Raw genomic sequence first — 57,671 nt, 5'->3', positions numbered from 1 at the left:
CACAAAGAGTTCACGGTGATGTCTGATGAGCGCCTTCCCCTCTCAAGGAAAGGCCGGTTCCCCCATGCGGTCATCGCTGCGCCGTCTTCCCTCTGTCCTGAAGTTCACGGCTGTCATTACGGCCCTGACGTTGCTTTCCGCCTGCGGTGAGGGCGCGTTGGAAGAAGAGGAGTTGGTCGCTCAGGGTCGGCAGGCGCTGTTGAACGGCGTGGGTTCGTCCGCGGCGCGGGCGGCGCTGACGAAGCGGTGGGCGCCCATCCACTACCAGGATGTGGATGTCACGGGCTCGCATTCGCTGAGTGGCAAGTCTGACTTCATCACCCGCGTGGACTTCGATGGGGACTGGAGCGGGACGAACAACTGGGACAACACCGGCTCGCGAGCCCTCACCGCGCACGCCTACCAGTCCGTGGTGGAGACCTCCACGCACTGGTACCTGCTCTACACGTTCTTCCACCCGCGAGACTGGTCCGACTCCATCTTCGACACCGAGCACGAGAACGACGGCGAGGGCGTGCTGATCATCGTGAAGCGCGACGGCAGTGAGTACGGCGCGCTCGTGGGTGCGGTGACGGTGGCGCACAAGGACTTCTACTCGTTCGTGCCGTCCGGCAGTCCGCTCGGGTCGGGGTCGGAGTCCATTGACGGCGCGCTGTCCATGGCCTCCTTCGAGGGCGAGCTCCACCCCATCACCGCGCAGGAGGCCAAGGGCCACGGCCTCAAGGCGTGGCCGTACTACGACATCGTCGGAGACGGCGTGAAGTACTACCCGTCGCTCACGCTGGCGGAGCAGCCGTCGTCCGCCACGGACTCGGACGTGCGCTACAAGCTGCTCGACATCTTCAGCCCCACCGACGGCTTCTGGACGCGCCGTGACCTGACCACGCTGTTCTCCTCCGACGGGACGTTTCGGGGTGACACCAGCGGCGGCTGCGGGCTGGTGGCGGGCAACTGCGGCACCAACTCCGCGAACGCGCCCTGGGGCTGGGACGACCAGAACGACGGCCCCATCCTGCGAGGGGAGATCGCCAAGGACCCGGCGAAGCTGGCCGCGTACTACTTCAGCCCGTCGTCGCAGTTCTCCACGACCTACACGTTCAATCCCTTCCAGAACATCGGCAATCCCAACCAGCCGTGAGTCCACGGCGGGGCCGTGCCTTCGCTGGGGAAGGCACGGCCCGGCCGTCAGGAGGCTACGGCTCCGTCCAGGGCGTGTGGCTGATGGGGCCCTTGATGACCGTGAACGACCGGGAGGTGTAGGCGCCCAGGTTCACCCAGCCGAACCCGTCAATGACTCGCGAGGGCACGTTCAGGGCGAGGGTCACGTTCGCCACGTCGCAGTTGCCCAGGATGTGGCCCACGCGGATGGCCTTGTTGGCGGACGTCCGCGTCTTGCTGACGAGCGTCGGCGCCGGGGTGACGGTGCCGTCCTGCGCGAGCAGCGGGATGTTCCCGCCCCCGCCGGACACGCGCAGGCTGTAGGAGCCCGAGCCCTGGGGCTGCCACGCCACGAAGTCCAGCTCCACCAGGTCATCCTTGGTCACGTACGCCAGGCAGCCGCACTCCAGGACGGGGTAGACGCCGGCCGCGGGAGGCGTGGTGCTGGAGCCCACGCGCGGCAGCTCCAGGCGGACGCCGCAGCGCGTGTTGTCCACGAACAGCAGCCGCGAGAAGCCGCCATTCGGAATGGGCTGCTTGTTGGCGTCGTAGAAGTCCACCAGCAGCACGTTGTGGCCGTTGTCCGCGGTGGACGTCTTCACCAGCGCCGCCAGGTAGGCGTTGTACCAGAGCTCCGCCGGGTCTCGGATGGGGAAGAGCCCGGCGGTGGACGCGGTGGGCTGGCTGTTGAATCGCGGCGGCGCGGCGGCCGCGTCCCACTTGAAGTCGTAGAACGTGTCCACGATGGAGCGCGTGAGCCCCGAGGCCAGGTTCTTGAGCTTCAGGCTGTAGAAGCGGACCCCGCTGTTCCAGGCCAGCGGGTGGTTGATCATCAGGCTCAGGTCGCCCGCGAACGGCAGGTTGGGGTACCCGCTGAAGTAGTAGCCGGGCGCGGAGCTGGTGTTGGCCTTGCCGTCGTCCTGCCCTGGCGAGGAGGGGTTCTGTTCGGAGTTGTTGATGTAGCCGAACGGAATCAGGCCAATGCCCAGCAACAGCACGTTGGACACGGTGATGGAACGGGTGAACCGGCCCAGCTCCGTCGTGCAGGCCACGTACAGCGTGCTGTCGGAGAAGACCTCGATGCTGGAAGGCCCGGGGGCCGCGGTCGGCGTGGTGCCTTCCGTGGTGATGCCCCCGGCGAGCAGGTCGATGCGCGCCACCTCCCGCGTGTCGGTCAGCGGGACGTAGAAGGCGCTGCGCTCCGGGTTGGCCCAGGCGAGGAAGCCCAGCTGGGTGGTGGTGAGCTGGTAGGCCGGCTGGGACACCGGGATGGACGTGGGGCCTCCGACGTAGTCGGAGATGTCCACGGCGAAGACCTTGCCGGTGGACTCCGCGATGTAGGCCATCAGCGAGGGGCCGCTGCTGGACAGCAACAGGCCCTTGCCGTTGGAGAAGCCCGTCACCACGGGCCACGTCTCCTGCGTGGTGAGGGAGATGCGCCAGAGCGTGGTGGCATCCACCACGTAGACGAACTCTCCATCCAGCACCAGCTGCTGCGGCTCATCCAGGATCTGGTAGGTGATGGGCTGCGGCTGGATGCTGAACTCGGGGTAGGGGCTGAGCGCGTTGCTCGTCCGGGGCGAGGAGAGGACGCTGTGTTGTCCGCTGCTCGCGTCATAGGCGGTGACGTACAGGGCCGTCTCATATTCGGAGACGACCAGGTCTCTCACGTCGGTGAGCCCCGCCCCGACACGGTAGGGATTGGGGCTGAGGGTATAGGTCACCCAGTCCATCCACGTCTGGGTGCCCAGCTTGTAGATGCGCAGCTTGGCGTAGTGGTACTCGGAGGCGTAGTTGATGCGGACGGCGTAGAAGCGGCCGGTGGTGGACGAGCCGTTCTCCGGCAGGGAGTTGTTGTTGGAGACGGACGCCCAGTTGGCGGCCTCCAGGCTCGCGGGGGTGATTTCCGCCAGCGAGTTGACGCCGCTCAACGGCAGGATGCGGGCGAAGTTCTTGGCCAGCAGGTTGGCGCCAGCGGTGTCCCACTGGATGTCCGTGGTGGCGAAGACGTTGAGGTTCAGCTGCTGGCCCTTGGCCACCACCTGGCTCCGGGACGCGAGCTGGGTGGCGGGGTTGACGGGCATCCACCACACTTCGCCCGTGCCGACATCCGTGTAGTAGAGGTGGTCCGCTCCGGGGGTGTAGTGGGTGGCGGTGACATTGCTGAGGGAGGGGATTCGCGTCTGGTATTGCATCATCGCGGCATGTCTCCATCACTGCGTTGGCGGGGTGCCCACCAACGCGAATACCCTGACATGACCGTCTGACATTCCTGACGCACCCGGAGTCTGTATGGATATGCTGGGTCCATGCGAAAACTTCTCAAGGCATCCTGGTGGGTCGTTGCACTGAGCGTGGCGTTGGCCTTCGTGGGCGGACCCGCGATGGGAGCCCCCGCGACGCCGCCCTTCACGCACCTGTCATCGGGGACGAGGCATTCGCTGGCGGTCGACCGGGATGGCTCGCTGTGGGCCTGGGGGCTCAACGACGTGGGCCAGTTGGGTCTGGGCACGGCCACCAGTGACGCCTTTCCGCCCACCCGGGTGCCTGGAATGTCTGACGTCATCGCCGTGGCCGCGGGACGGAGTCATTCACTGGTGTTGCGCGCCAATGGAACGGTCTGGGCCTGGGGGGGCAATTCCTATGGCCAGCTGGGTGACGGCACCCGGTTCCGGCGCCTCTCGCCCGTCCAGGTGCCAGGCCTCATGAGCGTCGTGGCCATCGCGGCGAGCTCCAGCCATTCGCTGGCGCTGTTGGACAACGGAGCCATCTGGAGCTGGGGGAACAACACCTCCGGGCAACTGGGGGATGGAACCCGGACCTCGCGGCTCTCTCCCGTGAAGGTGTATGGGCTCACGAAGATGAAGGCGCTGGCCGCGGGCAACCAGCACTCCCTGGGGAGGCATCTGGATGGCACGGTCTGGGCCTGGGGTGCCAACGGCTTGGGGCAGCTCGGAGACGGCTCCGCGACCTCGCACGAGCTGCCGGTCCAGGTCGCGGACCTGACGAACGCGACGACGCTGGCCGCGGGCCAGGACCATTCCCTGGCGCTGCGCACCGATGGGACGGTCTGGGCCTGGGGATGGAATGCCTACGGGCAGGTGGGGGATGGAACCCAGACCTCGCGGCTGTCGCCGGTCCAGGTTGCGGGCCTGACGAACGTGACGGCGCTGGCCGCCGGCTCCCTTCACTCCCTGGCGCTGCGCTCCGATGGCACGGCCTGGGCGTGGGGCGACAACGCTGAAGGGCAATTGGGGGACGGCACCCTGTCGCTGCGGCCCGCGCCCGTCCAGGTGTCAGGGCTGGCGAACGGCATGGCGCTCTCAGCGGGCCTCCGCTATTCACTGGCATTGAGAACCGATGGCTCGCTGTGGGCCTGGGGAGGGAGCGGCAGCGGCGAGCTGGGCCTGGGGGTGACCCTCTGGCGGCTCTCCCCGGTGCCCGTGGCGGGGCTCACGGACGTCGTCTCCCTGGCCGGGGGATACATGTCTTCGGTGGCGCTGCGCTCGGATGGAACCGTCTGGGTTTGGGGCTTCGATGGACTGGGGCCCGTGAGCAGCCCCGAGGCCTTCAGCGCTGTCCCGACGCGAGTGACAGGCCTCCAGGACATCATGTCCCTGGGGACAGGTGCCGCTCACACGCTGGCGCTGGGCGCTGACGGCACGGTCTGGGCCTGGGGCCGCAACGGCCTCGGGCAACTGGGAGATGGCACCACGACGAACCGCCCTGGCCCCGTTCAGGTGCTGGGGCTTTCGGACGTGGCAGCCCTGGATGGAGGCGGCAACTTCTCGGTGGCGCTGCGGTCCGATGGCACGGTCTGGGCCTGGGGCGATAACTGGTGCGGACAGCTGGGGGACGGCACCACGGTCGCCCGTTCCTCACCCGTCCAGGTCCTGGGTTTGACGGACGTCGTTGCCGTGGCGGCGGCGGGCTATCACGCGCTGGCGCTCCGGTCGGATGGGACCGTCTGGGGTTGGGGATACAATTATTCAGGCCAACTGGGGGATGACAGCCGTTCCCTCCGCCCCATTCCCGCGCGGATTGAAGGCCTGACGGATGTGATGGCGGTGAGCGCCGATGGTCTTCATTCCCTGGCGCTGCGTCTGGATGGCACGGTCCAGGCGTGGGGGGACATCCATGGCGATTATCTGTCGGGAGGCCCCCGGGTCATCCAGTACTTTCCCACCCCGGTGCCCGGCCTGACGAACGGGGTGACGCTGGCGGCGGGAGGGCACCATGCCCTGGTGCTTCGCTCGGACGGAACCGTCTGGAGCTGGGGTCTCAACAACAACGGGCAGCTGGGCGATGGCACCTGGTTCGAGCGACCTGCTCCCGTCCGGTCGACCGGGCTCCTGGGGACGGCCCAGCTTGCCGCGGGGGAGTATCACTCCCTGGCGCTGCGCACGGACGGGACCGTGAGTGGCTGGGGTTCGAACTACATGGGCGAGGTGGGGGACGGGACGGCGCAAATCATCGCCCGTCCCGTCCGGGTTCCTTGAGGATGTTTCAGCGCACCCAGTTCACGTTGCTGTAGGCCTTCGCGCCGTCCGCGCGCTCCGTGTTCGTCAGGGGCGCGTAGACGCGTGTGCTGATGGTGTTGGCGGCGGTGTCCACCTCCACGAGCCGTGTCGGGTTCGTGGTGCCGTCGTGGAACGTGTTGAGCATCTGGTAGACGGTGTTGCCGTTCACGCCGGTGTCGGTGCGGTAGGCGGCGTTGCCCACGTGGCCGGAGAAGACGAAGCGCACGTTGGCGTACTGCTTGATGAGGTTGTCGAACACATACTGGGGGCTGTTGTTGCCGTAGCCCCCGTTTGACTGCTCGATGCCGCCGCTGCCGTTCAGGTGCGAGTGGGTGATGATGATGACGTTGTGCTGGGGGAACTGGGCCAGCACGGTCTTCGCCCAGTTCACGGCGTTCGTGCGGGCCCAGAGCTCCAGGTTCAACACCAGCCAGTTCAGGCCGCCCGCGTTGAACGTGTGGTAGGCGTTGTCGCACTTGCCGGACTCGAACACGCCGCCCAGGGCCTTGAAGCGGGACAGCGGGAAGTAGGTGTTGAAGGTGGCGGTGTTGCGCAGGTTGGCGTTGACGTTGCCGGGGCACGCGCTGCCGCCCTGGCACACGGCCGCCGTGTCGTGGTTGCCCAGGGCGATGGCGTAGGGAATCTGGGCGGTGTCGAGCACCTGGTAGGAATCACTGGCGCGCTGGTAGTGGAGGTGGTCGGGCGTGTCCCAGTCCATCAGGTCGCCGGTGTGCAGCACGAAGCGGATGTCCTGGGCCGTCTTGTTGTCGGCGATCCATTGCATGCGCTGGGTGAGCCGGGTGGGAGCGTAGACGGTCTCCTGTTGCGTGTCGGGGATGACGACGAAGGTGAACTTCGTGTCCACCGTGGTGGGCGCGGCGTAGAACTGGATGCCCTCATTGGTCCAGCCCGCGGCGGTGAGCGCGTCGCGCTCCGCCTGGGTGACGGCGTGGCGGTGTTTCTTCAGGCCCGGGTTGTCGAAGCGGTAGACGGGCACGAGGCACGCGTCCGCCGTCTTGGACGCATAGAAACCCACGCCCTCGTCGGTGGTGAAGCCGGAGGCGATGAGGTTCGAGCGCTCGGTGGCGTCGATGGTGACGATGTGTTCACCCCGGCTGGGGCTGTAGAGCCGGTAGACGGGAGACAGGCCGGTGCCGGAGGACTTCGCGGCCTTGAAGGGCGTGCCCCGGTCGTCTGTGTAGCCGTAGGTGGTGGCCGCGTTGGCGGCCTCGTTCGCATTGAGGGTGAGGAGGCTGTCGCCCGTGGCCGGACGCACCCGGTGATACACGGGGCCGCTGAACGCGGCGCAATCCAGCGCGGCCGTGATGCTACCCAGGTGCTGGGGTTCAGGCGCCTCGCCAGGGCCGCAGGCGGACAGCACGCCGGTCAGGGCCAGGGCCGCGAGGAGGGAAGAAGGCTTCAAGATGTGCTCCCAGTGAAGTCAAGATGTTCAAGTTAAAATTGAATTGCTGGGATGCGCATAGCATTGGTGGAAGGGCCGGAGAAGGCACCTGTCGAGGAGTGTCGCGAGTGCCACACGGGCAGGGAGCCAGAGGTCGGCATCGCGACCTCCCATGCGCGTCTGGAACAGATCAAGGTCGATCAGTTTTCATGGTGGAGCACATCCCCAACCGGGGCACGCTCATCACCCTCACGCCGCCCTGGCCGCGGACGTCCAGGCGCGCCTCCAGGACGCGGGGCTGCTCAGGCCCCTGCGCCCCTGGCGCACCTGAGCCCTCAGTCCGGGTAGAACATCGGGTCGCGCGTCGCCACGAACGACGAGATGGCGTGCGCCACCTCCGACGGCAGCGTGGTGAACTGCACGCCCACTCCCGGCATCAGGTCCGGGGTGCGGTCGTTGCCGTCGCGCGCCCAGCGCACCACGCCGTTCACCGTCAGCGGCCGGCCTCCCGGCAGCGTGAAGTCCAGCTCCACCGGCGTTCCGCGCGGCACCGCCTCCACCGTGGCGATGAAGATGCCGCCCTCGCTGATGTCCATCGAGAAGCCGGTGAAGAAGTTGGAATCACTGCGCGTGTCGATGGTCGTGTGCATCCGCACCCGGCCCGCCTTGCGCGCGTCGCTCTTCGCCGGAGTGACGGCCACGGGCGCGCGCGCCGGGAGCCGCTCCGCGCGCGTCGGCGACTCCGTGGACGGCTTCTCCTGGGACGGCCGGAGGGCCGGGGGCGGGACGACCTTTTGGGTCTCCGCCTCCGCGGCGCGGCGGGCCTTCTGCTCGGCCTCCGCGCGGGCCCGGGCGGCGTCCTCCACGCGCTTCAGGTCGGACTCGGCGGACGACAGCGCCTTGTCCACCCGGGCGGCGTCCTCCTGCTGCACGCGCAGTGCGGACTGGAGGTCCAGCCCGGCCTGTCGACGCGTGTCCAGCGCGGCCTCCCGCGCGTCCAGGGCCTTCTCACGCAGCCGCGAGAGCTCCGGGGCCGGCTCGGGGGACTCGGTGTCCTCCAGGCGCATGGCCCACTGGGACAGGCGCGAGTCCCCGGCATGCTCTGGCAGGGCCAGGGACTGGCGCATGCGAGCGAGCCGGTCGGTCAACGCGGCGGCATCCGCGGTGGCGCGGGCTACCTGTTCGGCGAGCTGCGCTTCCAGCCGGGCCATGTCGGCTTCGGCGCGCGCCAGATCAGCTTCCCGGGAAGGGGTGGGGGACGGGGGCATGGGTGGGGCTCCAGGCGGAGGCCCAGTCTACCGCTGCCCGGCCTCCCCCACGAGTCCCCCTTCTCGGGATATCCCGTCAGTCCGCGCCCTTGATGCAGGCCACCGGCTTGAGGCGGTGGGCCACCCGGGCGAGTCCTGCCTGCTCCACCGTCTCCAGCACGTCGTCCAGGTTCTTGTAGCAGGGCCCGGACTCGTCCAGCGGCGTGGTGCGGGTGTTGAGCAGGATGCCGGCCTCCGCCATGCGCCGGTCCGTCTCCTCCTGCTGGAGCTGCCGGCGCGCGGCGGAGCGTGACAGCCGCCGGCCGGAGCCGTGGTTCACCGAGTAGATGGACTTCTCCGCCCCCGGCTCCGCGAAGAGGATGGCGCTGCCAGTCTCCATGGACCCGGGGATGAGGATGGGGTGCCCGGTGGCCTCCCACGTCGTGCCCTTGAGGGCCGGATGTCCCGCGGGGAAGGCCCGCGTGGCGCCCTTGCGTGCGACGAACTTGCCGCCCTCGCGCTGGATGAGGTTGTGGCTGATCTCGTAATAGATGTTCGCGGTGCCGCCGAACACGTCCTCGAGCGCCCCGCACACGGCCTCGCCGATGAGCAACCGGTTGGCCACGGCGAAGTTGGCCGCCATGTTGTGCAGGTTCCAGTAGCTGCGGCCCAGGGCGCTGTCCGCGTCCAGCCAGACGAAGTCCTCGCTGCGGCTCTTGAGGCCCAGCTGCGCGGCGCCCGCCACGAAGAAGTGCTTGGCGATGTTCCAGCCGAAGCCCCGGCTGCCGGTGTGGAGCATCACCCAGACGCGGCCTGTCTCATCCACCTGCATCTCGGTGAAGTGGTTGCCGCCGCCCAGGCTGCCCAGCTGCCCGCGCTTGTCATAGGCGCGCTCGGGGATGGACACGCCGGTGTCCTCCACGGGGATGAAGTCGCGCTCGGTGACGGAGCGGCTGCGGCCCAGGGCCTTGGCGCCGTGGCGCAGGACTTCCTTGAGGGTGGGTTCGCTGAGCTTGCGCTGCTTGCGTGCCCGGGTGGCGCCCACGCCCACGGCGATGCGGTCGGTCACCTCGTCGATCCACTGGCGGCGCTTCGCGGGGTCGGCGACGTCCTCCACGGTGAGGGAGGTCTGCAGCTGCACCATGCCGCAGCCGATGTCGTAGCCGGCGGCGGTGGGCAGCAGGACGCCGTCCGTCTCCACGATGGTGCCGATGGGGACGCCGTAGCCCACGTGACAGTCGGGCGTGACGGCGACGCGGGTGACGCCGGGGAAGGTGGCGGCGTTGACGACCTGATCGAAGACGGCGTCTTCCAGCGGGGGGGCTTCCGGGTTGCCTTCCTCCCCCCAGAGGAGCTTGTCGGAGAGGAACAGGTCCGCGTGCACACGCATCGTCTTGGTGCGCGGCAGGACGTAGTGGCCCTCGGAGACCTTTTCCAGGTGTTGCTTCCAGCTCATGGTGAATCCCCCAGGTGGGTGAACCCGCGGCAGGGACGAAGCCCTCCATCATCCCTGACGGTGCCGGTTTCCGGACACACGATTGGCTGCCTGCCTGGCGTTCGCCGAGGGGAAATCCCCTGGGGTGGACGGAGGGAACGGCCGGGAGTGCACGGAGCGGCATTCAGACAAGCCCGGGGGTTGCGGCGGAGGATCGGCATTCCCATTTCTGCAGCGTGCATCAAGGGGGTGGGCGATGGGGTTTTTGACGGGGATGGTGCTGGCGGTGTCGTTGCAGGCGGGGCCGGTGGAGATGACCGCGGCTCCGGTGTTCAATCCGTCGCTGTGCGCCAAGAAGCGCGTGGATCCATGCGGGTGCCATCACGTGTACGGCATCCGGCACTGCCACCAGAACCGGAAGAGCAACCACTGCGAGGCGCAGGTCCGCGCCTACGAGCCGGACGTGGGGCAGGAGACCGCGGAAGCGACGAACCCGCTCCAGAGCCTCATCGACCCGGCGAAGTCCGTGTCCATGTAGGACGGTTCCTGAACGGGGTGGAGCATCCGGGCGTCCTTCCCTGAAGAGGGGAGGGCGCCACGGTGCGTTGTGGAGAAGGCTATCCGGGGTCCAGGGACCAGGTGCCTTCGTTCCAGTGTTTGAGGGCCATGATGGCATCGATGGCGCCGATGCCTCCCTCCTTCGAAGCCACTTCCAGGACGGCCTTGGCCTCCGCTGTCCGGTAGCGGAGTAGGACGGCCGCCGCCCCGGCACGCACGTCCGTGCGCTCATGCTTGAACAGCACCAGGAGCGCATTCCGCCCGGCATCGCCATGGGCCAGGAGTTGCTCGATCGCGGCGCCGTACTTCCTGGCGTGCTTGTTTCCGGTCCTGGGATCGCCTCGATGGATGGCATCGGTCTGGGCGGCGACGTGCTTCGCGAATTGTTCGACCAGCTTTTCCAGCGTCATCTCCAGACTCCCTTCCGCACGTTCTCGATTGCGAGCAGGCCGAACTCGCGCTGGGCTTCGTAGGGCTGCGTGCTCAACCACTGCCGCACGGTCCGTGTATACGACTGCGTGATGAAGTAGCGAACCGAGGAATAGAAGCCACTGACATCCGTGTGCAGGCGCTTGTCCAGCGGGATGACGTTCTCGGTGTTGTGAAGGGCCTGGGGCCCGAACCGTTGCACGTTGCCCGGGGTCTGCTCGACGATGTGGTGCCACTCCTTGCCAGGACCCGCCGGGCCCTGGGCCTTCTTGAATCCACTGAATGAGCCCCAGCCCCTGGGCGTACCCGCCGGGGGCGTAGGTCCGCCACCATTGGCGGCCATGGCCACCGCGCCGGGCGCGAGCGCGACCGTCACGGTCCCGGCGCTCACCGCCACCGTCTCCACGGATCCGACCGCCGCGAACCGCAGGCCCATTTGGGACTCGGCCTGCACCGTCGCCAGGGCGGCTCCGGGCAGTTGGGGCACCTTCGCGGCCAACCCGGGCGCCGTGGAGCCGATCGCCGCCGTGGCCAGCAGGACGAATGCGCGTGCCGCGTTGCGGCCCATGACCTTTCCGTAGCGCTCGCCCGCCTCTCGCAGTGCGCTGAACGTGGTGGCCCGGTCCGCGGCTTCCACCAGCTGTTTGAAGCCCACGATGAGGCTCCAGAAGGTGTCGACGCCCACGTAGGCGATGAGTGTTGCGGTCATCACCGCCGCGAGCCCCTTGGAGAAGGGTTCGGGCACCGCGAGCAGGACCATGTACGTGGTCCAGGTCCAAAGGACCGTCGTCAGCATGGCCTGGGGATCGGCCATGTCCTTGAAGGCATCCAGCAGTTCCTCCAGCACGGCCCCCTGCGCGAGTGCCATGGCCAGGGCATAGCGTCCGTCTCCGTTGACGGTAGGGCCTTCCTGCAACAAGCGCAGGCAGTCGCCAGGTCGGCCCGTGCGCTCGCACCAGCGCAGGTAGGCACGCGTCAGCTCCACGTCCGCGCTGGAAGCATCGCCTTCCAGATGCTCACCCGGCCCCAGCGGTGTGATGCGGCGGCTGCGTGGGTCATAAAGATACGAACCGCTGCGCGGCTCCACCTGCCACAGTCGCCGTGCCTCTTCCTGGGGCCGCGCGGATGGACGTACGGCCCGGGCCAGCACCGCGATGGCTTCTTCGAAGTCCTCCGTGTCCACTTCCACCGGCGTGCCGCCTGAGGGAGGTGTGACCACGATGGGTGCACCCCTGCCTGTTTCCAGACGCACTGACCGCGTGACGCCGCCGCAGCCAGTCAGCAGCACAATCACGAGCGGAATCAACCACCAGCGCCACATACGGAAACCCTCCCCGGAGCCGGGGACGCTCCGTGGGAGTCATTTGAGCATGCAAGGGCAGACGAATGCAGAAGTCGCCGATCCATCCGCCAACCAGGCCCTACCTCAATGCGCGGCGGCAGGCTCCCCGGGAAGCACCTCGGAACGGCTCACTTCAAGGTCGCTCTCCGAGCGGATGATGACCCAGCGTGCCTGCGGCGACACGCGCAGGGCCACCACGTTCGGCGCCAGGCGGCGCATCTCCGGCTTGTAGGGCATCACCGCGGACGGAGGCGTCTTCGGTGGGGCCCCGGGCGCGCGGTTCTTCAGCGCGAGGACCTTCACCGTGGGGCGCTCCGGTGCCGGAACAGGATTCACCGTGGACGGCGGCACGGCTGGCAGTGCCTTCTTGGGCACGCTCCTGCTCACCATCACCGGCGTGATGCACGGAGGCGTATTCCCTCCCGGCTGCGCGGCCCCCTCCGCCGGTGGATCCCCGAAGGCGAACATCGACACGATGACCTTCGGCAGCGTCACGGCCTCCGGCGCACCCGCCGCCACCTGCGCCATGGAACGCGACATCGTCGTCGTCGCCGAATCCAGCGCGGGCGTCACGGTCGGCATGGCAGGACGCGGATGGGGCAGCACCGCCTGCCGTCCCGGTCCCTGCATCACGCTCGGTGTCCCATGGACCTTCACCGGCGTGACGGACGGCGCCACCGGGAGAGCCCCCGGTGCGTCCGGATCCTGCGCGTCGTTGCGCACGAAGGACGGCGACGCTGGTGGCGGCACGCTGCGCATCCTCGCGGGCGGTGGAGTCGGCGGCGGCAGCCGGTCGAAACGGTAGAGCTCCTCGTCCTCCAGTGCCGTCGGAGTCACCGCGCCCTGACCCATCCGCGCCAATTCCTGCTGCAACACCGCGTCGCGCGGAGCCAACTCCAGCGCGGCCTTCAGCGCGCCCCTCGCGCGGGACTCGCAACCCAACGACAACAGCACCCGGGCGGCTTTACGGTACGCGGCGATCGCTTGCTCCTTCTGCCCCGCGCGGCGGCAGGCCTCCGCCAGCCGGATGCGCACATTCGCGTCGCGCGGGAGCATCTTCGCGAGCTGCGCGTACGTTTCCACGCACTGCGCATACCTCCCCCGCTGGTACATCGCATGGGCTGCTTCCTTCAGCTCCCGCAGCTTCATCGAGTCGCGCTCGCTCATGGGGGTCTCCGCGTCGGTGTCGCTCTCGTGAGCTAGCAGGCGACGTGCCGCGCTCCCGTGACGTGCGCTCGCGTTCACTGCCGCGCCCCCACCACTCCCCCAGGCAGGAAGCCCTGTCCTCCACCCGGCGGACCCCAAGGCAATCCACCGTGTCCCCGTGCACGCTGTCCGCTGAAGGACCCGGCATGAACCCTGTAGAAATGGGAACCGCGCTGTAACAACGTCAGTGCGCGCATCGCGGGGGGCTCTCGGGAGACGTCGGATGCCAGCGCATGGGACATTGGGGCAGCTCCGGACTCCGCCGGAGTCACCCGGAGGTTGCATCCATGGCTTCACGCTTCGTGGCCCTGACGTTGGGAACCCTGCTGCTCAGCGCCCTGCCCGCAGGGGCGAAGGAGCCCGCTGCTCGCGCCGGGGACTCGAAGGAGCTTCCTCCCGCGGACGAGACACTCACCCTGAAGAAGGGCGCGAAGCAGGTGCTGACGGTGCAGGGAATGAGCCGCGTGGCGCTGGGTGACCCGTCCGTCGCGGACGTGAAGACCACCGGGAAGGACGGCGTGGAGGTCTCCGCGCTGGCGAAGGGGACGACCACGCTCATCATCTGGGGCAGTGACGGCAAACGCCGCACGTACCGCATCGTGGTGGACGGCTAGCGTCCCCCGAAGCTCCGGAGCCTCACGGCTCCGACAGCAGGAACAGCGCGTGTGAGCTGGCGATGGGCCGCGTGCGGTCGTCCTGCCAGGCCTCCACGCGCACGTTGGCCACGCGCCGTCCCTGCCGCGTGATGAACGCTCGCGCGAAGGTGTCCTGCGCCTTGCCCGAGCGCAGGAAGTCCACCGTGGTGGAGATGACCTTGGGCACGCGCTCGGTGTCCGTCTTGAGCAGCAGCTCGAAGATGGCGCTCGACTCCAGCAGCGCCCCCAGCGTGCCGCCGTGCAGCGCGGGCAGCAGGCTGTTGCCAATGAGGTGCGGCGCGTAGCGCATGCGGCAGAGCATCTCGCCGGCCAGGTTCTCCACGCCAATGCCCATGAAGCGCGTGTAGGGGATGGCGTCCGTGAGGCGGTGGTACTCGCGCGACTGGCGCACCTGGCGCACCAGGTCCGCGAGGGGGAGAGAAGGCGTGCCCATCATTCCTCCACCCGCATGAAGGTGCCCTGCGCAGAGGCCACCGGCGTCGCCGGGTCGCCCTGGTGCACCAGCGCGCGCACGAAGGCGACCAGGCGGGTGATCTTGTAGCACTCGGCCTGCGCGGTCAGCGGCAGGCCCGGGCGCGCGGGGCGCAGGTAGTCGATTCGCAGGTCCAGCGTGACGATGGCCGCGAACGCGTCCAGCGCCGCCATCACTGCCGTGCCGCTCGCCGCGTCGATGAGCGTGGTCACCGCGCCGCCCGCCACCACCCCCGTCTCCGGGTTGCCGACGAGCACGTCCGCGTACGGCATCACCACCGTCGCGTCCGTGGCCCCCACCGATTCCAGCCGCAGCCCGAGCGCGTGGTTGTGGGGAACCGCCTCGGTGAACAGCACGCCAAGCTTCTCGCGCCGCTCCGCCGGGTCCGTGGAAAGACTGAAGTCCGACATGGGCTGGATGCAGTAGCAGATTCGGACCGCGCCGGGGGAACGCACCGCGGCACGCCGCGCCCAGGAACACGCCTGCCTGTCCGCGAGTTCACGGGCGCCCTGACAGCCCACGCATCCTGGCAGGATGCCGCGCCCCGCGTCTTCCCCGAGGACACTTCCGGTGAACCGACCTCTCTCCGCCCTCTGCTTCGCACTGCTCGTCCCAGGTCTGCTCCTGGCGGCGCAGCCCCTGCCCCGGCCCGCGAGTGCACCCGAGCCCGCACCTCCAGGGCAGGGTGAAGCGCCTCCGCAGGAACCGCCCAAGCCGCCCGCGCCCAAGGACACCGCGCGCGAGGCCGCCCGGGCGAGCGAGGGCGACGGCGGCACCCTGGCCCCCGTCACCACGACGGAGCAGCCGGACGCGAAGAAGGAGGAGTGGAAGGTGGACGCGCCCCCGGGCGTGGCCAGCACGCAGGTGCCCATCGACGTGCGAGAGGGCACGTGGATGAACGTGGACGTGAGCCCGCGCGGAGACGAAATCCTCTTCGACCTCTTGGGTGACATCTACGCGCTGCCCATCGCGGGCGGCGAGGCTCGCGCGCTGACGTCCGGCGCCGCGTGGGACATGCAGCCGCGCTACAGCCCGGACGGGAAGTCCATCGCGTTCACCAGCGACCGGGGTGGCGGGGACAACATCTGGGTGATGGACCGCGACGGCAAGAACCCGCGCGCGGTGACGCAGGAGAAGTTCCGGCTGCTCAACAGCCCGGCGTGGAGTCCTGACGGCCAGTTCCTGGTGGCGCGCAAGCACTTCACCGGCCGGCGCTCGCTGGGCGCGGGCGAGGTGTGGATGTTCCACCGCGCGGGCGGCGAAGGCGTGAAGCTCACCGAGCGCGCCAACGACCAGAAGGACCTGGGCGAGCCCGCGTTCTCCCCGGACGGCCGCTACGTCTACTTCAGCCAGGACGTCACGCCGGGGAAGTCCTTCGAGTACGACAAGGATCCGAACAAGGAGCTCTACGCCATCCAGCGGCTGGACCTGGACGCGAAGGAGGTGGAGCCCTTCGTCACCGGCCCGGGTGGCTCCATCCGGCCCACGCCGTCGCCGGACGGCAAGCAGCTGGCGTTCGTGCGGCGGGTGCGCGGCAAGAGCGTGCTGTACGTGACGGACGTGAAGTCCGGGGCGGAGCGGCCGCTGCATGACGGGCTCGACCGCGACATGCAGGAGACGTGGGCCATCCACGGCGTGTCTCCGGTGATGGCATGGACGCCGGACAACAAGTCACTGGTGTTCTGGGCGGGCGGGGCGCTGCACCGCATCGACGTGGCGACGAAGAAGGTGTCGCCCATCCCCTTCCACGTGAAGGGGACGCGCACGGTGTTCGCGGCGGTGAAGGGCACGCGCGCCGTGGCGCCGGACCGCTTCGACGTGAAGATGCTGCGCTGGATGCAGGTGTCACCGGATGGCAAGAGGCTGGTGTACCAGGCGCTGGGCAAGCTGTACGTGAAGGAGCTGCCGTCGGGGGCGCCGCGGCGGCTGACGCGGCAGAACGAGCACCTGGAGTTCTATCCGTCGTTCTCCCGGGACGGGCGCTCCATCGTCTACACGACGTGGGACGACGACGCGCTGGGCGCGGTGCGCGTGGTGGCGGTGACGGGCGGCGAAGGCCGCGTGGTGACGACGCAGCCGGGCTTCTACGTGGAGCCCGCGATGAGCCCGGACGGCAAGTGGGTGGTGTACCGGACGACGGGCGACGGCTACCTGATGCCGGGTACGTGGAGCCGGGAGACGGGGCTGTTCGTGGTGCCGTCCACCGGTGGAGGCGTGGCGCGCAAGCTGACGCGCGACGGGGAGCAGCCGCACTTCGGCGCGAAGTCGGACCGCGTGTACTTCCTGCACGTGGAGTCCAAGGACGTGGAGGACGTGCGCACGCTGCGCAGCATCGGGCTGGACGGAGATGAGCCGCGCACGCACCTGACCAGCGGTGGCGCGCTGGAGATGCGCGTGTCGCCGGATGACAAGTGGGTGGCCTTCCGCGAGGACTTCAACGCCTACGTGACGCCCTTCGTGCGCGGCGCGAAGGAGGCGCGGGTGGGGCCGTCCAGCAAGGCGATGCCGGTGACGCAGGTGAGCCGTGACGCGGGCGAATACCTGCACTGGTCCGGCTCGGACGCGCGGCTGTCCCTGCACTGGGCGCTGGGGTCCAAGCTCTACACGCGGGCGCTGAAGGACGCGTTCACGTTCATGGACGGCGCGCCCAAGACGCTGCCGCCGCCGGAGGCGGACGGGGTGGACGTGGCGTTCTCCGCGAAGTCGGACGTACCGGAGGGGACGCTGGCGCTGGTGGGCGGGCGGATCGTCACCATGAAGGGCGAGCAGGTGGTGGAGGAGGGCGTGGTGGTGGTGAAGGGCAACCGCATCGTCGCGCTGGGCCCGGTGGGGAAGGTGAATGTCCCGGCGGCGGCGAAGGTGGTGGACGTGAAGGGCAAGACGCTGATGCCGGGCCTGGTGGACGTGCACTGGCACGGGTCCATGGGCGTGGACGGGCTGATGCCGGAGCAGAGCTGGGTGCAGGCCGCGTCGCTGGCGTTCGGCGTGACGACGCTGCACGACCCGTCCAACCACTCGGAGACCATCTTCGCCGCGAGCGAGCTGGGCAAGGCGGGGATGCTGACGTCGCCGCGCATCTTCTCCACGGGCACCATCCTGTACGGGGCGGCGAGCGCGGACGCGCACGTGGAAATCGACACGCTGGACGATGCGCGCCGACACCTGCGGCGGATGAAGGCGTTGGGGGCGTTCAGCGTGAAGAGCTACAACCAGCCCCGGCGCGACCAGCGGCAGAAGATCCTCCAGGCGGCGCGCGAGCTGGACATGTTGGTGGTGCCCGAGGGCGGCTCGCTGCTCCAGCACAACCTGACCATGGTGGTGGACGGGCACACGGGGCTGGAGCACTCGCTGCCGGTGTCGCGCATCTACGACGACGTGCGCCAGCTCTGGAAGGGCACGCAGGTGGACTACACGCCGACGCTGGGCGTGGCCTACGGCGGGCTCATGGGGGAGAACTACTGGTACCAGAAGACGAACGTCTGGGAGGACACGCGCCTCTTGTCGTTCGTGCCCCGGCGCGTGGTGGACGGGCGTTCACGGCGCCGCGTGATGATTCCGGACGAGGAGTTCAACCACCAGAACGTGGCCCGCGTGGCGAAGGAGCTGAACGACCTGGGCGTGAGCGTGCAGCTGGGCGCGCACGGTCAGCGTGAGGGCCTGGCGGCGCACTGGGAGCTGGCGATGTTCGTGCAGGGCGGCATGTCGCCAATGCAGGCCTTGCGCGTGGGCACGCTGAATGGAGCGCGCCACCTGGGCATGGACAAGGACCTGGGCTCGCTGGAGGTGGGGAAGCTGGCGGACCTGGTGGTGTTGGACAAGAACCCGCTGGAGGACATCTCCAACAGCCGCACGGTGCGCTACACGATGGTGAACGGCCGGCTGTACGACGCGAACACGCTGAACGAAGTGGGCACGCGGCAGCGCACGCGCGCGAAGTTCTACTTCGAGAAGGATGGCAACGAGGGCTGGAGCCCCCGCGCCACCACACACGCCACGGAGCAGGTCTGCGATTAGGGTTCGTGCTGTTGTTTTGTGGAGCTGTCGCGGGCTGCGCAGGTGGCCCGCGACAGTTCCGGCAGTCCCTGGGCCCGGGGCCCGGGCCGGGCTGCGTCAGCACGGTGGATTGCCAATGCAAGAGCGGCTCGGCGGCGGCGTGCGAGCAGGTAGAGATGGTGAAGCCGCCCCGGCCCCGGAATCCGAACCCGTTGCCTCCACCTGGGGCGGACAAGGAACTGGAGAAGACGGAGAAGGAACGGGTCAGGGAGACCTGCACCCAGGACTACATTCGCTGTGTCGATGCGGGCGGAGAGCGCAAGCCAGGACGGGTGGAGGGAGAGAGCCGTTGTGACTCGTGTCGGTCCTATTGCATGGCCAACGGGTTCTGGCCTGACGCCGTTTACAGCTGGAACGGGAAGGCATTGGAATGCCCGCGAAAATGAAGAAGGCGTTCCAGGATCCGCCCTTTAGGGATCCGGCCTGGAGTGCCTTCATCGATGATGTGTCGGACGTGAGTGCCCTCGCGCTCAGGGACTGGCCTCGGTTCCGTGCGGGCCTCAAGCAGGTGGAGCGGCGACATGCGGGACGGGTTCCGTCAGCTTCGCTTCTCCGCTTTATCGCCAAGACCGCCTTCTTCTGCGGCGCGCATTGGGGGCAGACCCCACGGATCGTGAGAGGCGCCCTGCGTGCGTACTTGAAGCATCCGGTGGACACCCGGATGTATTCCTATACGGCCGCGGAGTACTGGCAGTGGGCATTCAAGGTCTCCCCCGCGGACCTGCCCGCCGCGGAGGCAATGCTCGCGGAGGTCCGCGAGTACCTTCCATCCCTGGACGACCACGAACGCCGCAACACGGAAGGCCTGCTGGCCTTCCTGGAGCGCAAGCGCGGCTGACCTCTCAGCGCGCCGTCGCGGCCACCTGGGCCAGGGCCTGCTGTATCTGCGGCAGTGCGTAGGGCTTGGGCAGCACCACCACGCCCAGCCACTGCTGCGGATCCCCATCCAGCGCCGCGCGGCCGTGGCCAGACGCGATGATGATGCGCATGGCGGGCTTGCGCAGCGCCACCTCGCGCGCCAGGTCCACGCCGGACATGCCCGGCAGCGTCACGTCCGTGAAGAGCACGTCGAACCGCTCCGCCGCCAGCGCCACCCGCGCCTCCTCCGCGCTCGCCACCGACATCACCGCGTGGCCCAGCAGCCCCAGCAGTTCACCGGCGGACGCGCGGATGTCCTCGTCGTCCTCCACCAGCAGGACGCGCATCCGCCGCGCGGCCTCCTGCGTCGCCGACGTTTCCCCGGTGCGCGGCACCTCCGGCCACTGGAGCTTCGGCGTCACCATCCGCTGCTGCCGCTGGTCCAGCAGCGCCCGCACCTTGCGCGCCAGGTCCTCGCGCCGGTACGGCTTGGACAGCAGGTTCACGCCCGGATCCAACCGGCCGCCGTGCACGATGGCGTTCTCCGTGTAGCCGGACGTGAAGAGCACCTCGATGTCCGGCTGCAGCGCCTTCGCCTGCCGCGCCAGATCCGGACTGCGCACCGGCCCCGGCATCACCACGTCCGTGAAGAGCAGGTCCACCGCCACGCCGCTCTTCAGGATGGACAGCGCGCTCTGGCCGTCCACCGCGCGCAGCACTCGGTAGCCCAGCTCCGTCAGCAGCTCCACCACCGTGGCGCGGACCTCCGCGTCGTCCTCCACCGCGAGGATGGTCTCCTTCCCGCCCTCCACCGGCCCCGTCACCACCTCCGTCACCGGCGCCTCCGGCTGGAAGGCGCGCGGCAGGTACACCTTCACCGTCGTGCCGTGCCCCAGCTCGCTGTAGAGCTTCACGTGCCCGCCGGACTGCTTCACGAAGCCGTACACCATGCTCAGCCCCAGGCCCGTGCCCCGGCCCTCCGGCTTCGTGGTGAAGAAGGGCTCGAACGCGCGCTCCATCACCTCCTGCGACATGCCCCCGCCCGTGTCCGACACCGCCAGCAGCACGTACGCCCCGGCCATCACCTCCGGGTGCGCCTGCGCGTAGTGGTCGTCCAGCGACGCGTTGCTCAACTCCAGCGTCAGCTTCCCCGCGCCTCCCATCGCGTCGCGCGCGTTGATGGCCAGGTTGAGGATGACGTTCTCCAACTGGTGCGGATCCGCCATCGTGTTCCACAGCCCGCCGCCGATGACCGTCTCCACCTCCACGTCCTCGCCCAGCGCGCGGCGCAGGAGGTCGTCCATGCCCCGCACCAGCCGGCCCAGGCTCAACGAGCGAGGCTCCAGCGGCTGCCGCCGCGAGAACGCCAGCAACTGCCCGGACAGCCGGGCCCCGCGCTCCACCGCGCCCAGCGCTGACCGAACCCGATTCAAGCCCCGCTCGTTGCCCGCGACATCTCGCTGGAGCAGTTGCAGGTTGCCGCCCACCACCTGGAGCAGGTTGTTGAAGTCGTGCGCCACGCCGCCCGTGAGCTTCCCCACCGCCTCCATCTTCTGTGCCTGACGGAGCTGCTCTTCCGTCTGCCGCTGCTCGGTGACGTCGCGCCCGCTGGCGTACAGCACGCCGTCCTCCGGCACCGGCACCGCCGTCCAGGAGATGCGCCGGTAACCGCCGTGCTTGCACCGGTAGGCGCTCTCGAAGTTCAGCGTGGGATTTCCTCCCTCCAGGCGGTGCACCTCGGAGCGCGTCCGCGAGTAGTCGTCCGGGCGCTCCAGCCACTCCGACGTGCGGCCCAGCAGCTCCTCCTCCGTCCACCCCAGCATCTGCGTCCAGGCCGGGTTGACGCTGAGGAACTTCCCCTCCGACAGGCTCCCCACCACCAGCAGGTCCTGGGACACGTTCCACACGCGGTCCCGCTCCCGGGTGCGCTGCGCCACGCGCTGCTCCAGCGTCTCGTTGGCCCGCTTCAGGTCCGACAGCGCCTTGAGCCTGGACAGCGTCGCCCACACGCGGTCGGCCACGTTGCGTGACAGCTCGATCTCCTCCGCGGTCCACGTGCGCGGCTGCACGTCGTGCAGGAACAGCACCGCCACGAACCGGCCGTGCTCCAGCAGCGGGATGTTGAACAGCGCCCGGATGCCCACCTGCTCCAGCGTGTCCGCATGGGGCGCCGTGCGCGGGTCCTTCCTCACGTCCGGGATGGCCACCACCTCGCCCTTCAGGAGGTCTTCCAGGAACACGCCGTAGTCGTGGAAGCGGTGCACGCCCTCCACGCGCGCCACGTCCGGCGAGGCCACCCAGTTCGGGTGCATCAGCACCAGCGCGTGCGCCGCGTCCACCGTGCCGTAGCCCGCGCGCGGCACGCCCAGCATCCGCCCCACCACCTCCATGGCCAGCTTCGCGGCGGCGTCCGGGGACGGGGCCTCGCGCAGCCGGTCCGCCATCTCCAGCAGCGCCGTCTGCCGCAGCTCCGCCCGCTTGCGCGAGTCGATGTCCACCAGCACGCCGGGAAAGCGCAGCGGCGCGCCCTGCGCGGAAAGGTGGCAGTGGCCGCTGGCCTCCACCCACCGGTGCGCGCCGTCGGCGCGGAGCACGCGGTACTCGGAGCGGTACGCACCGCCCGTCTCCAGCACGCGGGCGATGAGCGCTTCCACCCGGGGCCGGTCCTCCGGGTGGATGGCGGCCACGAACTGGGAGATGGGCAGACCTTCGCGCGCCTGCACTGGGTCCAGTGAGAAGGAGTGCGCGAAGCGTTCGTCCGCGACGACGCGGTTGCCGGGCACGTCCCACACCCAGGTGCCAATCATTGCCTCGGCGTTCAGCGCCAATTGCACGCGCTCGTTCGCCTCGCGCAAGGCAGCGTCGGCCTGGTGGCGCTCGGTGACGTCCTGGGTGATGCCCACCAACTGCGCGGGATTGCCGGCCGCGTCGTACACCAGCGACGCGCGCCGGTGGATCCACCGCACGTCCCCGGTGTCATGACGGCGGATGCGGTACTCCACCGACGGTGTGACCCGCCCCGAGGCCCGTGTGCGCGCGTTGGACACGTGGTGCCGGTCCTCCTCCAGCGCGAGCACCTCGATGGCCGACGCGGGCAGGATGTCGGAGACCGGCACGCCGTACAGCCGGCAGAACTCCGGCGTCACCGTCAGCTGGTTGGTGGCGATGTCCAGCGTGAACACGCCAATGCCGCCCGCCTCCTGGGCCAGCCGCAGCTGTTCCTGCTTCACGCGCGCGTCGGCGTTCCCGCCAGGGGGCGCCGGGATGTCGGGGACCGTGCCAGCGCCGTCCTCCAGGCCCGCGGCGCGCAGGCGGAATCGCAGACGTTCGACCTCGGCCCTCAGGGCCTGTTCCGTTTCGGAAAGGGGCACGATCATGAGCGGGGGACCGTGGGTCGGGGGGACGACCTCCGGCCCTGGCACTGTCGCCCGGGTCCTCCGGGGTGGGCAACGGAGAATTCCGAAGGAGGCATTCCTCCGGAACGGGAACACCTCCCCGGTGACGGCGTCCGCGCCCGGCAGTTCCAGGTGAACGCCCGAAGGCGCGTCGCCAGTCCGTCGTGCCGGCGCGCGAGCCCCTTTTTCCCGTCGCCTTGACGCAGGGCAGCCAGGGCGTCAGGTCGTCCAGAACCCTGGGGAATACGGCGCGCGGCGGCGTGTCCTGGGCCTCCAGAAGCGGGAAGACGTCACGGGTTACCCAGGGCAAGTGCGAGCCATGGGACGTCCCGCGTTGCGGAGAGTCGTGAACACTCACATCACCCGCGGGTCGCAATGCTCACTTCCCGCCTTGACGCTGCCAGGAATTTCTTTAAAGAATGCACGCACGTCCTCTTCTTCTTGGAAGATGGCGTATGTACCGGGCCTCGCGTTCCCCAACCGCGGAACCGGTGCGTGACGTCCCAGTTGAGCCCCGCGCGCCGCGTTCCCCCTCTCGGCGCGCGGTGGCCCCTGGGACTTCCACCCCGCCCCTCATCACTCATCAAGTCCCCTCGAGGATTCGAGTGTCCACGTCCACCTTCGTCCTGCCCGTCTCGCTGGCCCTGCAGCTGCTCACCTCGGCATCGCCTTCCCCCCAGAACACGGCGACCGCTCCGTCCCAGGAGCCCGCGCCGAAGTCCCCGGCCACGTCGTCGGTGAAGGCCACGCCCCCGGCCGTGACGAAGCTGACCGCCGCGCAGCAGGCCACGGCGGCGAAGCTGGTGGGTCCCGCGCTCGCGGAAGGCCATGCATACGCGCGGCTGGCGGAGCTGACGGATGGCATCGGGCCGCGCCTGTCGGGGTCCGAGTCCGCGGAGGCCGCGGTGCAGTGGGCCCTGCGCAGCTTCCAGGCGGATGGAGTGAAGGCGTGGAAGGAGCCGGTGAAGGTGCCGCGCTGGGTGCGGGGCGAGGAGCACGGCGAAATCCTCGCCTCCGAGCGCACGCGCGGACTGCCGCTGGCGCTGCTGGCCCTGGGCGGCAGCGCGCCCACGCCGCCGGAGGGAATCACGGCGGAGGTGGTGGAGGTGAGCTCGCTGGAGGAGCTGGCGGCGCTGGGTGACAAGGTGAAGGGCCGCATCGTGTTCTTCAACCACACCATGTCGGAGGCAGCGGACTACGGCCGGTTCGCGGGGCTGCGAGGCCGGGGTCCGGCGGCGGCGGCGAAGCAGGGCGCGGTGGCCGCGTTGGTGCGCTCGCTGGCCACGGCGTCGCTGCGCACGCCGCACACGGGCTCCACGCGCTTCGACGAAGGCGGCCCGCGCCTGCCCGCGGCGGCGGTGTCGGTGGAGGACGCGCTCACGCTGCACCGGATGCTCCAGGGCGGAGCGGTGAAGGTGCGGCTGGTGCTGGGGTGCTCGGACCTCCCGGACGCGGACTCGTCCAACGTGGTGGCGGAGGTGCGGGGCCGCGAGAAGCCGGACGAGGTGGTGCTCCTGGGCGCGCACCTGGACTCGTGGGACGTGGGCACGGGCGCGCACGACGACGGCGCGGGCGTGGTGATGGTGATGGAGGCCGCGCGGCTCATCGCGAAGCTGCCCCAGGCGCCCCGGCGCACGGTGCGCGTGGTGCTGTTCATGAACGAGGAGAACGGGCTGCGCGGCGGCCGCGCGTACGCGGAGGCGCACGCGAAGGAGCTGCCCAAGCACGTGGCCGCGATTGAAATGGACGCGGGTGGCGGTCGGCCCCTGGGCGTGAGCCTGCACTCGGGGCCGGGCGGTGAGGCGCTGATGCGTCCGTGGCTGGCGCCGCTGGAGGGGCTGGGCGCCGCGCAGTTCCTGGTGGGGCACGCGACGGGCGCGGACCTGAGTCCGATGGAGCCCGCGCACGTGCCCTTCGTGGGCGTGCGGGTGGACAGCAGCCGCTACTTCGACGTGCACCACTCCATGGCGGACACGCTGGACAAGGTGGACCCCCAGGACCTGTCGCGCAGCACCGCCGCGGTGACGTGGATGGCGTACGCGCTGGCGGAGTCGCCGGGCACGCTCGTGCGCCCCACCGCGCCGGAGTCGGACACGCCTCCGCCGCCGAAGAAGTAGCGCGCAGCGACGCAGGCCGCGCGAAGGGGCCGGACCCACGAGTCCGGCTTCAGCGCGGCGGGAGCGCTACGCCTCCGCGGCGGCCTTGCGCGGTCCGCCCCGGCGAAGAGGCAGCTCTGGCAAGAGCAGCGTGACGAGCAGGGCCGCCAGCGCGACGAAGATGGCGACGCGGTACACGGCCATCGTCGCGCGGGTGAAGGACTCTTTCATCGCGAGTTCCACGCGGTCCACGGTGGACAGCGCGCGGGCCTCGTCCGCGTCCACTCGCGCGCGAGCCTCGGGCCCTTCTTGCAGGGCCTGCCGCCGCTCCTCGGCGAAACCCTCTCGTAGCTTCGCCTTCACCTGTTCCGGCTGGAACCGCTGGCCCTGCGGCGCGCCTTCTCCTCCGCCCAGGCCCGCCGGAGCGGACGCGTGCAGTTCCTGTCGTACGTCCGGAGGCAATCCGCGCGTGGCCTGCTGCGTGCGCGCGTGCATCTCCCGGCCCAGCGTGCCCGCGAACACGGTGCCCAGGAGCGCCACGCCCACCGTCATGCCCAGCTGCCGGAAGAACGTCGTCGCGGACGTGGCCACGCCAATGCGCTGGGGCGGCACGGAGTTCTGCACGGCCACGGTGTAGAGCGGGATGGACGGGCCCAGGCCCAGGCCCACGAGCACCATCTTCACGGTGACCTCGGCCTGGGTGGAGTCGGGCGTCAGCGTGAAGCCCATCACCGCGAAGCCTCCCATGAGGAACAGCAGCGCCCCCACCATCAGCGCTTTGTAGCGGCCCATCCGGGACACCAGCTGCCCGGACAGGACATTGCCCGCCACCACGCCCAGCGTCAGCGGCGTCAGCGTCAGTCCGGAGTGCGTCGCGGACAGCCCCACCACGTTCACCATGAACAGCGGCAGGAAGGTGACGGACGCGAGGAACACCGCGCCAATGGTGAACACCGCCGCGTTGCCCGCGGAGAACGCGCGCAGGCGGAACAGCGAGGGCTCCAGGAGCGGCTCCTTTGCACGGCGCTCCCGCCACACGAAGAGCCCCAGCCCCACCGCCGACAGCGCGAACAATCCCAGGATGGGCGCGGAGCCCCACGGGAACCCGCCCGCCCTGGGCGACGCCGCGCCATGGCCCAGGCTGAGCGCGAGCAGCAGCGGCACCACGCCCACCGCCAGCGCCACCGCTCCCAGCACGTCCAGCTTCCCGCCGTGCACGCCCTCCGGCTTGAGCGGCGGCATGCGCAGGAAGATGAGCGCCAGCGCGAGCGCGCCCACCGGCAGGTTGATGAAGAACACCCAGTGCCAGCCCAGTGAGTCGGTGATGAAGCCGCCGGCCAGCGGGCCAATGACGCTGGACAGGCCGAACACCGCGCCGAACAAGCCCTGGTACTTGCCCCGGTCGCGCGGAGGGAACAGGTCCGCCACCACCGCCAGCGAACCGGTGAAGAGCGCCGCGCTGCCCAGCCCCTGCACCGCGCGGCAGAGGATGAGCACGAGCGTGGAGCGGGCCGCGCCGCACAGGAAGCTGCCGGTGAGGAACACGGCGATGCCCGCCACCAGCACCGCGCGGCGGCCCAGCAGGTCGGACAGCTTGCCCCACACGGGCACCATCATCGTGGAGGCCACCAGGTACGCGGTGGTGAGCCACGGGTAGTGCTCCGGCGCGATGTGGAGGTCCGCCTGGATGGTGGGCCCCGCCGTGGCCACGATGGTCTGGTCCAACGCCGCCAGCAGCAACCCCAGCAGTGCTCCCGCCAGCGTGAAGGCCTTCTGTGAACGGCTGAACCGCTCGGAGGCCGGAGCGGCACGGGAGTCCAGGGCGGTGTCGGCGGCGGTGTCGGCCATGGCTCGGGCTCGCACTCAGGGCGTGCGCATTCGCGCGAATCTGGAGATGGCGGCGGAGGCGGGCCATGTCCGCCTGCCCGGCTGCTCTCCGTCCGGAAGGCAATGCGCCGTCGGGCAGGTGTCGGAAGTGCCGTTCATCCAGCAAGGGCCTTTCGGGGAACGCAGCGCGCCGCTCTATCCTGCGCACCCCTTCATGCCGGACATCGGATGCGCTGGGGGGCGTGAGCGCGTCCTGCCCAGGAGTGAACATGCGGACCCGTGGAGCGCTGGCCTGCGCCGTGGTGATGTTCCTGACGGCGGGCTGCAAGGACGACCCCAAGCCCCAGCCCGACGCGGGAGTCCCGGACGCGGGCTCTCAAGATGACGCTGGTACCGCCGGGCCCACCCTCTCCGAAACGCCACGCTGGCAGGTGGAAGGCGATGGCCTCGAAGCGAAGGAGTGCTTCGGCCGCGGCGTGGCGTTGGGGGACCTCAACGGTGACGGCCGCCAGGACCTGGTGGTGATTTCACCGCCGTGCACCAGCGGCCCCACGAACCCCGGCCGCGTGATGGTGTACTCGGGGCAGGCGTCCTACTTCTCCCAGACACCCGTCACCTCCACGCTGTCGTGGGTGCATCCCAGCCCGCGCACGTCGGGCTACCAGATGACGGTGGGCACGGGCGACGTCGACGGGGACGCGTACGCGGATGTGGTGGTGAAGAGCTACTACGGCGTCAGCGTGTACAAGGGCGGACCGGACCTGTCCCAGGTGTTCGCGCAGCCGCTGTTCCGCGTGCCGGACTCCTCGACCACGCGCTTCGCCATCGGGCGGCTGCTGGACGTGGATGGCGACGGGCTGGACGACCTCATCGTCTCCACCTTCACCGGGAGCACCACCCTCTACCGCGCGACGCCCGGCGAGAAGGAGGGCCCCTTCACCAACGTGCGAGTGCTGTCCGGCTACGCGCAGCCCGCGGGAGACACGGACGGGGACGGCGCCCAGGACCTGCTCATCCCCCTGTACGACGAGGAGAACAGCCAGGGCCTCTTCCTGGGCTGCAAGGCGGACAGCTCGCGCGCCTGTGATGGACCGCTCACCACGCAGCCGGTGTGGAAGGGCACGGCGCAGAGCGTGAGAGGGATTCCGGACCTGAACGGAGACGGCCGTCCGGAGATGCTCGCGGGGCTGAGGGGCAGCGTGCGCCTGCACCTGTCCGACGCCTCCGTCCAGGGCTACTCCGCCACGCCCGTGTGGACGTTGATGGACGACCCGGCCTTCCCCAGCGTGGCCGCCCAGAGCCTCTCGGTGGGCTCCATGTCGGTGGCGAGCAGGGGCCACGACTTCGTGTTCGCCTCACTGGGGCGCGTATACCTCTTCCGCCCCCAGGAGAACGTGTCCGGTCCGCTGACGCCGGTGTGGGCGTGGCCGCGCGCCAACCGCCTCCTGCCCCAGACGATGCTGGGCTTCACCGTCCCCAGCGTGGCCAGCCCTGGAGACCTGGACGGAGATGGCTTCGACGACCTGGTGGTGGGCCTGTCGCAGGAGAACGACGGCACGCGCGCCCCGGGCCGGGTGGTGGTGTTCGGTGGCGGAGTGGAGGGGCACTCGGAGGAGCCCGCGCCCCTGCTGATACCCGCGAAGATGTGCAACCTCCGGGTGGATCCGGTGAACGGCAAGCCGGACCTCACCGTGGACCAGGACGTCATCGCCCGCACGCTCTACATCGAGCGGCGCTCCTTCGCGGCGGACTCCTGCGAGGTGCGTGAAGGCTGCGTGCCCGCGGGCGGCGAGCGGCGCCTGCTGCGCTTCACCACCTCCATCGTGAACCTGGGCACCGCGCCCGCGGTGGTGCCCTCGCCGGAGGAGCGGCCGGACCTCTTCGTCTACGACGAGTGCCACCAGCACGACCACCTGGTGAACTTCGCCGGCTACGACTTGAAGGATGCCTCCGGCAACTCCCTGTCCGTGGGGCGCAAGCAGGGCTTCTACATGGTGGACTTCACCCAGTACTGCGCGGACGGCACCCCGTTCGCCTGGTACGACCCGGGCACGGGCATCTCGCCGGGCTGGTCGGATGTCTACACGGCGGACACCGCCTGCCAGTGGCTGGATGTCACGGACACCCCGGACGGCGACTACACCGTGCGGGTGGGCGTGGATGAGAACCACATCATCGACGAGCTCGACGCGCTCCCCAACGAGGCCACCGTCAAGGTGCGCCTGAAGGGGGACACCGTGACCGTGCTGCCCTGAAGCGAAAGGGCGGGCCGAGCGCATCGTTTCACCGCGAAGGGACTCCTGGAGATGGGGCCGGTGCAATGCCGGCCGGCTTCATTCCGGGGAGAACGACACGATGCGGATGCGATTCGCGCGGTCCTGCGCGGTGGTGGGGCTTTGGGTCCTGACGGGCTGCAAGGATGATCCGAAACCCCAGCCGGATGCGGGCACTCCGGACGCGGGCCCCACCCTCTCTGAAACGCCGCGTTGGCAGGTGACCGGTGACGGCGCGAACCCCAAGGAATGCTTCGGCCGCACCGTGGCGGTGGGCGACCTCAACGGGGATGGGCGCAAGGACCTGCTGGTGACGTCCGCGCCCTGCTCGGGCACCCAGACGGACCCTGGCCGCGTGATGGTGTACGCGGGCGAGGCGCGCGACTTCTCGAAGACGCCCGTCACGACGACGCTGACGTGGGTGCACCCCAGCCCCCGCGCCTCCAGCAGCCGGATGACGGTGACCACGGGCGACATCGACGGGGACGCGTACGCGGACGTGCTCGTCGCCACCGCCTTCGGCGTCAGCGTCTTCAAGGGCGGGCCGGACCTGTCCCAGGTGCTGGCCCAGCCGGTGTTCCGTGCGCCGGACTCCGCCACCCTGCGCTTCAGCGGCGCGCGGCTGCTGGACCTGGACGGGGACGGGAAGGACGAGCTCGCCGTCTCCACGCTCGACGGGGAGCTCACCGTGTACCGGGCGACGCCGGGAGCACCGGATGGCGCTTTCACCGCCGTGCGCAAGCTGACCGGTGTCCCCAACCCCGCGGGGGATGTCGACGGGGACGGGGTCAAGGACCTGGCCGTGACCCACGACGACTTCAAGGTGGAACTCTTCCTGGGGTGCAAGGCGGGCAGCGCTCACGTCTGTGAAGGGCCGCTCACCGCGCAGCCCGTGTGGACGGGCCAGGCCGAGCTGTTCGCCGCGCTGCCCGACCTGAACGGAGACGGCCGCGCGGATGCGCTCCTGCTGCTGGACGGCAGCCAGCGCCTGCACCTGTCCGACGCCGCGGGCCCGGGCTACGCGCCGCAAATCACCTGGCAGCCGATGGACGACGCAGCCTTCCCCCTCTTCGGACAGGCCTACGTCACCTTCAACAAGACCGTCGTCTCCGTGGGCTCCATGGTGGAGGGCGGCACGGGCCACGACTTCGCCATCGGCGCTATCGGCCGCGCGTACCTCTTCCGCCCCACCGCGAACGTGTCCGGTCCGCTGGAGCCGGTGTGGGCGTGGCCGCGCGCGAACCGGCTCGACCTCCGGACGTCGATGGGCACCGACTACCTGGGCATGGCCTCCGCGGGCGACCTGGACGGGGACGGGTACGACGACCTGGTGGTGGGCGTGTCCCCGGGGCTCAGCGGCACGCCCGCGGGAACACCCTCGGGAGGCGACGGCGAGTCCGCCCTGGGCCGGGTGATGGTGTTCGGAGGCGGCGCGGTGCCGGCCTCGCAGGAGCCCGCGCCCGCGCTGGCGCCCACGCGGACGTGTGGCCTCCAGGTGGATCCGGTGAACGGCAAGCCGGACCTCACGGTGGACCGGGACGTCATCGCCCGCTCGCTCTACATCGACCGGCGCTCCTTCACGGCGGACTCGTGCGAGGTGCGCGAGGGCTGCGTGCCCGCGGGCGGTGAGCGGCGCCTTTTGCGCTTCACCACCTCCATCATGAACATGGGCACGGGCCCGCTGGTGGTGCCTTCACCGGAGGAGCGGCCGGACCTCTTCGTCTACGACGAGTGCCACGAACACCACCACCTGACGAACTTCGCCGGATACGACCTGAAGGACGCGGCGGGTAACACGACGTCCGTGGGGCGCAAGCAGGGCTTCTACATGATCGACTTCACCCAGTACTGCGCGGACGGGGAACCGTACAGCTGGTACGACCCGGGCACGGGCATCTCACCCGGCTGGTCGGACGTCTACACCGCCGACCTGCCCTGCCAGTGGCTGGACGTCACCGACACCCCGGACGGCGAGTACACGGTGCGCGTGGGAGTGGACGAGAACCACATCGTGGACGAGGTCGACCTCCTGCCCAACGAGGTCACCGTCAAGGTGCGCTTGACCGGTGACACGGTGACCGTGCTGCCCTGAAACGGGAAAATCCCGCCGTGAAACGCCGTCCGGTGAAGGCCGCGTGCAATGGGCGGCCCTCATGGGCGTAGAGTGCCTGACGCGGCCCGTCCGCCGGGGTCCCTCCCGGTGCGGTGGGCCGCATGGCTTCCATGCGTGAAGGGGTGGTTTCGTGAACTTCCGGGTCGACGTGTGGGAGGGCGCGCGCATCGCGCTGACCTCGCTGCGCTCCAACCGGCTGCGGACGGTGCTCACCACGGTGGGCATCGGCGTGGGCGTGTGCACCCTGCTGGCCATCGTCGGCATCATCCAGGGGTTGAACGGCTCCTTCGCGGAGCAGCTCAACAAGATTGGCTCCAACACGCTGCAGGTGTCCAAGTTCCCCTGGGTGATGAACGGGGACTGGTGGGCGTACCGCAACCGCAAGACGCTCTCGCTGGACCTGGTGGAGCCCATGCGCGCCGCCTCAGAGCACGTCATCGCGGTGGCCCCCATGATGTTCGTCAACGCGGAGGTGTCCTTCCAGAACCGGAAGCTCGCCTCCGTGCAGACCATGGGCACCAGCCCCGACTACGCGATGACGTCCTCCGTGGAGATGGGGCAGGGGCGCTTCCTCACGCAGGCGGACGTGGACAACCGCTCCCCCGTCGTGGTGATTGGCGCGGAGATAGGCAAGGTGCTCTTCCCGGGCATCAACCCGGTGGGCCACCGCATCCTCGTGGACCGCCGTCCCTACCGCATCGCGGGCGTCATCGTGGAGCGAGGCACGCTGCTGGGGCAGAACGTGGACCTGGTGGTGATGCTGCCGTACACCACGTTCCAGGGGCACTTCGGCACCCTGCGTGACGTGACCCTGGTGCTCGCGGTGGACCAGCAGGAGAACGTCCCCCGAGTGCAGGACCGGCTCACGGAGACGCTGCGCCGTGAGCGCAACACCAAGCCCGGCGCGCCGGACGACTTCGCCATCAACCGGCCGGATCAGCTGGCCAACATGTACGCGCAGCTCACTGGCGCGCTCTACGGCGCGGCCACCGGCGTCGGGCTCATCACGCTGCTGGTGGGCGGCATCGGCATCATGAACATCATGCTGGTGTCCGTGCGCGAGCGGACGCGTGAGATTGGCGTGAGGCGGGCGCTGGGCGCTCGCAAGCACACCATCATCTTCCAGTTCCTCATGGAGGCGGCCAGCGTGTCCGCGGTGGGCGGTGCGATGGGCACCGCGGTGGGCATGAGCCTCGCGTGGCTGGTGAACTACCTCACGCCCCTGGCGGCGGCGGTACAGCCCATGACGGTGGTGCTGGGCGTGGGCTTCTCCGCGGTGGTGGGCCTGCTGTTCGGCATCTGGCCGGCGGCGCGCGCCGCGAACCTGGACCCCGTGGAAGCGCTCCGCCACGACTAGGCGCGAGCGGGAGACCTGACCATGTGGATGGCTTTCTGGGACACGGTGCGGCTGGCGTTCGGCACGTTCCGCTCCAACCCCCTGCGCTCCTTCCTCACGCTGCTGGGCATCGTCATCGGCGTCACCACCGTGGTGTCCATGATGGCCCTCATCGAGGGCCTCCGGAACCAGGTGAACGACCAGATGTCGGAGCTGGGCAGCGACTGCTTCCAGGTGCAGCGGCTGCCCTTCGGCCAGGGTGAGCTGTCCATCGCGGAGCTCGCGCGCCGGCCGCGCTTCACCTACGCGGACCTGGACGCCATCCGCACGCAGCCCTCCATCTCGCAGGCCGCCGGCGAGGACTCCAAGGGCGGCCAGAAGGCCTCCACCGCCGACCGCGAGTCACGTCCCAACGTGAACGTCTGGGCCGGCACTGCGGAGTACTTCAACACCAACTCGGTGAGCCTCTCCACCGGGCGGCCCTTCACGGACGCGGAGTTCGTGGACGGACGGCGCGTGGCGGTGATTGGCCAGGACCTGGCGGACACGCTGTGGCCCGGCCTGGACCCCCTGAACCGCGAGTTCCGCCTCCTGGGCCGCACCTTCCAGGTGGTGGGCACGCTCAAGCGCCGGGGCGGCTTCCTGGGCGGCGGCAGCCAGGACAACCAGGCCATGATTCCGCTGTCCACGTTCGCGGGCATGTTCGGCGTGCGCGACTTCCGCATCAGCATCCAGGCGCAGTCCCCGGAGGTGCTCCAGCGGGCCCAGGATGAAGTGACGCTGCTCATGCGCCGTCGCCACGGGCTGAAGCCGACCGACGCGGACGACTTCTTCCTCTACAACAATGCGTCCGCCACGCAGATGTTCAACAGCCTCTCCGCGGCGGTGTCCGCGGCCAGCTTCGGCGTGTGCATCCTGTCGCTGCTGGTGGGCGGCATCGGCATCCTGAACATCATGCTGGTCGCCGTGACGGAGCGGACGCGGGAGATTGGCATCCGCAAGGCGCTGGGGGCCAAGCGCTACCGCATCCTCGCGCAGTTCGCGCTGGAGGCGGTGGTGCTGTCGCTGGTGGGCGGCGCGGTGGGCGTGGCGCTGGGCGTGGGCCTGGCGCACCTGGCGCGGTGGATGATCAACCTGCCCACGGAGGTCCCCATGTGGTCCGTGGTGGTGTCGCTGGTGATGAGCTGCGGAGTGGGCCTGGCGTTCGGCATCTACCCGGCGGCGCGCGCGGCGAAGCTGGACCCCGTGGAGGCGATGCGCTCGGAGTAGCACGCGCTCCTCCGAGCATGGCGCATGAAGAAGGCCCCGACCCGGCATGAAACGGGCGGGGCCTTTTTTCATCACGGTCGTGGCCGGCCCGGGACTACGGGCAGGGGTACGTACAGGTGATCTGCCCGGAGATGGGGTTCTTGAAACACTGGGGCGTGCAGTCCTGCGCGTCGGCGGAGGACGGCGTGGCGGCGATGCCCAGGCCCATCACGGTGGCGGCGGCGGCGAGGACGAAGGCGATGCGACGGACGTTCTTGCGAGCCTGCATGGTGTCGTCTCCCTGCGATGTGTTGGCGCTGCACGGAGCACTCTAGGGACCGGGGCTGACAACACCACTGGCGAGATTGCAGGCACGTGCGCACGCGCGGAGGGCGGGGCGCCAAGGCGCCGCACGCGGGAAGAAATTTGAAACACCGATGCGGCGAAACAATGCGTCAACGCCTGGGAGTGGGGGTGCGACTCCACTGATAGCCCACCGTCGCGCCGCTGCCGATGAGCGAGAACGCGAGGTACTGGCGCAGGAAGTCCAACCGTTCGCTGGAGCCGGCCAGGTGGCGCAGGCCTTCATGCGCGGCGATGCCCAGGAGCATTCCCACGGTCGCGCCGCCGAGCGCGCCCAGGTACGCGTGGCCGCGATCCTGGCTGTCGCCGAACGCGATTTCGCCCATGCCCCAGGTGCCGAGCGCCGCGATGGGAGGCGTGACGACCATCGCGGCGCCGAACGCGCCCACCTCCAGCTCCATCCACCGTCCTTGCGGATAGGAGGGATGGACGAAGAGGAAGCGTCCCGGAAGTGACGCGAGCACGGTGCCCGCGGCGGCCTCCGCGGCGGAGGCGCCCAGGCGCGTGTCACCGCCCACGCGGGTCGCGGCCCAGACGGTGCCCAGGGGCAGCAGCGTGACACCGCCATGCGCGACCCAGGTGCCGGCGGACAAAGGTGCCTCCGTGTCGGGCTCACCGTGCGGAATGAACGGCCGCAGCTGGCGAGGCGGCACGGCGGGAAGCGGAGGATCCGCGTCCAGGAACGGCGCATCCAGGACGGTGGGCCTCAGCGGAGGCGGCGGAGGTTCGGGCTCGGAGGACGGAGGCCGGTCCGAGGGCGAAGCGGAGGACGCGGGCGCATCCGCTTCGCGCGGTCCATCGCGAGGCGCGAGGACGTCGCCAGCCTGTGGCGCGGGCGTGTCCGTCGTGGGCGGCTGCTCATCCCGAGGCGAGGATGAAACATCCCCCGAGGGCGGCACGTCCTGCATCCACACCGAGGCGGACGCCGCCGGTGCCCCCAACAGGCCCACCCACAGGAGCGCTCTGTACGCGGGTGCCATCCCCTGTCGCCCCATGCCGTGTCCGTCCTCCCCGAGTGTTCGCCGTGAGCACCCAGCAGTGCGCACGCGGCGCGTCCGGCACCACCGGCCTCTCGTGCCACGGGGCTCAAGCGTCGGCGGGTGGACGGTGTTCGTGTCCATCCACACGCTTCCGCCTCTCGGCGACACACGGCGGATGCGGAAGGGCGGGGGCTGCCCTAGCTTCCGGACCGTGCGGCTGGTCTGGCCCATCCTGCTCGCCCTGCTCACCGCGGGGTGTCCCTACCCGAACCACCGACAGGACCTGCGCCTGCGCGCGCTGCCGGAGGACCCGGCGGAGAGGGAACTCGCCATCGAGCAGACGCTGGGCATCCCGATGGAGCCCGGCAACGGCGTGGAGTTGGTGCAGAACGGCCAGGTCTTCGACGTCATCGAGGAGGAGATCCGCGCCGCGCGCTCCAGCATCCACATCGCCAGCTACATCTGGCGTCCGGGCATCCCGTCGGACCGGTTGCTCATCGCGCTGCGAGAGCGGGCCCCTGGAGTGCAGTGCCGGGTCATCGTGGATCCGCTGGGCAGCGTGAACTTCGAGGTCGTGGCCCCGGTGCTCGCGGACGCGGGCTGCGACGTGCGCATCTACCGTCCCTACCAGGGCGCGGTGACGTCCCTGGACGCGGTGAGGATCCGCGCGCGCATGCACCGCAAGATGGTCATCCGCGACGGCGAGGTCGCGCTGACCGGCGGCTTCGGCATCTGGCGCAGCTGGCTGGGCAACGGCGACGCGGCGGAGACCTGGCGAGACACCAACGTGCGGGTGCGGGGCCCCGTCGTGCGAGGCATGCAGCTCGCGTTCGCGCAGAACTGGCAGGAGGCGGGCGGCGCCTTCCTGCCTCCGGAGTCCTTCCCGGAGCTCGCGCCCGCGGGCAACGCGCGAGCCCTCTTCGTCGCCAGCACCGGGCACCGCTTCCTGTCGGAAGCCACGAAGATGTGGCTGCTGTCCATCGCGTCCGCGAAGCACCGGCTGTGGATCGCCAACTCGTACTTCCTCCCGTCGGAAGCCATCAGCGACATGCTCATCCTCAAGGCGCGTGAGGGCGTGGACGTACGGGTGCTGGTGCCGGGCCGCTACCACGACGTGAAGCCGGTGCTCAACGCACAGCGGGCGTCCTACGCGAGGCTCCTGGAGGCCGGCGTGCGCATCTACGAGTACGAAATCTCGATGATGCATTCCAAGACGCTGGTCGCGGACGACACGCTGAGCATCGTGGGCTCCACCAACCTGGATCCGCTGGCGCTCAGCCACACCGACGAGGGCTCGGTGATGGTGGAGGACCCGGTGCTGGCGGAGGAACTGGCGAAGTCCTTCGAGGCGGACCTCAAGCACTCGGCGGAGGTCCACTGGCACGGCTGGAAGCGGCGAGGCCTGCTTCAGAGGCTGAGCGAGCAATTGCCGTGGTTCATCGGCGACTTCCTCTGAACTCGCCGTTCGAGGCGTAGAGCCCCCGGCCGTCTGCCTGTCCGGCTGACAAGGAACATCCGAGGCGGGAAGGCAGGCGGGGCCGGGTCGCGTTGGTCTCTTCATGCCTTCGATTCGACCGTTCCGTGCCGCCCTGTTGTCGCTGACCGTGGCCCTGCCGGTGTACGCGGCCGGGCCCGCCGTGTGGGGCGAGGGAATGATGGTGAAGGTGCGGCCGGGGACCGCCGCCCGGAGCGCCACCGAGGTGCGGCTCACCGCCGCGCGCAACGAGTTCGTCTCCTTCCAGGTCGCGCTGCAAGGCGGAGACACGGGGCTGAAGGGCGTGCGCGCGAAACTGCCCGCGCTGGAGGGCCCGGGCTCCACGACGCTGACGGGGCCGGACGTGACGCTGTACCGCGAGGCGCTCGTCGCGACGAAGCAGGCGTCGGTGGCGGGAGAGTCCGTGGGTGCGTGGCCGGACGGGCTGGTGCCAGACACGGACGAAATCGCCGGTGAGACGCGAAGCGCCTTCCCCTTCGACGTGCCCGCGAAGGAGGCACGCGCCATCTGGGTGGACGTGCACGTGCCGAAGGACGCGCCGCCCGGGGACTACACGGGCACGGTGACGGTGGAGGCGGACGGAGGCTTCCAGCGGCAGGTGACGGCGAGGCTGACGGTGGTGGACGCGGCATTGCCGAGCACGTCCTCGCTGTCCTCGGCGTTCCTGCTCTGGCCGCCGCACGTGTGCCGCGCGCACACGGGCCGCGAGGACTGCACGCCGGAGGAGTTGCAGCCGCTGCTCACGCGCTATCAGCGGATGGCATTGGAGCACCGCTTCACGCTCTCCAGCCTCTTCCCGCGCAAGCCGTGGCCGCCGGAGTGGAGCACCTTCGACGCGACGTGGGGACCGTACTTGGACGGCACGGCGCCCAATCGGCTGCAAGGCGCGAGGATGACGAGCCTGGAGTACGTGGGTCCGCTCGACGCGGCGAACCTGAAGGACTTCACGGCGCACATGAAGGCGAAGGGCTGGCTGGACCGGGCCTACGTGCAGCTGGGGGACGAGCCACCCTACGGCACGCCCTTCGCGCAGGTGCGCGCGACGGGAGAGCTGGTGCGCCAGGCGGCGCCCGGGCTGCGCACGATGCTGACGACGAACTCGCGCGAGCTGAAGGCCAACAGCCTGGAGGACGCGGTGGACACAGCGGTGCCGCTGGTGAACCACCTGGACGGCACGGACGCGAACTTCCGGGGCGACCAGCGCGGGACGTACACGAACTTCCTGGAGCGTCCGGGAACAGCGTTGTGGATGTATCAGAGCTGCATGAGCCACGGCTGTGCGTATGGGACCAACGCGCCGGAGAACAAGCCGGGCGCGGGCTGGCCGTCGTACATGCTGGACCGGTCGGCGGCGAAGGCGCGCGCGATGGAGTGGGTGACGTTCCTGGAGGGCGCGACGGGCGAGCTCTACTACCAGTCGGTGGGCATGCTCTCCACGGCATGGACGGACCAGTACCGCTTCAACGGCAACGGGGACGGGACGCTCTTCTACCCGGGCACGCCACAGGCCATCGGTGGCAAGACGGACGTGCCAGTGGCATCGCTGCGGCTCAAGCTCATCCGCCAGGGCATGCAGGACTACGAGTGGCTCAAGGCGGTGAGTGACGCGGGAGACCCGGACTTCGCGCGCAAGGTGGCCAGGGACCTGATTCCAGCCGCGTCGCGAGTGACGGACGACGGCGCCGCGTTCGACACAGCGAGGCTGAAGCTCATCCATCGTTACGAGGAACTGACCGCGACCCCGACGCCGGACGCGGGAACGCAGCAACCGGACGCGGGAACGCAGACGCCGACGGACGGAGGCACGGAGCCCATGCCGGACGAAGCTGCGGGAGGCCCCTCGCAGGGAGCGCCCGGCTCCACTTCCGACGTGACGCCGGACGCGGTCGATGACGCCCAGGCGGGAGGCTGCACCACGGGCGGAGGCGGAACGGCGGCGGTCGCAGGAGGCCTGTTGTTCACGGCCTGGGCACTCGGCGGCATGCGTCGTCGTCACGCTCGCGTGACCGTGCCCGCCCGGAAGAGGTAGGCGCGAGGAGGACAGGCGAACCGCGTGCGCCTGCCGCAACGCGCCAAGACGGTGAGCCCGCCCTGTCGGAGGCACAGCGCACAAACCTGTCCGACAGTCGGACAGGTTTTGGGGCGCCGCGTCCCGGACCCCCGATGCCTCCCAGTCCGGAGGCACACGGCACGAACTTGTCCGACAGTCGGACAGGTTTTGGAGCGCCGCGTCCCGGACTCCCGAGCCCTCCCCGCCGGAGGCACACCGCGCGAACTTGTCCGACAGTCGGACAGGTTTTGGAGCGCCGCGTCCCGGACTCCCGGTCCTGGTAGCCAGGTCGGACCCGTGTCGGACGGGGGAGGTACAAGCCTGGATGCCTGCCCGGAAGCGCCGCGCGGGCTCCGGGGCGTCATGCTAGAGGGCGGCGCATGAGCACGGACGTGGTGAAGCGAGCCGTCATCCGCGAGGCGAGGCCCGAGGACGACAAGGCAATTGGCGACCTGTTGGTGGACGCCTACGTCACGCAGTACGCGAAGAAGCTGCCGGAGGTCGTCTACTCCGAGGAGCGCAAGGCGTTCCTGCGCGACGTCGCCGCCAAGCGGAAGGTGTGCACCATCATGGTGGCGGAAGTGGACGGAGAGGTCGCGGGCACGGTGGCCCTGTACCCGCCCGGCGCGCCCGGCACCGAGGCCTGGCTGCCCCGCACAGCGGACCTGCGCGCCCTGGCCACGTCGGTGCGCTACCACGGCCAGGGCCTGGCTCAGCCGCTGCTGGCGGAGGCGGAAGTCCTCGCGAAGCGCTGGGGCGTGGACGCCATCTCCCTCCACGTGCGCCAGGGGGCGTTGGGCGTCGCGCGCATGTACCAGCGCCGGGGCTACCAGCGTACGCCGGAGGGCGACATGGACCGCCGTCCGGACGTGTTCCTCGAGGCGTACCTGCTGCCCCTGAAGTAACGCATGTCAGGCGGGAACGCGTTCATCCGTGGATTGCGCATCCCGTCTGACGCCGGAGGGTCCGCGAAGGCTCGCGTGACCCGGGCACCGGAAGGGATCGCGCGCCGGAGTCGTGGCGTGCGCCCTGCCCCGGAAGGGGCGCAGGTCGGTACGCCGACCCCCACCCCGGTGTTCCCATCATGATGATTCCTGTTCCCGAGCAGTCGCTCGTGCTGCTCCTAGGCCCCTCCGGTTCCGGCAAGTCCACCCTCGCGAATGCGCACTTCCTCCCCGAGGACGTGCTGCCCGGCACGAGCAACGAAACGAAGCTCCACGACGAGGTGGCGCGAAGGCTCGCGAAGGGCACGCTCACCGTCATCGACGGCGTCCCCCTCAGTGCCGAGTCACGTCGTCACTACGTGACCCTGGCACGCGACCACCACGTGGCCCTGGTCGCGGTGGCCATGGACACGCCGGAAGCGCTCTGTCTGGAGCGCAACCGCACGCGGTCCGGGTCGCACGCCAGTCCCCGAGCCCTGCGCAATCAGGTGCAGCAGTTGCAGAACGCGCTGAAGGGGCTGACGAAGGAAGGCATCCGGCACGTGCACGTGCTCACGCCGGAGACGGCGGGCGCGGTGGCCTTCGAGCACCGCCCGCTGCCGTGCCACCGCCAGGACGAGCACGGCCCCTTCGACATCATCGGAGACATCCACGGCTGCTTCGACGAGCTGAAGGCCCTGCTGACGGAGCTGGGCTACACGGTCGCGCCGCGAGCGGACGGCAGCCCCGGCTTCGACGTGAGCACGCCCCACGGGCGCAAGGTCGTCTTCCTGGGCGACCTGGTGGACCGAGGGCCGGGCGTGACGGACGTGTTGCGCCTGGTGATGGGAATGGTCGAGGCGGGCACCGCGCTGTGCGCGCCGGGCAATCACGAAATCAAGTTGCTCAAGAAGCTGCGTGGCAAGGACGTGCGCGTGGCGCGCGGGCTCGCGATGACGCTGGAGCAACTGGAACGTGAGCCGCCCGGATTCTCCCAGGCGGTCGCCGACTTCATCGAAGCCCGCTCGCCACACTACGTCCTGGACGACGGCCACCTGGTGGTGGCGCACGCGGGCCTGAAGGAGTCCATGCACGGCCGGGACACCCCGGAGGTGCGCGACTTCGCCCTCTACGGAGAGACCACCGGCGAGGCGGACGCCTACGGCCTGCCGGTGCGAGCCGACTGGGCCCGGGACTACCGCGGACCGGCGACGGTCGTGTATGGCCACACCCCCGTCACTGAATCCGAATGGGTGAACAACACCCTCTGCGTGGACACGGGCTGTGTGTTCGGAGGGAAGCTGACCGCGCTGCGCTATCCGGAGCGACAGCTCGTCTCCGTGCCCGCGCAGCGCGAGTACTGGAAGTCACGGAGCCACGCGGCTCCGTGACCCTCCGGCAAGCCGTCAGGCCGCCGCCGCGGTGACGCCGCCCACGCTCCGGCGCGCCGCCTCCATGCAGTCGTCCAGGAAGCGCAGGTAGCAGTCCAACCCGCGCGAGCCGAACGACGCCAGCCGCCGGCCTTCCTCGGGATGGGTGCTCAGCATCCCCTCCATCATCCGCTCGTTGAGCGCGGTGTGGCCCACGTCCACCTCCGCGTGCTCGCGCAGGAAGGTGAGCGTGTCCAGCGTCCCCTGTCCCAGCACCTCGCGCACGCGCGCCAGGATGCGAGGCACCAGCACCACCGCCAGGTAGCCCACCTCGTACTCGATGGCCGCCTGGCCCAGCGGCAGCTCGCCGGTGATGGCCTCGTCGTGCACCTGCCGGTACTCGAGCATGGCGGCCGTGGGCGCCTGGGCGACCAGTGCATCCGCGTCCAGCTGCTGCGAGTGGCTCGCGTTCCACTGCGCCGTCAGCACGCGCGCGTCCTGGAGGGTCATCAGGTGATGGCCGGCCTCGTGCTTCGCGTGGGTGATGAGCTGCCGGCCCACCTTCTCCTGGCCCAGCGCGATGCAGCGCTCACCGGCGCCGCGGATCCATCCGTCCACGGGCTCGGTCATGTACGCGCCGCGAGCGGACCACTCGATGAGGAAGCGCGCCATCAGGTCCGGAGTGATGTCCGGCGACAGGAGCGTGCGCACGACGGGCTCCGTCTCCAGGCGGGCGCGGGTTTCCATGGCGTGCGGCAGGTACTGCGTCTGGATGAGGCTCATGACAGCTCCTTCTGGGGGTGGGAGAGCGGACGGGGTGCTGTCTGCTCGTGGATGTGCTCCAGGAACTCGGGAGCGAGGTCGGCGGGGATGAGCCACAGGGAGGGCTTCGCGTCGGGAGCGGCGTCGTGCAGACCCGAGGCCTCCACGTCACCAGCCTCCTCGGCCAGGAAGGTGAAACCGTCGCGGCCCCGGTCCGCGAACCAGCGGCGAGCCCCATCCATCAGCGCCGGATAGGCCTGCCGAGCACGAGGCGACAGCGCGAACACCCGCACGGAGTCCAGCAGCCCGAAGGGATTGGTGCCGGGAGGCCCCGACTCCAGGACGGCCACCGCCACCGGCTTCGCACCCTCACGAGCGACCAGCAGGTGCCGCTCGCGCACCAGACCCACCGTCTGCCAGGCCCGAGTCACGTCCCGCAGGTCCAGCGTCTCCAGGCGCAGGTCCAACGCCTCGGCGTAGCAGGCGGGGCGGGTGAGGGCGATCCGCTCCACGAGCAGCCGCCGCTCCGCCTCCGTCGCGGGCCCCAGCTCCAGACCCACCGGCGGAGGGGCAGGGGAATGGCCACACTCGACGTCAATCATTCGCATCGGCAGCATCAGCGTCCGACCCGTCGCCGCCATGCGGTCAGCGAATCCCACGTGCGACCGGTACGTGAAGGGCACGGTCGACTCGATGTACGCCGCGAACCACCGGAACCCGCTGTCCCGCTGCGCGTGCTCCACGCAGTGCACGTACAGCTCGCGCAGCATCTGGCCCTTGAGGCGCTCGAACCGGGTGGCGTCCTGGCGCCGCGCCAGCTGGTGCACCATCCACACGGAGCGGTAGGGCTTCATCACGGAGAGCGTCGCCTCCACGCCGCGCTCGGAAGGCCACACCACCTCGGTGAGGACGGAGCCCATCGAACCGGCCTGGCGGCCCAGCTCGATGAAGCTCCGCCGCCGCGACGCGAAGTCCTCCGCGGACCTGCCGGCCAGGTTGAAGTAGCCGGAGTCGATGAACAGCCGCCACTGCTCCGCCACCCGCGCACCATCGGTGCACGTCGTCGGATGAAGGGCCCGAGCCACCAGCGCCTGCCATCGCTCCGAGTCCTCGGCGGTCAGCGGCGTGATCAGGAGCCCGCACAGGAGCTCCCCATCGGCGCGGTCTGACACATGGCGCACCTCTCCGCGCAGTGACAGGACCTCACCCGCCGCCGTGCGCAGCTCGATGGGCTGGAGCACCCGGCCCGGCGAAAGACGTTCCCCAGCGCCCATCCGCAGCGCCATCCCGTGCAGGGACACATCCACTGCGTCGCGCTCCCGGCCCAGCCATCCCGGCAGCGGCAGCCGCAAGCGCAGGTCCGAAGGCGCGGGAGCACGCCGATGCGCCCGGCGGCGCACCTGGATCAACTGACGAGGCAGCGGCGTCACCCACGTCCCCGGCTCCGCGGTCTCGCCGGACAGGAGCATCCGGTAGACGCAGCCATGGCCAAACACCTCCACCTCCCAAGCGTCCGCGCCCGGATCCACCGTCAGCCCGGACCAGTGGAGGACTCCACCTTCCAACTCCAGCGTCTCCAGCCGCAGCGGCGACGCCGAGTCTCCCCGTCGCAGCAGGGCGGGCGAGCCCAGCGCGGCGGCGGTGGCGAGGATGACGCGGATGCGTTCGGAGTCGGTGACGTCCCACCGCACCTCCCATTCCTGGGCCGATGCCGCGGACAACGGACGCAGCTGTGCGCGAGCGAAAGGCGCTCCCACGGTGGACTCTCCAGATGAATGACGTCGGGGGGGCGCGCGAATCACCCAGGACTCCCGTGGATCCGCGCTTGAAATGGATACGGAGCCGGTCCACCCGGTTGGTCATCGAATCCCGGGGAACACGAGCACCGGCGGTGCGGTCCGCGGCTTTCTCGTTGTCTCACCTGACGTTGAAACCACGTGGAACCCCACGGGTTTCATGTGACAGGGGGGTGCCTCCACGGTGGGAAAGGTGCGTGCGCCCCGGGTCGGGCTTACCCTGTGGAGCCCATGTCCCTCCGCAAGGACTTCATCGAGCGCGCCGCCGAGCAGTTCGCCGCCGCCATCGCCAGCATCCTCAAGGCCCGGAAGGAGAAGCGGTATGGGGACGCACGCAACCACATCCGCGACACCGCCCTCACCGTGCTGGGCATGGAGTACGGCGCGCTCATCCTCGCGGACGCCGAGTCCACCTCGCGCCTGCTCGGCACCGCCTCCCGCGCGCGCATGCTCGCGAAGCTGGTGCGAGAGGACGGCGAGTTGATGCGCGAGCAGGGAGATCCACTCACCGCCGACTCGCGCTTCCTGCTGTCGCTGGAGCTGTACCTGGAGGCCATCTCACTCGGCCTCAACCCGGACACCGAGGACGCCACCGCCATCGCGGAGCTGCGCACCCTCACGGACACCTCCGCGCTGTCGGAGCGGCACCAGCGGATGCTCTCCCAGGCCTGACGAGGCGCGGCGCGCACGTTCGCGCACCCGTGCATCGGTCGGGTTTGCAACAGAGCAACATGGGGAGATCCATTGCTTCCGATCAAGCAATGACACGGTGACGCCCCCCGCCTTGCCCTGGCTTCCGGGGTTGCGTCTATCCTTGCCGTCCATTTGTCACGCAACACCGGGGGGGTGCGCGTGTCCTTTGTTCGGTTACCCGAGAGCGTGGTCTCTTGTCGCAACCTCGTGGGCGGAGAGTGGGTCTCTCCGGCCGGAGCGTCCGCGCAGGATGTTCGCAGTCCCTATACCGGCGCACTCATCGGCCGGGTGCCGCTGACGACCGCCTCCGGTGTCGCCCAGGCCGTGGAGGCCGCGAAGGCCGCCGCGCAAGGCTGGCGGGTCACCCCGCTGCGCGAGCGCACCCAATTCCTGCAACGCTTCCGCACGCTGCTGGAGACGCACCTGGAAAGGCTCGCGCACCTGGCCGCGAGCGAATCCGGCAAGACGGTGGCGGAGGGCCGCGCGGGCCTGCTCAAGGGCATGGAGGTCTGTGATTTCGCCCTGTCGCTCCAGAACCTGGACAGCGGAGCGCACCTGGAGGTGAGCCGGGGCGTCACCTGCGAATACCGGCGTGAACCCCTGGGCGTCGTCGCCGGCATCACGCCGTTCAACTTCCCAGCGATGGTGCCCCTGTGGCTGTTCCCCATCGCCGTCACGGTGGGCAACGCCTTCATCCTCAAGCCGTCGGAGAAGGTGCCGCTCACCGCGACCGCCATGGGCGAACTGATGGTGGAGGCCGGTTATCCACCGGGAGTCTTCTCCGTGGTGCACGGCGCGAAGCCTGCGGTGGACGCGCTGCTGGAGCACCCGGACGTGAAGGCCCTGGCCTTCGTGGGCTCGTCCCCGGTCGCGAGGCACGTCTATGTAGAGGGCAGCCGCCACGGCAAGCGGGTGCTGGCGTTGGGCGGAGCGAAGAACCACCTGATCGTGGTGCCGGACGCGGATCCAGAGCTCACACCGCAGTCGGTGGTGGACTCGTTCACCGGCTGCGCGGGCCAGCGCTGCATGGCGGCCAGCGTGATGCTCGCGGTGGGGGACGTGCAGCCGCTGGTGGACGACATCCTCCGGCGAGCCTCGCGCCTGGAGGTCGGCCCGGGCATGGGAGCGCTCATCGACCGGGGCGCGGTGGATCGGCTGGAGACGGCCATCGCCAAGGCCCAGGCGGACGGAGCGCGAGTGCTCCTGGACGGGCGAGGCAAGCGTCCTGCGGGTGAGGCCTACGCGAACGGTCATTGGCTGGGGCCCACGGTGTTGGACAACGTGCGCCCGGACATGGAGGCCGCGAGGCGCGAGCTGTTCGGCCCGGTGCTGTCCATCGTGAGGGTGCCCACGTTGTCGGCGGCGCTCGCGGTGGAGAACGCGTCGCCCTATGGCAACGCGGCGTCCATCTTCACCACCAACGGCGCGGTGGCGCAGTCGGTGGTGGAGGGCGCCAGGGCCGGCATGGTGGGCGTGAACGTGGGCGTGCCGGTGCCGCGCGAGCCCTTCTCCTTCGGCGGCACGGGCGAGTCGAAGTTCGGCCACGGGGACATCACGGGACCGTCGAGCCTCGACTTCTGGAGCCAGCTCAAGAAGGTGACGCGCAAGTGGTCAGCGCGCACCGACGGCTCGTGGATGAGCTGACGCCGTGCGCCGGCGTCTTTCCATTCCCAGACATCATTCCTCTCCCGCGCCCCCCAAGGAGGGTGCACCCATGGCTGACAAGAAGCCCGTCAATCACATCCGTCTTACGTCCCATCCCGACGGGCAGGCGCCCGGAGTCCCCCTGCGCTGGGGCGAGTCGGAGCCGCTGCGCCGGGGCCCGGTGGTGGCCACGCTCTCCGACCCCGCGAACCGAAACGTCATCGGCACGCACTCGGGCGCGTACTCCATCTACCGGGCGCTGGCGGTGTCCGCGGGCAAGCTGCCGCAGGACCACAAGGCGGACCTGACCAACACCTCGCCGGCGGCGCAGGTGGGCCCGCATCCAGCGTGGAGCGACCCCAAGCGCATCGTGTCGCTGGACCCCTGGGGAGCAGTGGCCTCGCAGGTGTTCCGCGCCTACGCCGAGCAGGGCGTGGACTACCGGCCCACCATCGCCGTCACCCGGGCCCACATCAACATGCCGGAGGTGCGCGAGGCCATGGCCGCCGGGCGCCTCAAGGTGGACGGCGACCTGGTCGCGGCCAATGGCGACGTGAAGGTCGCGAAGGCCGCGGTGGAGCCCGTCTGGTACCTGCCCGGCATCGCCGAACGCTTCGGCCTCACGGAGGGCGCGCTGCGCCGCGGCCTCTTCGAGCACACCGGAGGAATGTACCCGGAGCTCATCACCCGCCCGGACCTGCACGTCTTCCTGCCGCCCATCGGCGGTCTGTCGCTGTATGTGTTTGGAGACATCGCCGCACTGGCGGACCGGAACGTGCCGCTGGCGGCGCGGGTGCATGACGAGTGCAACGGCTCGGACGTCTTCGGCAGCGACATCTGCACCTGCCGGCCCTACCTGGTGCACGGCATCGAGGAGTGCGTGCGGATGGCGCAGCAGGGCGGGGTGGGGCTCATCGTCTACCACCGCAAGGAGGGCCGAGCGCTGGGCGAGGTGACCAAGTTCCTCGTCTACAACGCTCGCAAGCGCCAGGAGGGCGGAGACTCCGCGGCCACGTACTTCCACCGCACGGAGTGCGTGGCGGGAGTGCAGGACATGCGCTTCCAGGAGCTGATGCCGGACGTGCTGCACTGGCTGGGCATCACGCGCATCCACCGCTTCATCTCCATGAGCGACATGAAGCACGACGCCATCGTGCGCTCGGGCATCGAGATTCTCGAGCGAGTGCCCATCCCGGATGGACTCATCCCCGCCGACGCGAAGGTGGAGATGGAGGCGAAGAAGGCCGCGGGCTACTTCACGCGAGGGCCGGTGGCGGACGCGGGGGAGCTGGCGCAGGTGAAGGGACGGGACCTCGATGCTTGACGCGATCCGGGTGCAGGAGGTGTCACCCACGGTGGCGTGGCTGCGCAGTCCCGCAGCCATCCGCGAGCGCTGTCACCAGGTGTTGGACCTGGGGCTCGCCGGCCGGCTGGAGTACTTCCGGGTAGAGCCGTCCCGGCTGCCCACGGTGGTGGACCGGGTGCTGGCGGTGACGCACGAGGCATACCCCCGTCTGGACATCCCGGTGCACAGCCGCTGGAGGCACTTCGACGCGGGAGGCGTGCCCAGGCTCGCGCAGCTGGAGTCGAAGCTGGCCCCGCTGCCGCCGGAGGAAAGAGCCAGGGCGAAGGTGGACCTGGGCGTGGTGAGCGTGCTGCTGGACGCGGGCAGCGGCCCTGCGTGGCGCTACCAGGAGCCCGGAGGCGCGTCGTACGTGCGCTCGGAGGGACTGGCGGTGGCGTCGCTGCGCATGTTCATGGCGGGCGGCTTCTCGTCGGATCCAGACCGGCCGCTGCGCGCGGACGCGGAGGCGCTGGGCCGCATGACGCGCGAGCAGCTCGAGCGCGGCTTCCAGGTGTCGGAGTCCAATCCGCTCCTGGGAGTGGAAGGGCGCCTGCACCTCATGCAGGCGCTGTCGCGTGTGCTGCCCAGACCGGGGTCGCTGTTCGACATGCTGGCCGCGCACCGTCGCAGCGTGAGGGCGGCGGAGGTGCTGGGCACGCTGCTGGATGTGCTGGGCCCCATCTGGCCGGGTCGCACGACGGTGGACGGAGTGAACCTGGGAGACGTGTGGCCGCATCCGGCGCTCGGACCGCCGGGGAGCGCGGACGCGCTGGTGCCCTTCCACAAGTTGTCCCAGTGGCTGGCGTACTCGCTGGTGGAGCCGCTGGCGGAGGCGGGCGTGACGGTGACGGAGCTGGACGCGCTCACCGGCCTGCCGGAGTACCGCAACGGTGGCCTCTTCGTGGACCTGGGCGTGCTGGTGCCGCAGGACCCGCGCCTGACGACGGAGGTCTACGGCCCGGGTGATCCGCCCATCGTGGAGTGGAGGGCGCTGACAGTGGCGCTGTTGGACCGGGTGGCCGCGCTGGTGCGAGGGCGTCTGGAATTGAGCGCGGAAGAGCTGCCGCTGGCGAAGGTGCTCCAGGGAGGCACGTGGACAGCGGGGCGCCGGGTGGCGGCGGAGCTGCGCCCCGGAGGCGTGCCGCCCATCCGCATCCGCAGTGACGGCACGGTGTTCTGAAACCCATACAAGGACGGCGACACATGGACTTCCCGAACTGCACGGTGGTGGATCACCCGCTGGTGAAGCACAAGCTGACGGTGATGCGCAGGACGGACACGAGCACGGCGGCCTTCCGGGCGCTGCTGGAGGAGATCTCCCTCCTGCTCGGGTACGAGGCGATGCGAGACCTGAAGCTGCGCGAGGAGGAGATTGAAACGCCCATGGCGCGCACCACGGGCTGGGCGCTGGACGGCAAGAAGCTGGTGCTGGTGCCCATCCTGAGAGCAGGGCAGGGCATCCTGGACGGCCTGCTGCAACTCGTCCCCTCCGCGCGAGTAGGCCACATCGGCCTGTACCGCGATCCGGAGTCCCTGAGCGCGGTGGAGTACTACTACCGAGTGCCCGCCAACCTGGAGGACCGCGACGTCATCGTCTGCGACCCGATGCTCGCGACAGGCAACTCCGCGGTGGCGGCGCTCCAGCGAGTGAAGCGAAGCCGCCCGGGCTCATTGCGTTTCGTGTGTCTGCTCGCGTGTCCGGAGGGCCTGACGAACCTGCGCGAGCACCACCCCGACGTGCGAGTCTTCACCGCCGCCATCGACGAGAAGCTGGACTCGCACGGCTACATCCTGCCCGGCCTGGGCGACGCGGGAGACCGCCTCTTCGGCACGAAGTCGGTGGACTGACTAGTCTCGATTTCCAGGATTGACGGTGAGGCATGAATCCTTCATGTCTCACCGCATGAAGACATCCCGTTTCGCATCCGCGTTGATGGCATTGGGGTTCCTCGCCTGTGGTGGAGAGCCGGATGAGGTAGCTGTCCCCGGCGTCCAGACCCAGGAGATCCTCGGCGGAGGCATCGCTGCCCGGTACGAGCTGCCCCACCAGGTGCGCCTCCACGTGACGGGCGCGTTCACCTGCGGAGGCACGCTCCTCCGGGCCGGCTGGGTGGTGACGGCCGCCCACTGCGTCGAGGGCGTCACCCCCGCCTCCATGCGCATCTACGCGGGAGACCTGCGGCTGGGCTCGGTGGAGGCGGACGAGCAGTACCGAGCGGTATCGCGCAAGGTGATGCACCCGTCCTACAACGGCTCGGTCCACGACGTCGCGCTCCTCCAGCTCGCCCAGCCCTTCAACCTCTCCCAGGCGGTGCAGACGCTGACGCTGCCGGATGCGCCCGCGCCCCTGGGTGCGCCGTACGTCGCGAGCGGCTGGGGTCGCACCCAGACAGCACCCACTTCCGATGCGCTCAAGCGAGTGAGCCTGAGCATCACCTCCACGGCCACCTGCCGGGACATGGTGGGAAGCGACTACGTCAACGGCGCGGTGCTGTGCACGACGCCGAGCGCCACCGCCAACGTCTGCACGAAGGACGATGGAGGACCCCTGGCCTTCAACGGGAAGTTGTATGGGATTGTGAGCGGGTTCGGCTCCAACCAGTGCAACACGTTCTCCATGTTCACCAACGTGGCCACGTACACGCCGTGGATCCGCTCCGTCATCAACGGAACGTGATGCACTGAGCCAACGCTGTTTCACACCTTGGCTCTTGAGAACCGGGAAATACGGATTTAAACGTTGAACGGCCTAAACGTTTTTGTCCATTTCCCGGGAGTCCAGGCATGCGCGCGTCGTGGCGGTCCACCCTGATGGCGGTGATGTTGGGCGCGGTCTTCGCGGAAGGAGTGGAGGCGGCGGAGCCCGGCACGCAGCATTGGACGGAGAATCTTTCCGCCGGAACAGGCACGTCGGAGCTCGTGGGCACGCGAGACGGGCTGCTCTACGAACCCAACGCCGTGATGCGCCGTCCCGAAGGTCTGAGCCGGCTCACGGGTCTCTTCGAGTTTCCGGCGCGCACGCTCGAGCAGCCCGTGGACACCTTCCGCCCGCGAGTCCAGGCGGCAGTAGGCCTGGGGCAGGGCGTCGAAGTGGACGTGCGCGTGAGAACCCCCGGAGGAGCCTGGAGCGAATGGCGCACCGCCACGGGAGACGAAGCCGTGCGCCTGCCCCGCTCGGGCACGGAGGTGCAGGTGCGCCTCGCGCTCATCGCGGACGAGAGAGGCCGCGGTCCGGTGGTCCAGGCGGTGGACCTGGATGGCTGGCGCGAAGGAGGCACGGAGGAAGGGCTCCAGACACTCGCGCCGCTGACCTACCGCGTCTATGCCACCCGTGAGGGCCTGGTGGGAGGCACGACGGCGAACGGCCACGTCATCAAGACCAACGACCGCTTCGTCGCGCTGCCGTCGCGGCGGGGGCTCGCGTCGAACGGAGGCTCCGAGTACCAGGTGCGCGTCTGCTATTCGAAGACAGCGAAGTGCGCGACGACGTCCGTCTGGGACGTGGGCCCGTGGAACACGAAGGACGACTACTGGAACCCGTCCAGCGTGCGCGAGATGTGGAAGACGCTGCCGCAGGGCAAGCCGGAGTCGCAGGCGGCGTACCAGGACAACTTCAACGGCGGGTTGGACCAGTTCGGGCGCCGGCCGTCGAACCCCGCGGGCATCGACATCGCGGACGGGACGTTCTGGACGGACCTGGGCATGTCGAACAACGACTGGGTGGACGTGACGTACCTGTGGACGTCCGGTGGAGGCTCGTCGACGGGGCTGGTCATCGACAGCAACAACGCGAACAACGACCAGTCCAAGGGCTACATCCAGCTCACGGGAGCGAGCTGGGCCTCGTCCACGAACGTGGCGGGCTATTACGGCACCAGCTACCTGGTGTCTCAGGGAGCAGCGGTGTCGGAGCCAGCGACGTTCTGGTTCTACATGTCCGCGGCGGGAACGAAGACGGTGGACGCGTGGTGGACGGCGGCGAGCGACCGCTCCACGGTCGCGCCCTTCATCGTCACGAACGCATCCGGCACGCAGCTGGCGAACGTGAAGGTGAACCAGACGGTCAACGGAGCAAGGTGGAACACGCTCGGCACGTGGAGCTTCCCGGCGGGGTGGAACAAGGTCCAGCTGAGCCGGTGGGTGACGGCGGGGACCTACGTGGTCGCGGACGCCATCCAGGTCCGTTAGGCCTCATGGACGCACGGGTTGTCCGGGCGGTAGAACGGTGCCCCATCTCCGAGGAAGTCATCCATGTCGTCGTTGCGCACCGTGCTCCCGCCTCCCGTGGAGGAGCCACAGCTCTACACCGACCTTGCCGGCTGGTGGCCGTTGTTCTCGCCACCGGAGGAGTACGGGGAGGAGGCGGAGGACCTGCTCCCCATGTTGCATCCGGAGGAGGGCCCGGCGAGCACGATGCTGGAACTGGGGTCGGGCGGAGGAAGCCTGGCCTTCCACATGAAGAAGCACTTCACGCTGACGCTGACGGACCGCTCGGCGGAGATGGTGGCGGTGAGCCGCAAGGTGAATCCGGAGTGCGAGCACCGCGTGGGGGACATGCGCTCGCTGCGATTGGGGCGCACGTTCGATCGGGTGATGGTGCACGACGCCATCATGTACGCGGTGGACCGCGAGGACGCGCGCGCCACGGTCCAGACAGCGGTGGCGCATTGCCGTCCGGGAGGCCGGGTGGTGCTGTTGCCGGACTGCGTGCGTGAGACCTTCGAGCCCCTCACCGAGTCCGGAGGCCACGACGGGCCGGACGGGCGAGGAATGCGCTATCTCATGTGGACCTGGGATCCGGATCCGGACGACGAGACCTTCGAGACCGCGTTCGCCTATCTGCTGCGCGAAGCGGACGGAACGGTGAGCATGTCACAGGAGCGCCACCGCTTCGGACTGTTCCGGCGTGAAGACTGGCTCGAATGGATGAGAGAGGCCGGCTGTCCCGCGACGACGCGCAGGGACCCCTGGAACCGGGAAGTATTCATCGGAGTGCGGGAGCAGGACTGATGCGAGGGTGGGGGGCCCTGCTGGTGTTCATCCCGCTGTGGGGGATGGCCGCGCCCGCGCGAGTGGAGCTCGTCTTTGGCGGAGACGTGATTCCGCACGGCGAGGTGAAGTCGGTGGCGAAGGCCCACGCGCGCAGTGGAAACCACGAAGGTTGGGACCACGTCTTCGGCCCGCTGTCGGACGTGCTGCGCACCGCGGACGTGGGCGTGGTGAACCTGGAGACGCCGGTCACGGCCAACACCAAGGCCTTCACGAAGGAGCTGGTCTTCAACGCGCCCCCAGCCATGGTGCAGGCCCTGGTGAACGCCGGAGTGAAGGTGGTGTCCACGGGCAACAACCACGCAAGGGATCAGCACGTGGAAGGCCTGGTGGAGACGCTGCGACACCTGGACGCAGCGGGACTGCGCCACACGGGCACGGGGACGACAAGAGACGCGGCCTGGGAGCCGGTGTTCATGGAGGTGCGAGGCCTCAAGCTGGGCTTCCTCTCCTTCACGAGGAGCCTGAACGGCTTCAGCAACCCGAAGGAAGCGGACGCGCCGCACGTAGCGCTGTTGCCCTACCCGGAGCACGCCTCGAGAAGGGGACTGAAACCGGAGGAGGCACTGGAGCGGGTGCGAGCAGCGGCAGCGAAGTGTGACGCGCTCTTCGTAATGGGGCACTGGGGGCGCGAGTACACGGACACGCCGCACCCGTTGGACAGGGCCCTGGGTCAGTCCTTCCTGGAAGCAGGAGCCTTCGCGGTCATCGGTCACCATCCGCACGTGTTGCAGCCATTGGAGGCCTACACGACGAAGTCCGGGCGCCGGGGTTTCATCGCCTACTCATTGGGCAACCTGGTGGCGAACCAGGCGCGCTTCTACCGGCACGTGAAGGGACAGCTGGGCAAGGACGGAGACAAGAGAGACACACTGCTCTTGCGAGTCGGAGTGACCAGGTCGGAGCCCGGAGCCCCGGTGTCCCTGGCGGATGTTTCAGTGTTGCCGGTCTGGATTGAAAACAACGCCCAGGGCCGCAAGGCGAAAGCGAAGCGGAACATCCAACCGGTGCTCATCGACCGCGAGATTGAAGAGGTCTCGCGAAGGTTGGCAGCCCTCACCCAGCGCACCGAGAAGCCCGACAAGGCGACCCGAGCAGAGAAGGCCGCCCTGGAGCAGCGCCTGACAAACGCCCGTTACCGCCGCGAACGCATCCTGAGGATGCTGCCCACGGAGTTCCAGATAGCCACCCCGGAGCTGAGGCGAAGGGACGACAGAGCCGTGGGCCTGACGGCTCAAACAGTGCCCTGAACCTCAGGTAGGAAGACGTACGACGGCGGAGCCTGCCGTGGAGTTCATGGTTTCCGGTTCGCCACCCTGTTACCCCTGCGGGGCGCCCGGACCCACGTCTTGCGGCGTACACCCCACCCCAGGTCACACCCCATGATTCCTCTTCTTCGTACCGCCGCGGCCGTCGCGCTGCTGGGCATCGCCATGCCCGCGCTCGCCCAGGACCCGCATCCGTCCCACCCCACCGTGAAGCCCGAAGCGCCGCCGGTCACCTTCCACCGGCTGGAGCAGGGCAACCTGCGCTTCACCAAGGGCGTGGCACGCCACCCCGCGCAGACCCTCGCGGTGCGCCACGCGCTGGCCAACGAGCAGCACCCGCACGCCATCGTCGTCACCTGCAGCGACTCGCGAGTGCCCCCGGAGCTCGTCTTCGACCAGGGCCTGGGTGAGCTCTTCGTCGTGCGCGAGGCCGGCAACGAACTGGAGCCCCTCGTCGTCGCCAGCATCGAGTACGGCGTCGCCAACCTGGGCGTGCGCCTCATCGTCATCATGGGCCACGAGTCTTGCGGCGCCGTGAAGGCGGGTCTCACCATCCCGGACGGCCAGAGCACCGGCTCGCCCAACCTCGACGCGCTCGTCTCCTCCGTGAAGAGCAACCTCGTCGACGCCCACCTCACGGATGCGGACAGGCACGACCCCAAGGTGGTGAAGGCCTCGCACGCGAACGTGGACGCCGTCACCCGCCAGCTCACCGAGCGCTCCCAGCTCCTCAAGGCCAAGGTCGACGCGGGCGAGCTCGCGGTCGTCTCCGCCATCTACTCGCTGGACACCGGGCACGTGGAGTTCTGGCACACGGAGGGGCTCGTCCCCTCCAAGTAGCGCCCGTTAGCGAGGCGCCTCGGATTCCTTTCGGGGCTCCTCGTGCAGGTCGCGCAACGCGACGACCCGGTTCAGCAGAGGCCCGCCCAGCTTCTTCCGGGCGATGCGCTGCGACGGATAGATGCCCCGGTGGCCCGTGAGCAGGTACGCCACCGTGGCGACGATGGCCACGTGAGGCAGCACGGAGGCGCCCACCAGCTCCACCGCCATCAGGGACAGCGCGAGCGGCGTATTGGCTGCCGCCGCGAACAGCGCCGCCATGCCCACCGCCGCGCCCAGGTCCACGGGCAGTCCCAAAAGCCGAGCGAGGACATTGCCCAGCGCCGCGCCAATGAAGAACAGCGGAGTCACCTCACCGCCCAGGAACCCCGCGCCCAGCGTCACCACCGTGAACACGAGCTTCCAGGCGAACGCACCCCAAGGCAGCGACACATCCTCGAACGCGCGAAGGATGCCCGGCACGCCCAGGCCCAGGTAGTCGCTGGTTCCCGCGAGCTTCCAGAGCCCCACCACCCCCAGGCCACCCAGGGCCATGCGCACGGGAAGCCAGGGCACGCGGCGCTCCAGGACCCGCTTCAGTCCATGCGTGCCCTCGATGAAGGCCACCGCCACGCCCGCGATGCCCACCGCGAACACCAGCCACTTGCCCAGCACGGGCAACGTCAGCGCCAGCGCCTGAGGGACCGGGTACGCGGTGTGATGGATGCCCAGCCCCCGAGTCACCAGGTCGCCCACGACGGCGGCCGTGAGTGCGGGCAGGAGCGCCTCGTAGCCCAGCCGGCCCACGCACACGACCTCCAGCCCGAACACCGTGCCCGCCAGCGGAGTGCCGAACACCGAACCGAAGCCGCCCGCGATGCCCGCCGCCAGCAGCTCGCGCCGGGTCTCCGGAGCCACGCGGAAGCGCCAGGCAATCTGGTCCGCCAGGCTCGCCCCCATCTGCACGGCGGTGCCCTCGCGTCCCGCGCTCCCGCCGAACAGGTGCGTGAGCACCGTGCCCAGCAGCACCATGGGCGCCATGCGCAGGGGAATCACCGCGTCGCCCTCATGCACCGTGTCCAGCACCAGGTTGTTGCCGCCCTTGATGGACGCGCCCCACCGGCCATACACCGCCCCCAGGACGAGGCCCGCCAAGGGCAGCGCGTACACCAGCGACTCATGCGCCAGCCGGAACTCCGTGGCCTCCTCCAGCAGCGCCAGGAACACCGCGGACGCCACGCCGCAAACGCCCCCCACGATGGCGCCCAACAGCAGCCACTGGCCCAATGCTCGGGCGCTCCCGGAGATGTTCATGGCCGCACTCTAGTCGTGAAACAACGCGTCAACCGGAAGCGCCGCGTCAGAGAAGGGCGCGCGACAGCACCCCTGTGACGCATCGTGGCGGAATTCATGTTCAACATGGAATACATAGTGCGGAGTTAATTCCGGTCTGCGGAGTGATTCCTGAATCAAAGCCGTGTACCGTGCGCGGCCTCTCCCCATTGCCGGGGCGGGAACCCCCTACCTCTTCAGGAGCCGGTATGTCCGTTCGTCGCAGCGGGCTGTCCCTCGCCGCCGTCCTCGCCGCCACCACCCTCAGTGGCACCGCGCTGGCCAGCACCATCAACCAGAACACGTCGTGGACCATCAACCGCTCGGCGTCGCAGACGTACCGGGTGGTGGCCTACGGCGACTCCATCTTCGCCGGCTATAACGGCGGAATCTCCAGCGTGGGGCGTCGTGCGGCCCCGGTGGTGGAGGGTGAGTACGCGGCGAAGAAGTGGGGCGCCAACGTGGAGGTCATCCGCCGCACGAAGTCCGGCGCGAAGGCGGACGACATCTACAACAACAAGATCGTCTCCGAGCGCTCCTACATGCAGGACGCCAAGACGCGCGTCGTGATGTTCGAGATGTGCGGCAACGACTACCTGCAGGCCCGCAGCGCGTTCACCGACCAGACCGGCACCTGTAACTACAGCGGCCTGCAGAACGCGCTGGCGACCTGCACCACGTACATGGAACGTGGCATGCAGACCATCAACCAGTACGCGACCACCGCCAAGGTGAAGGTCATCTCCAACATCTATTACCCCGGCTATGACGCGGACAACGTGCTGACGGCCTGCACGGACGCGACGACGGGCCAGAAGGTGAACAAGCAGCAGTACTTCCTGCCGCTGCTGGCGCGCAGCAACTGGCGCGCCTGTAACCTGGCGGCGAAGTACGGCTTCAAGTGCTCGGACTCCTTCGCGGAGATGATGGCGTCGGACTACGACCGCAACGGCGACGGCCAGATTGACTCCGAGGCCATCGCGTACCGCGCCGGCGAGACCGAGGACGCCTACGTGCAGCGCATCAGCGTCACCCTGCGCAGCACGCTGCGCGACGCGAACGGCCACCTGGCGAACAGCAGCACCAGCTACGACTACATCCAGTCGGACAACACGCACCCCACGTACACGGGCTCCACCATCAGCGTGAACATCTTCTCCGGCTCCGGCTCCGGCTCCGGGGCGCCGTCCTACACGGACGCCCAGGTCGTCAACGGCAAGAACCCGGACTGGAACAAGTTCGGCCACGAGCGCATGGGCTGGAGCATCTCCACGTTCGACCCCGCGACGCCGTGAGCTGAAGCGGCATCCGTAGGGAGAAAGGGCCTCCGACCTGTCACCGGGTCGGGGGCCTTGTCGTGTCCGGACCGACGGAGCGGCCAGCAGCCCCGTCAGCGGCCAGGCGTTCAGGCCTCTATTCGTCGGAGCGCCAATGATCAGGTTCGGCTCAAACGAAGGTTTGACGTCTTCGGCCTGAAGCGTTAGAGAGTGCCCCCTCCGCGACGACCGGCGGGGCCCTGGGCCTCGGAAGGTCAGCGCGGGGGAAGAAAAGGATCGACGAAGGTTGTTGATCCCGAACGCGGCAAAGAGGTAGAAGCCGCGCCCCTCACCTCGAAGCCCGCGCACTGGCGCGGAAGGCACTTCGGGGAGAGAGCAGCACCGAAAAGAAAATAGGGCAGTCAACCAAGCGAGTTGACAGCGAACGCGGCGAAGAGATAGAAGCCGCGCCCCACCGAAGAAGCAGCGGTCCGGAAGGCAACACGACGGACGCAAAGCGGTGAAGGAAGCTGACAGCAAGCGGTTGACAGGGAACGCGGCGCTGAAGTAGAAGCCGCTCCCCTTCGAAAAGAAACGGCGGAAGTCACTGGACGGCGCCGACGAACTTCGAAGAAGCCCGCAGGACGCAAAAGCGAAGTTGACGCTGACTGCGAACTGAAATAGAAGCTGCAACCCCGCCGGGCGAAACAAGCCGGCAAGCAACAAAGTCGCAACAAGCGGCTCGGTCTTTGAAAACCAAATAGCAAGCCCAAGCAGTAATGGATTGCGGAAACCCGCAGTCAATTTTTTGAGGGCGCTTCACCTCAAGAGCAGCGCTGAAAAGCGCAGCGAGAGGGAAGTGCCGACGAATCAGCGAGCCGAGACTCCTTAGCCGGGTCTCG

The 57,671-nt window shown here is 69.3% G+C and carries 43 protein-coding genes; 26 read left to right on the top strand and 17 right to left on the bottom strand.

The features are described 5' to 3' along the window. Window positions 1-64 precede the first annotated feature (64 nt). The gene (locus D7Y04_RS41130) at window positions 65-1,138 is read left to right on the top strand and encodes a hypothetical protein (RefSeq protein ID WP_121762888.1); all 1,074 of its coding nucleotides are present in this window, start codon (window positions 65-67) and stop codon (window positions 1,136-1,138) included. Window positions 1,139-1,193: 55 nt separating this feature from the next. Here D7Y04_RS41130 and D7Y04_RS41125 read toward each other — a convergent pair whose 3' ends face one another. Then, entirely contained in the window at window positions 1,194-3,356 is a 2,163-nt protein-coding gene (locus D7Y04_RS41125; protein ID WP_121762887.1) for a hypothetical protein, read from the bottom strand. A 111-nt stretch (window positions 3,357-3,467) separates the two neighbouring features. On the opposite strand from D7Y04_RS41125, the gene D7Y04_RS41120 reads away from it, so the two are divergent. Next, window positions 3,468-5,657: an RCC1 repeat-containing protein gene (locus D7Y04_RS41120; protein WP_199749815.1), complete on the top strand. Its 2,190-nt coding sequence runs from the start codon at window positions 3,468-3,470 to the stop codon at window positions 5,655-5,657. A gap of 7 nt (window positions 5,658-5,664) precedes the next feature. Here the strand turns inward: D7Y04_RS41120 and D7Y04_RS41115 are convergent, their stop codons facing one another. From D7Y04_RS41115 to D7Y04_RS41105, 3 genes are all read right to left on the bottom strand, one after another. After that, window positions 5,665-7,101 carry a metallophosphoesterase gene (locus D7Y04_RS41115; protein ID WP_121762886.1) on the bottom strand — a complete coding sequence of 479 codons (1,437 nt, stop codon included), beginning with the start codon at window positions 7,099-7,101 and terminating at the stop codon, window positions 5,665-5,667. A 314-nt stretch (window positions 7,102-7,415) separates the two neighbouring features. Continuing rightward, window positions 7,416-8,348: a TIGR02266 family protein gene (locus tag D7Y04_RS46665; RefSeq protein WP_121762885.1), complete on the bottom strand. Its 933-nt coding sequence runs from the start codon at window positions 8,346-8,348 to the stop codon at window positions 7,416-7,418. Between the two features lie 76 nt (window positions 8,349-8,424). Next, window positions 8,425-9,783, bottom strand: coding sequence for an RtcB family protein (locus D7Y04_RS41105; RefSeq protein WP_121762884.1), 1,359 nt, complete (start codon window positions 9,781-9,783; stop codon window positions 8,425-8,427). 235 nt (window positions 9,784-10,018) lie between these two features. Here D7Y04_RS41105 and D7Y04_RS41100 point away from each other — a divergent pair, with 235 nt between their 5' ends. Next, window positions 10,019-10,300 carry a hypothetical protein gene (locus tag D7Y04_RS41100; protein WP_120575828.1) on the top strand — a complete coding sequence of 94 codons (282 nt, stop codon included), beginning with the start codon at window positions 10,019-10,021 and terminating at the stop codon, window positions 10,298-10,300. Between the two features lie 79 nt (window positions 10,301-10,379). Here D7Y04_RS41100 and D7Y04_RS41095 read toward each other — a convergent pair whose 3' ends face one another. The 3 genes from D7Y04_RS41095 to D7Y04_RS41085 all read right to left on the bottom strand — a co-directional run bounded on the left by D7Y04_RS41095 (window position 10,380) and on the right by D7Y04_RS41085 (window position 13,582). Next, complete coding sequence (locus D7Y04_RS41095; RefSeq protein ID WP_120598412.1) at window positions 10,380-10,730, bottom strand: DUF2019 domain-containing protein; 351 nt, start codon at window positions 10,728-10,730, stop codon at window positions 10,380-10,382. Then, window positions 10,727-11,968 (bottom strand): hypothetical protein, encoded by a 1,242-nt coding sequence (locus D7Y04_RS41090; RefSeq protein WP_370457325.1) that lies wholly within the window; start codon window positions 11,966-11,968, stop codon window positions 10,727-10,729. The genes D7Y04_RS41095 and D7Y04_RS41090 overlap by 4 nt, the downstream gene beginning before the upstream one ends. A gap of 207 nt (window positions 11,969-12,175) precedes the next feature. Further along, entirely contained in the window at window positions 12,176-13,582 is a 1,407-nt protein-coding gene (locus D7Y04_RS41085) for a tetratricopeptide repeat protein (RefSeq protein WP_255428771.1), read from the bottom strand. Window positions 13,583-13,584: 2 nt separating this feature from the next. On the opposite strand from D7Y04_RS41085, the gene D7Y04_RS41080 reads away from it, so the two are divergent. Then, complete coding sequence (locus D7Y04_RS41080; protein ID WP_158620770.1) at window positions 13,585-13,911, top strand: pilus assembly protein N-terminal domain-containing protein; 327 nt, start codon at window positions 13,585-13,587, stop codon at window positions 13,909-13,911. A gap of 22 nt (window positions 13,912-13,933) precedes the next feature. Here D7Y04_RS41080 and D7Y04_RS41075 read toward each other — a convergent pair whose 3' ends face one another. Both D7Y04_RS41075 and D7Y04_RS41070 read right to left on the bottom strand, forming a co-directional pair. Then, window positions 13,934-14,389 (bottom strand): PaaI family thioesterase, encoded by a 456-nt coding sequence (locus D7Y04_RS41075; RefSeq protein WP_120598409.1) that lies wholly within the window; start codon window positions 14,387-14,389, stop codon window positions 13,934-13,936. Further along, the gene (locus tag D7Y04_RS41070) at window positions 14,386-14,880 is read right to left on the bottom strand and encodes a PaaI family thioesterase (protein WP_233601818.1); all 495 of its coding nucleotides are present in this window, start codon (window positions 14,878-14,880) and stop codon (window positions 14,386-14,388) included. Before D7Y04_RS41070 ends, D7Y04_RS41075 begins: the two co-directional genes overlap by 4 nt. Before the next feature lie 115 nt (window positions 14,881-14,995). Here D7Y04_RS41070 and D7Y04_RS41065 point away from each other — a divergent pair, with 115 nt between their 5' ends. Together D7Y04_RS41065 and D7Y04_RS44735 are read left to right on the top strand one after the other, a co-directional pair. Next, entirely contained in the window at window positions 14,996-18,439 is a 3,444-nt protein-coding gene (locus tag D7Y04_RS41065; RefSeq protein ID WP_121762882.1) for an amidohydrolase family protein, read from the top strand. A gap of 700 nt (window positions 18,440-19,139) precedes the next feature. Continuing rightward, window positions 19,140-19,316 carry a hypothetical protein gene (locus D7Y04_RS44735; RefSeq protein ID WP_158627681.1) on the top strand — a complete coding sequence of 59 codons (177 nt, stop codon included), beginning with the start codon at window positions 19,140-19,142 and terminating at the stop codon, window positions 19,314-19,316. Between the two features lie 4 nt (window positions 19,317-19,320). Here the strand turns inward: D7Y04_RS44735 and D7Y04_RS41055 are convergent, their stop codons facing one another. Then, on the bottom strand, window positions 19,321-22,713 hold the full coding sequence (locus D7Y04_RS41055; protein WP_121762880.1) for a PAS domain-containing protein: 3,393 nt from the start codon (window positions 22,711-22,713) through the stop codon (window positions 19,321-19,323). Window positions 22,714-23,336: 623 nt separating this feature from the next. On the opposite strand from D7Y04_RS41055, the gene D7Y04_RS41050 reads away from it, so the two are divergent. Beyond that, on the top strand, window positions 23,337-24,848 hold the full coding sequence (locus D7Y04_RS41050) for a M20/M25/M40 family metallo-hydrolase (protein ID WP_121762879.1): 1,512 nt from the start codon (window positions 23,337-23,339) through the stop codon (window positions 24,846-24,848). 66 nt (window positions 24,849-24,914) lie between these two features. Here the strand turns inward: D7Y04_RS41050 and D7Y04_RS41045 are convergent, their stop codons facing one another. After that, window positions 24,915-26,675 carry an MDR family MFS transporter gene (locus tag D7Y04_RS41045; protein ID WP_121762878.1) on the bottom strand — a complete coding sequence of 587 codons (1,761 nt, stop codon included), beginning with the start codon at window positions 26,673-26,675 and terminating at the stop codon, window positions 24,915-24,917. 248 nt (window positions 26,676-26,923) lie between these two features. On the opposite strand from D7Y04_RS41045, the gene D7Y04_RS41040 reads away from it, so the two are divergent. From D7Y04_RS41040 to D7Y04_RS41025, 4 genes are all read left to right on the top strand, one after another. Continuing rightward, entirely contained in the window at window positions 26,924-28,909 is a 1,986-nt protein-coding gene (locus tag D7Y04_RS41040; RefSeq protein ID WP_121762877.1) for a lysyl oxidase family protein, read from the top strand. A 100-nt stretch (window positions 28,910-29,009) separates the two neighbouring features. Beyond that, the gene (locus D7Y04_RS41035; protein WP_121762876.1) at window positions 29,010-31,019 is read left to right on the top strand and encodes a lysyl oxidase family protein; all 2,010 of its coding nucleotides are present in this window, start codon (window positions 29,010-29,012) and stop codon (window positions 31,017-31,019) included. A 151-nt stretch (window positions 31,020-31,170) separates the two neighbouring features. Beyond that, on the top strand, window positions 31,171-32,397 hold the full coding sequence (locus D7Y04_RS41030; protein ID WP_120596321.1) for an ABC transporter permease: 1,227 nt from the start codon (window positions 31,171-31,173) through the stop codon (window positions 32,395-32,397). Window positions 32,398-32,418: 21 nt separating this feature from the next. After that, window positions 32,419-33,645: an ABC transporter permease gene (locus tag D7Y04_RS41025; RefSeq protein WP_120596320.1), complete on the top strand. Its 1,227-nt coding sequence runs from the start codon at window positions 32,419-32,421 to the stop codon at window positions 33,643-33,645. A gap of 94 nt (window positions 33,646-33,739) precedes the next feature. On the opposite strand, the gene D7Y04_RS45315 is transcribed toward D7Y04_RS41025, so the two are convergent. Beyond that, window positions 33,740-33,913 (bottom strand): hypothetical protein, encoded by a 174-nt coding sequence (locus D7Y04_RS45315; protein ID WP_167508051.1) that lies wholly within the window; start codon window positions 33,911-33,913, stop codon window positions 33,740-33,742. A 166-nt stretch (window positions 33,914-34,079) separates the two neighbouring features. After that, window positions 34,080-34,982 carry a hypothetical protein gene (locus D7Y04_RS44730; protein ID WP_158620680.1) on the bottom strand — a complete coding sequence of 301 codons (903 nt, stop codon included), beginning with the start codon at window positions 34,980-34,982 and terminating at the stop codon, window positions 34,080-34,082. Between the two features lie 196 nt (window positions 34,983-35,178). Between D7Y04_RS44730 and D7Y04_RS41015 the strand changes: the two genes are divergently transcribed. From D7Y04_RS41015 to D7Y04_RS41000, 4 genes are all read left to right on the top strand, one after another. Beyond that, window positions 35,179-36,423, top strand: coding sequence for a phosphatidylserine/phosphatidylglycerophosphate/cardiolipin synthase family protein (locus tag D7Y04_RS41015; protein WP_120596318.1), 1,245 nt, complete (start codon window positions 35,179-35,181; stop codon window positions 36,421-36,423). 103 nt (window positions 36,424-36,526) lie between these two features. Beyond that, window positions 36,527-38,491: a DUF4091 domain-containing protein gene (locus D7Y04_RS41010; protein WP_121762874.1), complete on the top strand. Its 1,965-nt coding sequence runs from the start codon at window positions 36,527-36,529 to the stop codon at window positions 38,489-38,491. 401 nt (window positions 38,492-38,892) lie between these two features. Then, the gene (locus D7Y04_RS41005) at window positions 38,893-39,417 is read left to right on the top strand and encodes a GNAT family N-acetyltransferase (RefSeq protein WP_120596316.1); all 525 of its coding nucleotides are present in this window, start codon (window positions 38,893-38,895) and stop codon (window positions 39,415-39,417) included. A 179-nt stretch (window positions 39,418-39,596) separates the two neighbouring features. Continuing rightward, on the top strand, window positions 39,597-40,826 hold the full coding sequence (locus D7Y04_RS41000) for an AAA family ATPase (protein ID WP_121762873.1): 1,230 nt from the start codon (window positions 39,597-39,599) through the stop codon (window positions 40,824-40,826). 15 nt (window positions 40,827-40,841) lie between these two features. Here the strand turns inward: D7Y04_RS41000 and D7Y04_RS40995 are convergent, their stop codons facing one another. Together D7Y04_RS40995 and D7Y04_RS40990 are read right to left on the bottom strand one after the other, a co-directional pair. Then, entirely contained in the window at window positions 40,842-41,588 is a 747-nt protein-coding gene (locus D7Y04_RS40995; RefSeq protein WP_121762872.1) for a hypothetical protein, read from the bottom strand. Beyond that, window positions 41,585-43,324, bottom strand: a complete 1,740-nt coding sequence (locus tag D7Y04_RS40990) for a PilZ domain-containing protein (RefSeq protein WP_147477308.1) — start codon at window positions 43,322-43,324, stop codon at window positions 41,585-41,587. Before D7Y04_RS40990 ends, D7Y04_RS40995 begins: the two co-directional genes overlap by 4 nt. A 270-nt stretch (window positions 43,325-43,594) precedes the next feature. Between D7Y04_RS40990 and D7Y04_RS40985 the strand changes: the two genes are divergently transcribed. The 10 genes from D7Y04_RS40985 to D7Y04_RS40940 all read left to right on the top strand — a co-directional run bounded on the left by D7Y04_RS40985 (window position 43,595) and on the right by D7Y04_RS40940 (window position 54,202). Then, entirely contained in the window at window positions 43,595-44,035 is a 441-nt protein-coding gene (locus D7Y04_RS40985) for a hypothetical protein (protein ID WP_120575805.1), read from the top strand. Window positions 44,036-44,215: 180 nt separating this feature from the next. Then, complete coding sequence (gene mmsA / locus D7Y04_RS40980; protein WP_120596325.1) at window positions 44,216-45,700, top strand: CoA-acylating methylmalonate-semialdehyde dehydrogenase; 1,485 nt, start codon at window positions 44,216-44,218, stop codon at window positions 45,698-45,700. Window positions 45,701-45,770: 70 nt separating this feature from the next. Beyond that, the gene (locus D7Y04_RS40975) at window positions 45,771-47,024 is read left to right on the top strand and encodes a GTP cyclohydrolase II (RefSeq protein ID WP_121762870.1); all 1,254 of its coding nucleotides are present in this window, start codon (window positions 45,771-45,773) and stop codon (window positions 47,022-47,024) included. Continuing rightward, complete coding sequence (locus D7Y04_RS40970) at window positions 47,017-48,225, top strand: URC4/urg3 family protein (RefSeq protein WP_121762869.1); 1,209 nt, start codon at window positions 47,017-47,019, stop codon at window positions 48,223-48,225. Before D7Y04_RS40975 ends, D7Y04_RS40970 begins: the two co-directional genes overlap by 8 nt. 23 nt (window positions 48,226-48,248) lie before the next feature. Further along, entirely contained in the window at window positions 48,249-48,893 is a 645-nt protein-coding gene (gene upp / locus D7Y04_RS40965) for a uracil phosphoribosyltransferase (protein ID WP_120596310.1), read from the top strand. Between the two features lie 55 nt (window positions 48,894-48,948). Continuing rightward, window positions 48,949-49,722 (top strand): serine protease, encoded by a 774-nt coding sequence (locus tag D7Y04_RS40960; protein ID WP_158620679.1) that lies wholly within the window; start codon window positions 48,949-48,951, stop codon window positions 49,720-49,722. 107 nt (window positions 49,723-49,829) lie between these two features. After that, window positions 49,830-51,233 carry a hypothetical protein gene (locus D7Y04_RS40955; protein ID WP_120596308.1) on the top strand — a complete coding sequence of 468 codons (1,404 nt, stop codon included), beginning with the start codon at window positions 49,830-49,832 and terminating at the stop codon, window positions 51,231-51,233. A 63-nt stretch (window positions 51,234-51,296) separates the two neighbouring features. After that, entirely contained in the window at window positions 51,297-52,055 is a 759-nt protein-coding gene (locus D7Y04_RS40950; protein ID WP_120596307.1) for a trans-aconitate 2-methyltransferase, read from the top strand. Further along, complete coding sequence (locus D7Y04_RS40945; RefSeq protein ID WP_121762868.1) at window positions 52,055-53,344, top strand: CapA family protein; 1,290 nt, start codon at window positions 52,055-52,057, stop codon at window positions 53,342-53,344. The genes D7Y04_RS40950 and D7Y04_RS40945 overlap by 1 nt, the downstream gene beginning before the upstream one ends. Before the next feature lie 132 nt (window positions 53,345-53,476). After that, a complete protein-coding gene (locus D7Y04_RS40940) occupies window positions 53,477-54,202 on the top strand; it encodes a carbonic anhydrase (protein ID WP_120596305.1) in 726 nt (241 codons plus the stop codon). Window positions 54,203-54,208: 6 nt separating this feature from the next. On the opposite strand, the gene D7Y04_RS40935 is transcribed toward D7Y04_RS40940, so the two are convergent. Then, window positions 54,209-55,495 carry a chloride channel protein gene (locus tag D7Y04_RS40935; RefSeq protein WP_120596304.1) on the bottom strand — a complete coding sequence of 429 codons (1,287 nt, stop codon included), beginning with the start codon at window positions 55,493-55,495 and terminating at the stop codon, window positions 54,209-54,211. Between the two features lie 227 nt (window positions 55,496-55,722). Here D7Y04_RS40935 and D7Y04_RS40930 point away from each other — a divergent pair, with 227 nt between their 5' ends. Next, window positions 55,723-56,808, top strand: coding sequence for an SGNH/GDSL hydrolase family protein (locus tag D7Y04_RS40930; RefSeq protein WP_120596303.1), 1,086 nt, complete (start codon window positions 55,723-55,725; stop codon window positions 56,806-56,808). Between the two features lie 565 nt (window positions 56,809-57,373). Here D7Y04_RS40930 and D7Y04_RS46105 read toward each other — a convergent pair. Continuing rightward, window positions 57,374-57,671, bottom strand: a 298-nt coding sequence (locus D7Y04_RS46105; protein WP_233601816.1) for a hypothetical protein, incomplete at its 5' end; no start/stop codon positions are given.

The sequence above is a fragment of the Corallococcus sp. AB038B genome (genome assembly GCF_003668955.1).
Lineage (GTDB): Bacteria > Myxococcota > Myxococcia > Myxococcales > Myxococcaceae > Corallococcus > Corallococcus exiguus.
This window is presented reverse-complemented; position numbering and strand designations above follow the sequence as displayed.

Excerpts from the sequence above, each read along its gene's own strand:
- D7Y04_RS40945 (WP_121762868.1), top strand. The coding sequence starts at position 52,055 with ATGCGAGGGTGGGGGGCCCTGCTGGTGTTCATCCCGCTGTGGGGGATG.
- D7Y04_RS41025 (WP_120596320.1), top strand. The coding sequence starts at position 32,419 with ATGTGGATGGCTTTCTGGGACACGGTGCGGCTGGCGTTCGGCACGTTC.
- D7Y04_RS40930 (WP_120596303.1), top strand. The coding sequence starts at position 55,723 with ATGTCCGTTCGTCGCAGCGGGCTGTCCCTCGCCGCCGTCCTCGCCGCC.
- D7Y04_RS44730 (WP_158620680.1), bottom strand. The coding sequence starts at position 34,982 with ATGGGGCGACAGGGGATGGCACCCGCGTACAGAGCGCTCCTGTGGGTG.
- D7Y04_RS41100 (WP_120575828.1), top strand. The coding sequence starts at position 10,019 with ATGGGGTTTTTGACGGGGATGGTGCTGGCGGTGTCGTTGCAGGCGGGG.
- D7Y04_RS40970 (WP_121762869.1), top strand. The coding sequence starts at position 47,017 with ATGCTTGACGCGATCCGGGTGCAGGAGGTGTCACCCACGGTGGCGTGG.
- D7Y04_RS41085 (WP_255428771.1), bottom strand. The coding sequence starts at position 13,582 with ATGCAACCTCCGGGTGACTCCGGCGGAGTCCGGAGCTGCCCCAATGTC.
- D7Y04_RS41075 (WP_120598409.1), bottom strand. The coding sequence starts at position 14,389 with ATGATGGGCACGCCTTCTCTCCCCCTCGCGGACCTGGTGCGCCAGGTG.
- D7Y04_RS45315 (WP_167508051.1), bottom strand. The coding sequence starts at position 33,913 with ATGCAGGCTCGCAAGAACGTCCGTCGCATCGCCTTCGTCCTCGCCGCC.
- D7Y04_RS40955 (WP_120596308.1), top strand. The coding sequence starts at position 49,830 with ATGCGCGCGTCGTGGCGGTCCACCCTGATGGCGGTGATGTTGGGCGCG.
- D7Y04_RS40950 (WP_120596307.1), top strand. The coding sequence starts at position 51,297 with ATGTCGTCGTTGCGCACCGTGCTCCCGCCTCCCGTGGAGGAGCCACAG.
- D7Y04_RS46665 (WP_121762885.1), bottom strand. The coding sequence starts at position 8,348 with ATGCCCCCGTCCCCCACCCCTTCCCGGGAAGCTGATCTGGCGCGCGCC.
- D7Y04_RS41080 (WP_158620770.1), top strand. The coding sequence starts at position 13,585 with ATGGCTTCACGCTTCGTGGCCCTGACGTTGGGAACCCTGCTGCTCAGC.
- D7Y04_RS40960 (WP_158620679.1), top strand. The coding sequence starts at position 48,949 with ATGAAGACATCCCGTTTCGCATCCGCGTTGATGGCATTGGGGTTCCTC.
- D7Y04_RS41040 (WP_121762877.1), top strand. The coding sequence starts at position 26,924 with ATGCGGACCCGTGGAGCGCTGGCCTGCGCCGTGGTGATGTTCCTGACG.
- D7Y04_RS40995 (WP_121762872.1), bottom strand. The coding sequence starts at position 41,588 with ATGAGCCTCATCCAGACGCAGTACCTGCCGCACGCCATGGAAACCCGC.
- D7Y04_RS41000 (WP_121762873.1), top strand. The coding sequence starts at position 39,597 with ATGATGATTCCTGTTCCCGAGCAGTCGCTCGTGCTGCTCCTAGGCCCC.
- D7Y04_RS44735 (WP_158627681.1), top strand. The coding sequence starts at position 19,140 with ATGTATTCCTATACGGCCGCGGAGTACTGGCAGTGGGCATTCAAGGTC.
- D7Y04_RS41035 (WP_121762876.1), top strand. The coding sequence starts at position 29,010 with ATGCGGATGCGATTCGCGCGGTCCTGCGCGGTGGTGGGGCTTTGGGTC.
- D7Y04_RS41125 (WP_121762887.1), bottom strand. The coding sequence starts at position 3,356 with ATGATGCAATACCAGACGCGAATCCCCTCCCTCAGCAATGTCACCGCC.
- D7Y04_RS41055 (WP_121762880.1), bottom strand. The coding sequence starts at position 22,713 with ATGATCGTGCCCCTTTCCGAAACGGAACAGGCCCTGAGGGCCGAGGTC.
- upp (WP_120596310.1), top strand. The coding sequence starts at position 48,249 with ATGGACTTCCCGAACTGCACGGTGGTGGATCACCCGCTGGTGAAGCAC.
- D7Y04_RS41130 (WP_121762888.1), top strand. The coding sequence starts at position 65 with ATGCGGTCATCGCTGCGCCGTCTTCCCTCTGTCCTGAAGTTCACGGCT.
- D7Y04_RS41005 (WP_120596316.1), top strand. The coding sequence starts at position 38,893 with ATGAGCACGGACGTGGTGAAGCGAGCCGTCATCCGCGAGGCGAGGCCC.
- D7Y04_RS41010 (WP_121762874.1), top strand. The coding sequence starts at position 36,527 with ATGCCTTCGATTCGACCGTTCCGTGCCGCCCTGTTGTCGCTGACCGTG.
- D7Y04_RS40985 (WP_120575805.1), top strand. The coding sequence starts at position 43,595 with ATGTCCCTCCGCAAGGACTTCATCGAGCGCGCCGCCGAGCAGTTCGCC.
- D7Y04_RS40940 (WP_120596305.1), top strand. The coding sequence starts at position 53,477 with ATGATTCCTCTTCTTCGTACCGCCGCGGCCGTCGCGCTGCTGGGCATC.
- D7Y04_RS41105 (WP_121762884.1), bottom strand. The coding sequence starts at position 9,783 with ATGAGCTGGAAGCAACACCTGGAAAAGGTCTCCGAGGGCCACTACGTC.
- D7Y04_RS41095 (WP_120598412.1), bottom strand. The coding sequence starts at position 10,730 with ATGACGCTGGAAAAGCTGGTCGAACAATTCGCGAAGCACGTCGCCGCC.
- D7Y04_RS40935 (WP_120596304.1), bottom strand. The coding sequence starts at position 55,495 with ATGAACATCTCCGGGAGCGCCCGAGCATTGGGCCAGTGGCTGCTGTTG.
- D7Y04_RS41045 (WP_121762878.1), bottom strand. The coding sequence starts at position 26,675 with ATGGCCGACACCGCCGCCGACACCGCCCTGGACTCCCGTGCCGCTCCG.
- D7Y04_RS40975 (WP_121762870.1), top strand. The coding sequence starts at position 45,771 with ATGGCTGACAAGAAGCCCGTCAATCACATCCGTCTTACGTCCCATCCC.
- D7Y04_RS41120 (WP_199749815.1), top strand. The coding sequence starts at position 3,468 with ATGCGAAAACTTCTCAAGGCATCCTGGTGGGTCGTTGCACTGAGCGTG.